46 protein-coding genes, 2 tRNA genes and 3 pseudogenes (1 of these 51 running past the window's edge) are annotated in these 57,671 nt (G+C 36.2%); 28 read left to right on the top strand and 23 right to left on the bottom strand.

Annotation, left to right across the window (positions count from 1 at the left end; all coding sequences use genetic code 11):
* The 3 genes from mgtE to FLS47_RS14435 form a co-directional block, all read left to right on the top strand.
* Positions 1–833: the 3' portion of a magnesium transporter gene (gene mgtE, locus FLS47_RS14445; protein WP_149915063.1), read on the top strand. 547 nt of this gene lie to the left of the window's left edge; the window shows 833 of its 1,380 coding nt (coding positions 548–1,380); its start codon lies off the left edge, out of view; the stop codon is at positions 831–833.
* A 112-nt stretch (positions 834–945) separates the two neighbouring features.
* A tRNA-Asn gene (locus tag FLS47_RS14440) sits at positions 946–1,019 on the top strand.
* Between the two features lie 82 nt (positions 1,020–1,101).
* Positions 1,102–1,175: transfer RNA gene (locus FLS47_RS14435), tRNA-Asn, on the top strand.
* Positions 1,176–1,237: 62 nt separating this feature from the next.
* Here FLS47_RS14435 and FLS47_RS14430 read toward each other — a convergent pair.
* The gene (locus tag FLS47_RS14430; protein WP_149915062.1) at positions 1,238–2,131 is read right to left on the bottom strand and encodes an AraC family transcriptional regulator; all 894 of its coding nucleotides are present in this window, start codon (positions 2,129–2,131) and stop codon (positions 1,238–1,240) included.
* A gap of 130 nt (positions 2,132–2,261) precedes the next feature.
* On the opposite strand from FLS47_RS14430, the gene FLS47_RS14425 reads away from it, so the two are divergent.
* Together FLS47_RS14425 and FLS47_RS14420 are read left to right on the top strand one after the other, a co-directional pair.
* Positions 2,262–3,599 carry a sugar porter family MFS transporter gene (locus FLS47_RS14425; RefSeq protein WP_149915061.1) on the top strand — a complete coding sequence of 446 codons (1,338 nt, stop codon included), beginning with the start codon at positions 2,262–2,264 and terminating at the stop codon, positions 3,597–3,599.
* Positions 3,600–3,615: 16 nt separating this feature from the next.
* A complete protein-coding gene (locus tag FLS47_RS14420) occupies positions 3,616–6,939 on the top strand; it encodes a DUF5107 domain-containing protein (protein ID WP_149915060.1) in 3,324 nt (1,107 codons plus the stop codon).
* A 40-nt stretch (positions 6,940–6,979) separates the two neighbouring features.
* Here the strand turns inward: FLS47_RS14420 and FLS47_RS14415 are convergent, their stop codons facing one another.
* On the bottom strand, positions 6,980–7,321 hold the full coding sequence (locus FLS47_RS14415) for a hypothetical protein (protein WP_149915059.1): 342 nt from the start codon (positions 7,319–7,321) through the stop codon (positions 6,980–6,982).
* 277 nt (positions 7,322–7,598) lie between these two features.
* On the opposite strand from FLS47_RS14415, the gene FLS47_RS14410 reads away from it, so the two are divergent.
* Both FLS47_RS14410 and FLS47_RS14405 read left to right on the top strand, forming a co-directional pair.
* The gene (locus FLS47_RS14410; protein WP_149915058.1) at positions 7,599–8,243 is read left to right on the top strand and encodes a 3'-5' exonuclease; all 645 of its coding nucleotides are present in this window, start codon (positions 7,599–7,601) and stop codon (positions 8,241–8,243) included.
* Positions 8,244–8,256: 13 nt separating this feature from the next.
* A complete protein-coding gene (locus FLS47_RS14405) occupies positions 8,257–10,164 on the top strand; it encodes a DUF294 nucleotidyltransferase-like domain-containing protein (RefSeq protein ID WP_149915057.1) in 1,908 nt (635 codons plus the stop codon).
* A gap of 300 nt (positions 10,165–10,464) precedes the next feature.
* Here the strand turns inward: FLS47_RS14405 and rlmF are convergent, their stop codons facing one another.
* Entirely contained in the window at positions 10,465–11,343 is an 879-nt protein-coding gene (gene rlmF, locus FLS47_RS14400; protein ID WP_149915056.1) for a 23S rRNA (adenine(1618)-N(6))-methyltransferase RlmF, read from the bottom strand.
* A 201-nt stretch (positions 11,344–11,544) separates the two neighbouring features.
* Between rlmF and thrS the strand changes: the two genes are divergently transcribed.
* The 8 genes from thrS (at position 11,545) to FLS47_RS14365 (ending at position 19,222) form a co-directional block, all read left to right on the top strand.
* The gene (gene thrS / locus FLS47_RS14395; RefSeq protein ID WP_149915055.1) at positions 11,545–13,470 is read left to right on the top strand and encodes a threonine--tRNA ligase; all 1,926 of its coding nucleotides are present in this window, start codon (positions 11,545–11,547) and stop codon (positions 13,468–13,470) included.
* Between the two features lie 48 nt (positions 13,471–13,518).
* Entirely contained in the window at positions 13,519–14,043 is a 525-nt protein-coding gene (gene infC, locus FLS47_RS14390) for a translation initiation factor IF-3 (protein ID WP_394349533.1), read from the top strand.
* 39 nt (positions 14,044–14,082) lie between these two features.
* A complete protein-coding gene (gene rpmI, locus FLS47_RS14385; protein ID WP_149915053.1) occupies positions 14,083–14,283 on the top strand; it encodes a 50S ribosomal protein L35 in 201 nt (66 codons plus the stop codon).
* A 102-nt stretch (positions 14,284–14,385) separates the two neighbouring features.
* Positions 14,386–14,730 carry a 50S ribosomal protein L20 gene (gene rplT / locus FLS47_RS14380; protein WP_149915052.1) on the top strand — a complete coding sequence of 115 codons (345 nt, stop codon included), beginning with the start codon at positions 14,386–14,388 and terminating at the stop codon, positions 14,728–14,730.
* A 145-nt stretch (positions 14,731–14,875) separates the two neighbouring features.
* The gene (locus tag FLS47_RS14375; RefSeq protein ID WP_149915051.1) at positions 14,876–15,751 is read left to right on the top strand and encodes a glycerophosphodiester phosphodiesterase family protein; all 876 of its coding nucleotides are present in this window, start codon (positions 14,876–14,878) and stop codon (positions 15,749–15,751) included.
* A 109-nt stretch (positions 15,752–15,860) separates the two neighbouring features.
* Positions 15,861–16,979 carry a LacI family DNA-binding transcriptional regulator gene (locus FLS47_RS14370; RefSeq protein WP_317131690.1) on the top strand — a complete coding sequence of 373 codons (1,119 nt, stop codon included), beginning with the start codon at positions 15,861–15,863 and terminating at the stop codon, positions 16,977–16,979.
* A 57-nt stretch (positions 16,980–17,036) separates the two neighbouring features.
* A complete protein-coding gene (locus FLS47_RS18645) occupies positions 17,037–18,158 on the top strand; it encodes a dihydrodipicolinate synthase family protein (RefSeq protein ID WP_223225305.1) in 1,122 nt (373 codons plus the stop codon).
* A complete protein-coding gene (locus tag FLS47_RS14365; RefSeq protein WP_223225326.1) occupies positions 18,041–19,222 on the top strand; it encodes a M20 metallopeptidase family protein in 1,182 nt (393 codons plus the stop codon). Before FLS47_RS18645 ends, FLS47_RS14365 begins: the two co-directional genes overlap by 118 nt.
* Before the next feature lie 73 nt (positions 19,223–19,295).
* On the opposite strand, the gene FLS47_RS14360 is transcribed toward FLS47_RS14365, so the two are convergent.
* From FLS47_RS14360 to FLS47_RS14340, 5 genes are all read right to left on the bottom strand, one after another.
* The gene (locus tag FLS47_RS14360) at positions 19,296–19,739 is read right to left on the bottom strand and encodes a retropepsin-like aspartic protease (RefSeq protein WP_149915048.1); all 444 of its coding nucleotides are present in this window, start codon (positions 19,737–19,739) and stop codon (positions 19,296–19,298) included.
* 77 nt (positions 19,740–19,816) lie between these two features.
* Positions 19,817–20,755, bottom strand: coding sequence for a malate dehydrogenase (locus tag FLS47_RS14355; RefSeq protein ID WP_149915047.1), 939 nt, complete (start codon positions 20,753–20,755; stop codon positions 19,817–19,819).
* Positions 20,756–20,842: 87 nt separating this feature from the next.
* Positions 20,843–23,170, bottom strand: a complete 2,328-nt coding sequence (gene tamL, locus FLS47_RS14350) for a translocation and assembly module lipoprotein TamL (RefSeq protein ID WP_223225303.1) — start codon at positions 23,168–23,170, stop codon at positions 20,843–20,845.
* A complete protein-coding gene (locus FLS47_RS14345) occupies positions 23,160–28,445 on the bottom strand; it encodes a translocation/assembly module TamB domain-containing protein (protein ID WP_149915045.1) in 5,286 nt (1,761 codons plus the stop codon). The genes tamL and FLS47_RS14345 overlap by 11 nt, the downstream gene beginning before the upstream one ends.
* 181 nt (positions 28,446–28,626) lie before the next feature.
* Positions 28,627–31,560, bottom strand: coding sequence for an alpha/beta hydrolase family protein (locus FLS47_RS14340; protein ID WP_149915044.1), 2,934 nt, complete (start codon positions 31,558–31,560; stop codon positions 28,627–28,629).
* A 435-nt stretch (positions 31,561–31,995) separates the two neighbouring features.
* On the opposite strand from FLS47_RS14340, the gene argH reads away from it, so the two are divergent.
* The 3 genes from argH (at position 31,996) to FLS47_RS18635 (ending at position 36,113) form a co-directional block, all read left to right on the top strand.
* Complete coding sequence (argH, locus tag FLS47_RS14335; protein WP_149915043.1) at positions 31,996–33,327, top strand: argininosuccinate lyase; 1,332 nt, start codon at positions 31,996–31,998, stop codon at positions 33,325–33,327.
* Positions 33,328–33,666: 339 nt separating this feature from the next.
* Entirely contained in the window at positions 33,667–35,718 is a 2,052-nt protein-coding gene (locus tag FLS47_RS14330; protein ID WP_223225302.1) for a phosphocholine-specific phospholipase C, read from the top strand.
* A 155-nt stretch (positions 35,719–35,873) separates the two neighbouring features.
* A complete protein-coding gene (locus FLS47_RS18635; protein WP_262713883.1) occupies positions 35,874–36,113 on the top strand; it encodes a phospholipase domain-containing protein in 240 nt (79 codons plus the stop codon).
* 44 nt (positions 36,114–36,157) lie between these two features.
* Here the strand turns inward: FLS47_RS18635 and FLS47_RS14325 are convergent, their stop codons facing one another.
* The 7 genes and pseudogenes from FLS47_RS14325 to FLS47_RS14290 form a co-directional block, all read right to left on the bottom strand.
* Positions 36,158–36,499, bottom strand: a complete 342-nt coding sequence (locus FLS47_RS14325) for a cupin domain-containing protein (RefSeq protein WP_149915042.1) — start codon at positions 36,497–36,499, stop codon at positions 36,158–36,160.
* Positions 36,489–36,749, bottom strand: coding sequence for a hypothetical protein (locus FLS47_RS14320; protein WP_149915041.1), 261 nt, complete (start codon positions 36,747–36,749; stop codon positions 36,489–36,491). The genes FLS47_RS14325 and FLS47_RS14320 overlap by 11 nt, the downstream gene beginning before the upstream one ends.
* 126 nt (positions 36,750–36,875) lie before the next feature.
* Positions 36,876–37,397 (bottom strand): GNAT family N-acetyltransferase, encoded by a 522-nt coding sequence (locus tag FLS47_RS14315; protein ID WP_149915040.1) that lies wholly within the window; start codon positions 37,395–37,397, stop codon positions 36,876–36,878.
* A pseudogene (locus FLS47_RS18630) lies at positions 37,394–38,032 on the bottom strand (SLATT domain-containing protein). Before FLS47_RS18630 ends, FLS47_RS14315 begins: the two are co-directional and overlap by 4 nt.
* Positions 38,033–38,123: 91 nt before the next feature.
* Positions 38,124–38,618, bottom strand: coding sequence for a dihydrofolate reductase (locus FLS47_RS14300; protein ID WP_149915038.1), 495 nt, complete (start codon positions 38,616–38,618; stop codon positions 38,124–38,126).
* A 44-nt stretch (positions 38,619–38,662) separates the two neighbouring features.
* On the bottom strand, positions 38,663–39,019 hold the full coding sequence (locus FLS47_RS14295; RefSeq protein ID WP_149915037.1) for a four helix bundle protein: 357 nt from the start codon (positions 39,017–39,019) through the stop codon (positions 38,663–38,665).
* Between the two features lie 38 nt (positions 39,020–39,057).
* A complete protein-coding gene (locus tag FLS47_RS14290) occupies positions 39,058–39,879 on the bottom strand; it encodes a thymidylate synthase (RefSeq protein WP_149915036.1) in 822 nt (273 codons plus the stop codon).
* An 833-nt stretch (positions 39,880–40,712) separates the two neighbouring features.
* On the opposite strand from FLS47_RS14290, the gene mtaB reads away from it, so the two are divergent.
* The 5 genes from mtaB to FLS47_RS14265 all read left to right on the top strand — a co-directional run bounded on the left by mtaB (position 40,713) and on the right by FLS47_RS14265 (position 45,115).
* Positions 40,713–42,032: a tRNA (N(6)-L-threonylcarbamoyladenosine(37)-C(2))-methylthiotransferase MtaB gene (mtaB, locus tag FLS47_RS14285; RefSeq protein ID WP_149915035.1), complete on the top strand. Its 1,320-nt coding sequence runs from the start codon at positions 40,713–40,715 to the stop codon at positions 42,030–42,032.
* Positions 42,033–42,137: 105 nt separating this feature from the next.
* Positions 42,138–42,809, top strand: a complete 672-nt coding sequence (locus tag FLS47_RS14280) for a response regulator transcription factor (RefSeq protein ID WP_149915034.1) — start codon at positions 42,138–42,140, stop codon at positions 42,807–42,809.
* Positions 42,810–44,093 (top strand): sensor histidine kinase, encoded by a 1,284-nt coding sequence (locus FLS47_RS14275; RefSeq protein ID WP_149915033.1) that lies wholly within the window; start codon positions 42,810–42,812, stop codon positions 44,091–44,093. It begins immediately after the preceding gene.
* A gap of 81 nt (positions 44,094–44,174) precedes the next feature.
* Entirely contained in the window at positions 44,175–44,618 is a 444-nt protein-coding gene (locus FLS47_RS14270) for a PepSY-like domain-containing protein (protein WP_149915032.1), read from the top strand.
* 41 nt (positions 44,619–44,659) lie between these two features.
* On the top strand, positions 44,660–45,115 hold the full coding sequence (locus FLS47_RS14265; protein ID WP_149915031.1) for a PepSY-like domain-containing protein: 456 nt from the start codon (positions 44,660–44,662) through the stop codon (positions 45,113–45,115).
* A 58-nt stretch (positions 45,116–45,173) separates the two neighbouring features.
* On the opposite strand, the gene FLS47_RS14260 is transcribed toward FLS47_RS14265, so the two are convergent.
* Both FLS47_RS14260 and FLS47_RS14255 read right to left on the bottom strand, forming a co-directional pair.
* A complete protein-coding gene (locus FLS47_RS14260) occupies positions 45,174–46,640 on the bottom strand; it encodes a redoxin domain-containing protein (protein WP_149915030.1) in 1,467 nt (488 codons plus the stop codon).
* Between the two features lie 178 nt (positions 46,641–46,818).
* Entirely contained in the window at positions 46,819–47,880 is a 1,062-nt protein-coding gene (locus tag FLS47_RS14255; protein ID WP_149915029.1) for an aldose epimerase family protein, read from the bottom strand.
* Positions 47,881–47,967: 87 nt separating this feature from the next.
* Between FLS47_RS14255 and FLS47_RS14250 the strand changes: the two genes are divergently transcribed.
* The 4 genes from FLS47_RS14250 (at position 47,968) to FLS47_RS14235 (ending at position 52,599) form a co-directional block, all read left to right on the top strand.
* Positions 47,968–48,438 (top strand): hypothetical protein, encoded by a 471-nt coding sequence (locus tag FLS47_RS14250; RefSeq protein ID WP_149915028.1) that lies wholly within the window; start codon positions 47,968–47,970, stop codon positions 48,436–48,438.
* 59 nt (positions 48,439–48,497) lie between these two features.
* Positions 48,498–49,844 carry a deoxyguanosinetriphosphate triphosphohydrolase gene (locus tag FLS47_RS14245; protein WP_149915027.1) on the top strand — a complete coding sequence of 449 codons (1,347 nt, stop codon included), beginning with the start codon at positions 48,498–48,500 and terminating at the stop codon, positions 49,842–49,844.
* 77 nt (positions 49,845–49,921) lie between these two features.
* Positions 49,922–52,033, top strand: a complete 2,112-nt coding sequence (locus tag FLS47_RS14240; RefSeq protein WP_149915026.1) for a type IA DNA topoisomerase — start codon at positions 49,922–49,924, stop codon at positions 52,031–52,033.
* A 17-nt stretch (positions 52,034–52,050) separates the two neighbouring features.
* Positions 52,051–52,599, top strand: a complete 549-nt coding sequence (locus FLS47_RS14235; protein WP_149915025.1) for an alpha/beta hydrolase family protein — start codon at positions 52,051–52,053, stop codon at positions 52,597–52,599.
* Positions 52,600–52,735: 136 nt separating this feature from the next.
* Here the strand turns inward: FLS47_RS14235 and FLS47_RS18625 are convergent.
* From FLS47_RS18625 to FLS47_RS14200, 6 genes and pseudogenes are all read right to left on the bottom strand, one after another.
* A pseudogene (locus FLS47_RS18625) lies at positions 52,736–53,346 on the bottom strand (lysoplasmalogenase).
* 1 nt (position 53,347) lies between these two features.
* The gene (gene dctA, locus FLS47_RS14220; RefSeq protein ID WP_149915023.1) at positions 53,348–54,616 is read right to left on the bottom strand and encodes a C4-dicarboxylate transporter DctA; all 1,269 of its coding nucleotides are present in this window, start codon (positions 54,614–54,616) and stop codon (positions 53,348–53,350) included.
* A 114-nt stretch (positions 54,617–54,730) separates the two neighbouring features.
* Positions 54,731–55,621, bottom strand: coding sequence for a TIGR01777 family oxidoreductase (locus FLS47_RS14215; RefSeq protein ID WP_149915022.1), 891 nt, complete (start codon positions 55,619–55,621; stop codon positions 54,731–54,733).
* A gap of 28 nt (positions 55,622–55,649) precedes the next feature.
* Complete coding sequence (locus FLS47_RS14210; protein ID WP_149915021.1) at positions 55,650–56,006, bottom strand: hypothetical protein; 357 nt, start codon at positions 56,004–56,006, stop codon at positions 55,650–55,652.
* Between the two features lie 2 nt (positions 56,007–56,008).
* Positions 56,009–56,377, bottom strand: coding sequence for a hypothetical protein (locus FLS47_RS14205; RefSeq protein ID WP_149915020.1), 369 nt, complete (start codon positions 56,375–56,377; stop codon positions 56,009–56,011).
* 4 nt (positions 56,378–56,381) lie between these two features.
* Positions 56,382–56,888 (bottom strand): GbsR/MarR family transcriptional regulator, encoded by a 507-nt coding sequence (locus FLS47_RS14200; RefSeq protein WP_149915019.1) that lies wholly within the window; start codon positions 56,886–56,888, stop codon positions 56,382–56,384.
* A gap of 162 nt (positions 56,889–57,050) precedes the next feature.
* Between FLS47_RS14200 and FLS47_RS14195 the strand changes: the two are divergent.
* A pseudogene (locus FLS47_RS14195) lies at positions 57,051–57,671 on the top strand (hypothetical protein); the annotation flags it as partial.

The raw sequence follows: 57,671 nt of genomic DNA, 5'->3' as shown, positions 1-57,671 counted from the left end.
GAATCAAAGATATTTTGCTGGCTTCACCTGATGCGCAAGTTGGGGATTTGATCGACAACCGAATGATCTCTTTAAACGCGAACGATCCACAAGAAGAAGCGGTCACAATTTTTCGTATGAACAATCGTGTGGCTTTGCCAGTGATCGATGAGCAAGGGATCATGTTGGGGATTGTGACGATCGATGATATCCTTTGGGTAGCAAACGAAGAGTACACGGAAGATATGCAACGCTTCGGGGGTACGGAGGCGTTGGATGAGCCTTACTTGGATGTGTCAATTATGCACTTAGTCAAAAAGCGTGCGGGTTGGCTAATTGTTTTATTTTTGGGACAATTGTTGACAGCTTCTGTTATCAGTCATTTTGAGACGCAATTGGCAAGCGCTATTGTGTTATTTGCTTTAATGCCATTGATTATGTCTAGCGGCGGTAACAGTGGCTCACAAGCGTCGACATTGATTATTCAGGCAATGGCTATGGGAGAGGTTACACTGATAGATTGGTGGCGTGTAATGCGAAGAGAAATATTGACTGGATTGATTCTTGGACTTATTCTTGGAATCTTAGGTTTTATTCGAATTGCAACATGGCAAATGTTTTCGGAGGTTTACGGCGAATATTGGATTTTGATTGGGTTAGTAATTAGCTTCTCTTTAGTATGTGTAGTTTTATGGGGATCGTTGACAGGTTCCATGCTTCCATTCTTGTTACGTAAGCTTGGTGCCGATCCGGCAAGTTCGTCCGCTCCATTTGTATCCACATTAGTCGATGTTACGGGCTTGATTATATACTTTACATTCGCCACATTGCTTTTAAAAGGTGTTTTGTTGTAAAATATTCTTATTGGGAATGAATGAGTTGTAAAAAACCTTAAAAAAATGTTTGGAGAACTCTTAAAATCTTCCGATAATTGCATCACCGAAACGGAAACGAAGTAGGTTGAATTCTTCCTTAGCTCAGCTGGTTAGAGCATCTGACTGTTAATCAGAGGGTCCTTGGTTCGAGCCCAAGAGGGAGAGCAAAAAAAGTCCAGTGTCGTTAGGACTTTCAAGTGTGAAAACTTGACATCATGATTTAACCAGAAACTGTAAAGTTTCAAATTCTTCCTTAGCTCAGCTGGTTAGAGCATCTGACTGTTAATCAGAGGGTCCTTGGTTCGAGCCCAAGAGGGAGAGCAAAATTAAAGCCTTCAATTTTTTGAAGGCTTTTTTGCTTTATACAAATTTATATTCCAATTTTACATTCTGTGCTTTGTACGGTATTGTTTTGGAGATAATGACATTTGTTTTTTAAATAATCGTGAAAAATAGTAGGGATCTTCTATTCCTATGTTTTTGCAAATTTCTTTCATAGAAAGTTTAGAAAAGTAAAGGTATTGACAAGCTATTTGAATTTTCAATCTCAAAAAATACTGAATGGGCGAATAGCCTGTTTGTTCTCTGAAAAGTTGAGAATAATGGGTAACAGAATAATTGGTCAAATTTGCTAATTCTTTGATTGATACTTTTTGATCTACATTTTTCTTCATATAGGTTATCGACTGATAGATTCTATTTTTTTCATTTTCGAGCTCATCTTTTTTTCTATGAATAAATAATGAAATAAGTTGTAACAACTTCACATGTAAGAATTCTATGCTGTAAGTTGTCAAATCATGATCTGTTAGTGCGAGCAATTCTTCAAAAAGTTTAATCCTTGTGGGATCAAATGGTGTTTCGACTACATTTCCCTTATATTCCTCTTTGTAGCGGGAATACAAACAGTCACTGTAATGACCACTAAAGTGAATCCAATATATACTCCATGGATTGTTTAATGAGCTTCCATATTTGTGGCTTATATTCTTTGGTAATATGATGTATGTATTTGCCTTTAGGTTGTAAAATTCTTTTTCTAGCACAATATAACCTTCACCTTCTGTACAGTATAGCAAAATGTACTCATCACAACCACTTTGTCTAAATCTTTCATGCGAAAGCGCTCTCGGGTATAATCCTATGGCTGTGAAATAGAGATTTTGTGAAAAGATGTTATGCATTAGTTTTGAAATTTCAGTAGTTGTCAAAATTTGCATCTTTTGACCAATAAAGCCTTCTTCTATTTTAATTTTCGAATTCTTAGTTTTGTCCATTTTTGGTTTACCAATGGTTGTTTTTAATAGGTTTAATCGTAAGATAGTATATTTATTTCTTTTTATTATCTATTTTTTGATGATAATAACCTCTTAATTTTACTTTACCAATCATAAATCTATATGACCTATGAAAAATGATGATTATAACAACAGCTATATCCTAGCTATATCTTTTATTTCCGCTCTTGGGGGATATCTTTTCGGATTTGATTTTGCTGTAATATCTGGCGCATTACCATTTTTGAGAATCGTATTTGAGTTGGACGCTTGGTGGGAAGGCTTTTTGACAGGATCTCTTGCGCTAGGATGTATTGTAGGTTGTCTTATTGCTGGAAAATTATCAGATCAATATGGTCGTAAATCTGGACTTTTCTGTGCTGCTTTGCTATTTGCTATTTCCTCCTTTGGAATGGGTATAGCTCCTGATTTGGAGATTTTTGTATTAATGCGTTTTTTGTCTGGAATTGGTGTAGGGATGGCTTCCATGCTGAGTCCAATGTATATAGCTGAAATATCACCAGCGCATGTTAGAGGGCGAAATGTTGCCATTAACCAACTAACTATCGTAATAGGTATATTAATCACGAATCTTGTAAATTATAAACTCTCAGGTCTTGGAGAAGATTCATGGCGTTGGATGTTTGGGTTAGGTGTGGTTCCTTCTTTGTTGTTTTTGATTGGTATCGTTTGGTTGCCTGAGAGTCCGCGTTGGCTGATTGCTAAAGGCAGGGTAGAAGAAGCTAGAGCTGTATTGCTTCGATTTGGAAATTCAACCGTCGTTGATAAAACAATGGTTGAAGTGGTGCAGTCAAATAAAGAAGCTTCGCCAATTTCCTTTAAAGAAGTTTTGCACAAAAGTGTTCGACCTGCAGTGGTAGTTGGAGTTACTTTGGCGATCTTTCAGCAATTCTGCGGAATAAATGTTGTGTTCAATTATACCTCAACAATCTTTGAGAGCATAGGTGCTTCCTTGGATCAGCAGTTATTCGAAACTGTATCGATTGGGATAGTTAATTTGTTATTCACTCTTGTCGCTATGTGGCAAGTAGATCGTTTAGGAAGAAGGCCATTGATGCTGATAGGTTCTTTAGGATTGGCAATCACATATGTTGTGTTGGCATTTCTACTCCAAAATCAATTAAGTTCTGTTATGGTTTCCATTTTTGTGCTTTTGTCTATAAGTGTGTACGCCACCTCTCTTGCGCCTGTAACATGGGTATTAATTTCTGAAATATTTCCAAATCGGGTACGAGGTATGGCTACTTCGTTAGCTATGGTCGCACTTTGGTCAGCCTATTTTATATTGGTTTTTACCTTCCCGATATTAGCCGAAAAATTAGGTACGTATGGGCCATTTTATCTGTACGCTGGTATTTGTGTGTTCGGTTTTGTGTTTGTATTGCGTAAAGTCAAAGAGACCAAAGGACAGACACTAGAGGAATTAGGAGGAAATTTTAGACATTAAGCTAGAGACTATTATTATGGAAAATGCTGTAAATATTTGGACAGAAAATATTGTAATTCCAACATATGGGGTTGGAACGCCCGATAAAAATCCAATGTTCTTTGAGAAAAGAGTGTATCAAGGAAGTTCGGGAGTCGTATATCCAAATCCTGTAATTGAAAAAATTGAAGATATAAAAGAAGATAAAGAGTATTTAGGGTTATTTTTAGAAAATAAGTATCTCAAAATTCTTGTACTCCCTGAGTTGGGTGGGCGCGTGCAAATGGCGTACGACAAAATTCGGAATAGGCATTTCATTTATTACAATCAAGTAATCAAACCAGCGTTGGTTGGTCTTGCGGGTCCATGGATTTCGGGAGGTATTGAATTCAATTGGCCACAACACCATAGACCTTCTACATTTCAGCCTATCGATTATGATATTGAAATCAATGAGGATGGAAGCAAGACCGTGTGGGTTAATGAAATTGAGAAGATGTTTGGAACAAAAGGCATAGCTGGTTTTACGCTTTATCCAGACAAGGCCTATTTAGAGATTAAGGCACAATTGTACAATCGCACGCCTATTCCACAAACATTTTTGTGGTGGGCAAATCCAGCAGTAAAAGTGAATGACGATTATCAATCCGTATTTCCGCCCGATGTCAATGCTGTATTTGACCATGGAAAGCGTGATGTTTCAGATTTTCCAATTGCGACTGGGGTGTATTACAAAGTAGATTATTCGCCAGGTACTGATATTTCGCGCTACAAAAATATTCCAGTACCAACGTCCTATATGGCCATCAATTCGAAATATGATTTTATGGGTGGCTATGAGCACGATACTAAAGCCGGTGTATTGCATGTTGCAAATCATCATGTTAGTCCAGGAAAGAAACAGTGGACTTGGGGAAATGGTGATTTTGGAATTGCGTGGGATAGAAATTTGACCGATGAGGATGGTCCATATATCGAACTAATGACAGGTATGTATACGGATAATCAGCCTGATTTTAGTTGGCTAAATCCGTATGAAGAGAAAACTTTTACGCAGTGTTTTTTGCCTTATGCCGAATTGGGATTAGTAAAAAATGCTACAAAAGACCTCTTGTTGAATGTCGAATTAAATAATCAGCAAGCTGAAATAAAAGTTTATGCGACTTCAGCATTTGAAAACCTGACTCTTCAGTTTTTTATTGATGAGAATCTGATTCACGAAGAAAATTTTAATGTCAATCCGGAGCAGGTATTTTCTGCTCAATTTGATTTAACCCAGAATCTAAATTCATCAAAATATTCTGTCAAAATCCGCGATACGCAAAAGGTTTTGTTGGAATATCAATATGATGTTAATGCTATCTCTAATGAATTACCTTCTCCAGCAAAGGCAGCATTGAAACCTTCAGAAGTTGAAAATAATGAACAGCTCTATCTTACAGGATTACATCTGGAACAATATCGTCATGCGACTTACAATCCAATAGAATATTACCAAGAGGCATTGGATCGCGATCCAAAGGATGTACGTTGTAATAATGCTTTGGGTTTGTGGTATCTGCGAAGAGGGAAATTTGAAACCTCTATTCCTTATTTCGAAAAAGCTATTGAAACTTTAATTTCTCGTAATCCAAATCCGTATGACAGTGAACCTTATTACAATCTTGGTTTAGCTTGTAAAGCTGTAGGGAATTTACAAAAAGCGTATGACTCATTCTATAAAGCGATTTGGACTAGTCAGTGGCAGGATGTAGGATACTTCTCTCTAGCGCAGATTGATATTAGTAACGAAAAATATGAAGAAGCATTGGATCACATTTCCAAATCGCTGGATAGAAATGCTAATAACGGCAAGGCGTATGTGCTCAAATCCTTTTTGTTACGAAAATTACATAGACAACAAGATGCCTTATTAGTAGTAGAGGAGGCACTTCGAAGGGATCGTTTCAATTTGGGGGCATTGTTCGAAAAGATGAATGTACTTGCTGCGCAAAATAAAACTCAGGAATCACAAAATTGTCGAAACAAAATTATCTTCTTATCACGCAATAAAGGTAATAATATGCTTGCCTATGCTAGAGATTATGCGGATGCTGGATTATATACGGAAGCTACGAACTTCATTGAATTATTGGATTCGGAATGTCGCACGCCATTGACCGAATATTATCGAGCATACTATGCGCATAAATTGGATGATAATGAACTGAGTGATTTTTATTTGAATAATGCTTTTAAACAAGATTCTTATTTGTGTTTTCCAAATGATGTAAACGATATTGCTGTTCTTGAAAATGCTATACAACATAATAATCAGGATCATTTAGCACCTTATTATTTGGGTAATCTTTGGTACGATAAAAGGCAATATGAGGATGCAATTTTTAATTGGGAAGAGTCTGTAAAGATTTGTTCTACTTTTCCTACAGCTTATCGCAATCTCGGTATCGCTTACTTTAATAAAAGAGGAAATCAAGAGAAGGCGATCGAATTTTATGAGAAAGCTTTTGCTTTAGATAAGTCTGATGCGCGTGTGCTAATGGAATTGCATCAATTGTACAAGCGTGTGAATAGAAGTCCTAGCGAAAGATTACAACTTTTGGAAGAAGAGTTCACAGTCGTAGTGGAACGTGACGATCTGTATATGGAATATCTTTCGTTACATAATTTTTTAGGTGCTCCTAAGAAAGCATATTCGCTCATTATGGCTCGAAAATTTCATCCTTGGGAAGGTGGAGAAGGAAAAGTAACTGCTGAATATGTAAATGCGTTGGTTGAACTTGCGAAATCAGCTATTAAAAATAATGAATACACAGCAGCTTTGGAACTTTTGGCCAAGACGCAAAAATTCCCAGAGAATCTTGGTGAAGGTAAGTTGTATGGTACGCATGATAATGATGTGTTTTATTGGACGGGAAAAGCATATGAAGGCTTGAATGAAGAATCGCTTTCCAAAGAAAATTATACAAGAGCAACTTTAGGGTTGCGTGAACCTTCGGCAGCTATTTTCTATAACGATCAGCAACCTGACAAAATATTTTATCAAGGACTTGCGCTACATGCTTTAGGAGAAAAGAGCGAAGCTCAAGCAGTTTTTTCTAATCTAATCAATTACGGAGAGCAACATATGCAGGACGTCGTTGAAATAGATTATTTTGCTGTATCGTTGCCGAATATGATGACTTTTGATGATGACTTGAATCTAAGAAACAAAATCCATTGTTTATATATTCTTGGATTAGGGCAGTTGGGATTAGGCCAAATTCAAGGAGCAAAAGCATTGTTTGGAGAGGTTCTAATGTTGGATCAGCAACATTTTGGAACAAAGATTCATTTGGCTATGGCTAACGAATATGCATAAACATTAGCCCTTCCAGATTAAAGGGCTAATGTTTATGAACTTAATCAGTGAATTTATTCGTACAACTGTTGTAAATTTCTTTTATAGCCGAAACTTTGGTATTGAATTCCGAAATGGTGATTTTTGAACCATCACAGGTATATCCAAATTGTGGGGGGATGGTATTGCACGCTGGACACATTGTCATTGTAAAAAAGATTTTTTGTCCTTCGTAACTTCCTGAATATAAATTTACTTCTAGCTTATCTTTCTCCTCACATCGGAGTTCACTTTTTAAGCGTTCTTTCATTTCTTGATGACAAAGGATTTCTGTTGTATTTTCTTTGGACTTTTTGCAACCTAAAAACAATACAAGTGTAATTAAGAATAATAGAATACGCATAATGGTGTCTTGGTTAGTTAACTTTAGAGCTACAACGAAAATAAAAACAATGATGCTACAATTTAAAATTTTGCTAATCAAATTGTAAATCTTACCAAAATCTTATTAGTAAGCGAATTATATTGATGATGCCATCAACTTTATTTAAGTTTGTTTTTTAGAAGCTATTATTGTTTTGATCAGGTAAATCTTATTCTTCCGAAATATAAGATTGCTTGTTACGAATGGCGTTATATTTTGATAATCATTGCTTTTTAGATTAATCTAGGCTTAATAAATGAGAAAATCGCATTATATGTTTTTGGATACGGAGGCTTCTGGAGAACCAGTGAGTTGGGATGTATCTTCAGTGGATTGTCGTCACTGGCCGTATATGGTGCAGATTTCCTGGGTAATTTATACGATTGATGGAAAAGAAATTAAGCGGGAAAAGTTTTATATTCATGAACGAGATTTTAAAAGTACTTCTTCGGCATTAAAAATACATAAGATTACGGATATATATAGGCAGCAACATGGTAACTCTCGCAAAGATGTATTGAGTCGGCTTCTGCTGGATTTACAGAAGTATGATCCTGTGTTAGTCTGTCATTTTTTAAAATTTGATATCAATTTACTTAAGGTTGAGTTGGATCGAGCAAGGATTCAATTTGATTTGGATCAAGTTCCGGCTTTTTGCACGATGTTGGCGACACGATTTCTGGCAGGTACAGCCAAGGCGAGACCTCTCCATCTGTCTCAATTGTATGCCATCCTTTTCTATAGAACGCTCCAAAATTACCATGATGCCCTTTGCGATACTTTGGCTACAGCAGAATGTTTTTTTGAACTTTCAAAAAGTGGCTATATTACCGAGCAATCCATTTTGGAACAAATCAACGAAAGAAAAATAAGTAACGATTATCTTAAAGTAGTTTTATAATAGCCCTTTTACAATGAACAGAGTTGAATTCCTAAGAAATAATCCCCCGTTCAATTTGTTGTCTCCGGAAGTACTCGATGACTTTGCGGATCTTTTTACGGAAACAAAATACAGCAAAGACACCTTGATTTATCAACAGGAAATCACCAAAATGAAAGGTGTTGATGTCATTGTAAAGGGGAGTTACGAATCTTTTTTTTACGATAAGGAGCAGAATAAAAGATTGCCCGAATCACATGGGCCAGGATATTGCTATGGCGGCATCTCCATACTTTTGAATAGAAAGAAATCCCTGCGTACTGTCATTGCTACCAAGGGTACTGTTGTCCTTTCGTTAAAACGTAAATATTTTGCTGGACTTTGTCAGTCTAACGATGCTTTTTTTCAGTATTTCACTGCCGAATATGGGCGTCTAATGTTGAATGACGATTTCGCACATTTTACCAAAGCTCCACCTTCCTTCGAACAAAGCTATATCGCTTCCGAACAACTATATTCGAGAAGAATAGAAAGTGTTGATGCTCAAGATATATTGTATTGTGAAGAAAATACACCTGCTTGGGAAGCTGCAACGCTAATGGCAAATCACAAAAGAAGTTGTATCATCGTACGTAATGGAGTCGGACAGGCCGTAGGATATATTACCGATATTACTTTGCGGGACAAAATAGTAGCCCAGCGTAGATTTGATAACAGGATCGCGGCGAAGGAAATAATGGACACACCTGTTGTGACCATCGATAATCAAGCATATGTATACGAAGCGATACTGATGATGTTTCGTTCGAAGACCCGTTATCTTCTCGTGGAGAACAAAGGACTTCTAGATGGTATTATTAGCCGAAACCGTCTACTAAGTGAGCAAGCACAGTCGCCTCTAGTCTTTATTCAATCGGTAAAGCTGGCGTTATCTGTAGATGAGCTTAAGGGAAAGTGGGAGAATGTGCCTCACATGATTAAGCAGCTGATAGGGAGAGGGGTCAATGCAGAGATCGTAAATCAAATTATCACGTCTATAGCAGATACAATCTTGATTAAGATAATAGACAGTGTTATAGATGAAATAGGTAAGCCACCAGCAAAATTTGTCTTTATGGTTTTAGGTAGTGAAGGACGAAAAGAGCAGACCTTAAAAACGGATCAAGACAATGCTATTATCTACGAAGACAAAGCTAATGAGCATAGGGAAGAAGTCAGAGCCTATTTCCTTCAGTTTGCTGATATGGTTTCCGGGCATCTTGATTTTGTTGGGTTTAGCTTTTGTACAGGTGGTTTCATGGCTAAAAATCCCAAATGGACGCATTCTTTGTCGCATTGGAAAAATAATTATGAGCTTTGGCTGCAAGAATCTGTTCCTGAGACTAGTATAAAATTTTCGACTTTTTTTGATTGCCGATATATCTATGGGGATCCGACTATCATGGATGAACTTCATGAGTTCTTAGATGAAAAGTTGAAACAACCCTTAGAAAAACTGTTTTTTCAGATGGCGAAAAATGCGTTGCAGTACCAACCACCGCTGACATCGTTCCTTAAGAATATTCGTACGATAAATGTAGGAGACAGGGAGGTATTTGATATTAAGAAAGCCATGACGCCGATCGTGGATCTTGTACGTGTGTATGCGCTAAAGCATCGCATTTTCAGTGTAAATACTGGTGAAAGAATTAAGGCACTTCAAAAAATTGGAGTTTTTTCGGAATCCGCTGCGCACGAATTGCTTCATTCCTATTATTACCTAATGGCATTACGCCTGCAAAAACAGGCTAATCATATTATTCAGGATAATTCAGAGCCTAATAACTTTATTGACCCGACTAGTTTAACAAAAATAGAACAGGTGACACTCAAAGAAATCTTCAAAACTATAGAAGGCTTTCAATCTCGTATACGCGTAGAATTTACAAAGGAGCTTTTTTGATATATGGATGAAATAAATGTTCTTTAATATGTCATTATAGCACAATATGATATGAATCAGATTATTGCAACGACTTTTTATTTAGCGAATAAAGTCGCCTTAGTGAGTTGCTAAATGTAGGAATGTCGAGACATTGTTGCAACTCGGTACAGCGACGAGTTTTTGGTGACTTTTGCGGAAAAAAGTCACCGCCTGCCCGGCATGAGGGCTTCAACATATATTTTTAACTCTAATTGATATTTGAATACTAATTTATAAAAGAAAAAGCTTTCAGATCCTAACTAAAAGCTTTTCTAAGTTTTATTCCCAACGCCAAGCTAGAATTCTCATGTTCTTTTGACCTTGCGTCATTTCGATTACTTCGACTTGTGCAGCCTTGTGGTATTCTAAGACCGAAATCAAAGGTTTTAAGTGATCTTTACTCGAAACTAATGATGTCGTCCATTTGATTTGTTTCTTGTATTTCTGGCTATCGTAAATCAATTTGGTGATAAACGCTTTCTCGCCTCCAGGACACCACAATTCATTGGGATGACCTGCGAAGTTTTGAACTGTCGGTGCTTCAGTACCTTTTTTAAGGTTTTGGAATTTTTTCGTACTCTTCGTCCAGTTGTCTTCTCTTGATTTGAAGAATGGTGGATTGGATATTACAGCATCAAATTTATCTTCTGGAAACATAATGCCGTCCAAGATATTTTCGCGCTCGCCTTGAAAACGTAATTTGATTTTCTTTTTAAGCCAAATGTTCTTGTTGACATTTACCTCACCTTGTTGAATAGATCCGCGATCAATTTCAGTTCCGATAAAGTCCCAATTGTATTCTTGCGCACCAATAATAGGGTAGATGACACTAGATCCTGTTCCGATGTCTAATATTTTGACATCTTTTCCTGTCGGAATTTCGCTTTTGTTTGTTGTTGCTAATAGATCCGCAAGATGGTGTATATAATCCGCTCTTCCTGGTACAGCAGGGCAAAGACTATTCGGCATTATATTCCAATATTTTAATTTGTAATCCGCAATTAAAAGAGCTTTATTTAATTCCAAAACAGATTTTGGATTCGAAAAGTCGATGGTATCTTTTTCATTCAATTGGATGATGTGACTGCTCAATCCTTTGTAGGCTGCTTTGAGCTTTTTCAAATCATATCCATGTAAGTGCTTATTTCTTTTATGCATGTATTATGTATTTTCATTCCAAAGGTACTCTTATTTACACAATTGCTCGTCAGAACCTTTTCATTTTTCACATCCTTCTGTATTTGGTTAAATAATTAGTAAATTTGCACCTCGCTGATTTTAGTAGGTATGCAGTGTGTTTGTAAGCATTGTAGCTAAATACAGCATTATTAAATTCAAAATTTTAAATCATAATTGTTGATGATTAACATTACACTACCTGACGGTTCAGTACGTCAGTACGAAAAAGGGACAACAGCGATGCAAGTAGCGTTGTCTATTTCTGAAGGATTAGCTAGAAATGTATTAGCTGCCGAAGTAAATGGTGAAGTATGGGATGCTTCTCGTGCAATTGAGCAAGACTCAGTGGTGAAGTTGTTGACTTGGAATGACGATAAAGGTAAATCAACCTTTTGGCATTCATCCGCACACTTATTAGCTGAAGCGTTAGAAGCTCTTTATCCAGGTATAAAATTTGGTATTGGTCCAAATATCGAAACAGGATTCTACTATGATGTAGATTTTGGTGATAGAGAATTCTCATCCGATGACTTCAAACAGATTGAAGACAAGATGTTGGAGTTGGCGAAACAAAAAGAAATTTTTGATCGCAAAGCAGTTTCCAAAGCTGACGCTGTAGCGTATTTCACAGAAAAAGGTGATGAGTACAAACTGGATTTGATCAAGGATCTAGAGGACGGCTCTATCACATTCTATACTCAAGGAAATTTCACGGATTTGTGCCGTGGTCCACATATTCCAAATACAGGATTCATCAAAGCTATCAAATTAACAAACGTAGCAGGTGCGTATTGGAGAGGTGACGAAAGTCGTAAGCAATTGACACGTATTTATGGTGTTACTTTCCCGAAAGCTTCTGAATTGACAGAATATTTGAAATTCATCGAAGAAGCGAAAAAACGTGATCACCGTAAATTGGGTAAAGAGTTGGAACTGTTTGCTTTCTCGGAGAAAGTAGGTGCAGGTCTGCCATTGTGGTTGCCAAAAGGTGCTGCATTACGTCAGAAATTACAAGACTTTTTACAAAAAGCACAGTTGAAAGCAGGTTACGAGCCTGTAATCACACCGCATATTGGTAACAAGAACTTGTATATCACTTCGGGTCACTACGAAAAATATGGTGCGGATGCGTTCCAACCGATCCACACACCAGTGGAAGGGGAAGAATTCTTTTTGAAACCGATGAACTGTCCTCATCACTGCGAGATTTACAAAACAAAACCTCGTTCGTACAAAGATTTGCCCGTTCGTTTTGCGGAGTTTGGTACAGTATATCGTTACGAGCAATCGGGCGAGTTGCATGGATTGACACGAGTTCGTGGGTTTACGCAAGATGATGCGCACTTGTTCTGTCGTCCTGATCAAGTAAAAGACGAGTTCAAAAAAGTAATTGATTTAGTATTATACGTTTTCGGTGCGTTAGGTTTCGAAGATTTCACGGCACAGGTGTCGCTAAGAGATCCTGAAAACCGTTCTAAGTATATTGGTTCGGATGAAAATTGGGCATTAGCCGAAAATTCAATCATTGAAGCAGCAGCTGAAAAAGAACTAAAAACTGTTGTAGAATACGGTGAAGCAGCATTTTACGGTCCAAAATTGGATTTCATGGTGAAGGATGCGTTGGGACGCAAATGGCAGTTGGGTACAATCCAAGTGGATTACAATTTGCCAGAACGTTTTGAATTAGAATATACCGGTTCGGACAATCAAAAGCACCGTCCAGTGATGATTCACCGTGCGCCATTTGGTTCATTAGAAAGATTCGTTGCGGTATTGATCGAACACTGTGGTGGACAGTTCCCGTTATGGCTTGCGCCTGAGCAATTTATCGTCTTGCCCGTGTCAGAAAAATACGAAGAATATGCTCAAAATCTTTTAGATTCGCTAAATAATTCCGATATTCGCGGTCTGATCGATCTTAGAGACGAGAAGGTAGGACGCAAAATCCGTGACGCCGAAGTTAAAAAATTGCCTTATATGTTGATTGTAGGGGAAAAAGAGATGGAAAGTGGCACAATTTCTGTTCGTAAACACGGGTCAGTGGATTTGGGTTCTATGACAGCACAAGAATTTAGAGATTTATTAATAAAAGAAATAACCGTTTAAAAATTTAAACATTTGGCATTAAAACGACCTAGTGGTCCAAGACCACCAATGAGAAAGAAAGAACCAGAGCATCGTATAAATGAATTTATACGCGTGCCTGAAGTACGTTTAGTGGGTGATAATGTTGAGCCAGGAGTGTATCCTACGCGTAAGGCATTGGAAATGGCTGATGAGTTGGAGTTAGATTTAGTAGAGATTTCGCCAAATGCTGTGCCGCCTGTTTGTAAAATCGTGGATTATAGTAAATTCATTTACGAACAAAAGAAAAAACAAAAGGAAATCAAAGCGAATGCGAAGCAAACGATTATTAAGGAGATCCGTTTCGGACCTAATACAAGTGAGCATGACTTTGAATTCAAATTAAAACATGCTATACGTTTCCTAGAGGCAGGTGAAAAAGTACGTGCGTACGTTCACTTCAAAGGTCGTGCTATCGTATTCAAAGAGCAAGGTGAAATCTTGTTGTTGCGTTTCGCGCAAGCGTTAGAAGAGTACGGTAAGGTAGAATTGTTGCCAAAATTGGAAGGTAAACGTATGTTTTTGACATTGGCTCCTAAAGGAACTAAAAAATAAAAAGATATTCTAACAGATTGATATAAAATAATAAGTATTATGCCAAAAGTAAAAACCAATTCCAGCGCTAAGAAACGTTTCAAATTGACTGGAACAGGTAAAATCAAGAGAAAAAGTGCTTTCAAAAGCCACATCTTGACTAAGAAAACTACAAAACAAAAACGTAACTTGACTCACGCAGCATTAGTTTCTGACGCTGATACAGGTAACGTAAAACGCATGTTAGCGATTGGTAAATAATCAATCGTTTTCAGCAAAATTCACAATATTTTATAACCGGGTATTAGGTTGTAAGCTAGTTGAAAAACACAGCGCCTCATACCAAATTTAATTTTTACAAATATGCCACGTTCGGTTAACGCAGTAGCTTCGAGAAGAAGAAGAAAAAGAATTTTGAAATTAGCTAAAGGCTATTTCGGTTCACGTAGCAAAGTATATACTATTGCTAAAAATACAGTAGAAAAAGGTTTACAGTACGCTTACCGCGACCGTAAAACCAAAAAACGCGAGTTTAGAGCTTTATGGATTCAACGTATTAACGCTGGTGCTCGTCAACACGGAATTTCTTATTCGCAGTTGATTGGTAAATTAAATGCTAAAAACATCGGCTTAAACCGTAAGGTATTAGCTGACTTAGCAATGAATAACCCAGATGCTTTCAAAGCAGTTATTGACGCAGTAAAATAATTTAGTTTTTAAACCGCTATCAATTTGTTAGATATAAAGGGAACTCGTAAGAGTTCCTTTTTTGTTTTATGACACAATTGATTTAACCAAAATATAATCTATAAAATGCTCGAAAAGTGCAGCAATATTCTAAATTTGATGTACTATGAAAAAACCAATATTCCTCCTTGTACTTCTGACTTTTCTAAGTGTTCAAAACAATGTGTTTGCTCAAAAATTGCATAAACTAAATTTTAAGACCATCGCTGAAATGCAGACTTATTTTACATATGCAAAGGATAAGAAGATCATTAGCGGTCATCGTGGAACAATAGAGCATGGTATGCCAGAGAATTCAATTGCGGCCATGAAAGAAGTGCTAAAGCATACGCCAGCTATTTTTGAGGTAGATCCGCGCTTGACAAAGGATAGCATTGCGGTGATGGTGCACGATGCAACATTGGATCGTACTACAACAGGTACAGGAAAGGTAAGTGACTACACCTGGGAAGAATTAAAAAAGCTAAATCTCAAAGACGCCAAGGGCAATGTCACCACGTATAAAATCAATACTTTGGATGAAATGATAAAATGGGCAAAAGGTAAAACGATTTTGAATCTTGACAAAAAAGATCTGCCTTTAGAAACTACTGCCGAAATCATCCGAAAACATAATGCATACAATTGGGTATGGGTGACAGTGCATACTATAGAGCAAGCAAAGTTTTATTTGGATAAGAATCCCAATCAATATTTATCGATGCACATCAAAGATAAAGCTGCATTGGACAAATTCATTCATTCGGGATTGCCATTCAATCGCATGATTGTATACATTGGCCCAGAGATTAAAGACGCCAATCAAGACATGTACAAATACTTTCAGGACAAAGGAGTGATGTGTATGATTTCTACAGCACCGACTTACGACAAATTTAAAACTCAGGAAGAGAGAGCTGAAAAATACAAAGCTGTATTTGCGGATGGTGCATCTATCCTTGAGTCAGATTTTCCAATTGAAGTGAGTAAATCTATTCGATGATTAACTATAGTGTTGATTTTGTAATCTTTGTAATTGAAAAGTTGATTAATAGAGGCTGATTTTATTGGTATTTTTTCTTAAATCATATAATTCTATTAAAGGTCTATGAATATTTATTAATACTTTAGTAATTAATATATTTTTAGGTAAACGAATAATTATAAGTGAAAAAGAAGAGAGAAAAAAGTTTGGTATAAAAGACATTGCGCGGATCGCTAATGTGTCCATCGCAACAGTGGATCGCGTGCTTAATAATCGAAAGGATGTATCGGAGGCGACAAGACAAAAAATCAAGGATATTATTAAAGAGTATAATTATCAACCAAACTTATATGCTAGATCTTTATCTGTAAAAAATAATCTAAGCTTTGCTGTTGTTATTCCACGTACCTCATTAGAAACGGGTTATTGGCAATTGTGTTTGGACGGAATTAATAAGGGAATTTCCGAGTTTAGTTCTTTTGGGATTTTCATTGAAGTCTTCTTTTTTGATCAAGAGGCTGAACAAACATTTCATGATGCAACAGAAAGATTATTAAGTAAAAAATTTAATGCAGTCATCATCGCGCCAATTTTTATTGAAGAAACGAAGGAATTTGTCAAGGAGTGTAAGGCAAGGAATATTCATACGATTTTTATCAACTCAGATATCCCTGGTCATTCGTCCATGGGCTATATAGGTCCTGATTTGTATAGTACGGGTAAGTTAGCTGGTAATTTGACATCTTATCTTGGTAAAGAACACTCTAAAGTTTTGATTTTGAATGTTGCCAAAGGACTCGAAAATTACAAATACCTAAATACTAAGATAGAAGGGTATAGAGATTATTTAAATGAGCTGAACAGAGCATATCAACTTGAAGTAAAAGATATTCCATTCAACAATTACGATGAAATCGAGCCCGAATTACTGCGATTGAATTACGAACTGAGACCTGATGTAGTTTTTGTGACGAATTCACGTGTTTCCATCGTTGCAAAGTTTTTTCACGAACATCAAGAAGTTTCCAAGCCCCACATTATAGGATTTGATTTTTTGAAATCGAATGTTGACTACCTCTCCAAAGGCTGTGTCGATTTCTTAATCTGTCAGCGTCCAGATAAGCAAGGATACCTAGCATTAAATCACTTGTACCGTTATTTTTTACTGAAAGAGAGTACTAATGAATTCAAGTCTATGCCGATAGATATACTGACCAAAGAAAATTATGCATTTTATGAAAATTAAAAAAAAATTTAATTTGTATTTTTTTATATAGCTTGCAGTGTATTACATGAAAAGCCTATGAAATGTATTACGAAACAATTTTTTAATCCTAAAAAAAACCTATATTATGAGAAAAAATCTATTGTTAGATCTCATTCATTACCAAAACAGGGGTGTAAATTATTATTGGCAATTTATACAATCTTGATTACGGTAACGTTAACAGAAGCAAGTGTAATCGGTATTGAAAACTATCAATCTCTGGTTCGAGGGGTGGTGATAGATTCACTAGGAACAGAACAGGCATTGCGAGAAGCAAAATTGGCAGTTGAGTATGGTTATGACATGGGGTTATTGTCGATGGGTGGATTGCAAGATTTGACAGAAGCAGAAATATTGGATTGTACGCGAGCTGTTGCCCAAGTGATTCCTGTGTTTGGATTTTATCTACAACCATCTGTTGGAGGACGAATTTTTACGTACGAATTTTGGACAGAATTTGTGAACATTGAAAATGTGGAAGCAATTAAATGTGCCTCTTTCAATAGATACCAAACACTCGATGTTGTACGAGCTATTGCAAATTCGCCAAGAAAAGATCAAATTGCATTATATACGGGTAATGATGACAATATTGTTAGTGATTTGATTTCCATTTATAAATTCAATGTCAATGGCAAAGAAGAGGATGTACAATTTAGAGGAGGTTTGTTAGGACATTGGGCAGTATGGACAAGTAAAGCCGTAGAACTAATGGACAAGGTGAAATCTTTTAAAGCAATTCCTACGCACGAAAAGTGGGTAGAGCTTCAAGTATTGGCGAATCAAACTACTGATGTAAATGCCGTTTTATTTGATGTAGCAAATGATTTTCACGGTTGTATACCTGGTATTCACGAAGTGTTGTACAGACAAGGCTTAATGAAAGGTATCTGGTGTCTGAATCCAAATGAAGTGCTTTCAAAGGGACAATCAGAAGAGCTGACACGCGTTTATCAAGATTATCCGACTTTGCATGATGATGATTTTGTAAAGGATTTTTTGAATAAGTATAAGGGTAACAGTATAAGAATTAAATGGATATTAATCGAATCAAAGATCTTGTCGCGAATATCAAAGAAGATGCTATTCACAAGAGACGCTATTTGCATCAGCATCCTGAATTATCATTTCAGGAATACAAAACTTCAGCTTATATAAAATCTGTCTTGACGCAAGAAGGATTGACTTTTGAAGAGATAGCAGATACAGGCATCCTTGTCAAAATAGAAGGTTTGAAAGCGCACAATGTAGATTGTGTGGTCTTACGTGCAGATATTGACGCACTTCCTATTCAAGAAATAAACGGCACAGACTTCGATTCGATTTATGAGAATGTTATGCACGCTTGTGGGCATGACTTTCATACGGCAAATTTATTGAGCATACTCACAATTTTGAATCAGCATCGGCATGAATTTGCTGGTACTGTGTTGGGAATATTTCAACCTGCAGAAGAGAAAATTCCTGGTGGTGCTAAGACTATTTTAGAATCGGGAAAACTAAAGCCGTACGCTGTCAAAGCCGTATTAGGTTTACATGTTTCGCCCAAACATAGGGTTGGTCATGTAGCAATTCGTCCCGGAAAATTTATGGCTTCGGCAGATGAAATATATATAACTATAAAAGGTAGAGGTGGACATGGAGCTCAGCCGCATTTGAATATTGATCCGGTAGTAATCGCTTCTCAATTGGTATTATCATTGCAACAAGTGGTTTCCCGTGTTGCTAATCCTGCTATTCCTTCTGTATTGTCTATTGGAAAATTTATTGCGAATGGCGCGACGAATGTTATTCCAAATGAAGTGTATTTGGAAGGAACTTTTAGAACTATGGATGAAGCGTGGAGAGAAAGGGCATTACAGCTAATCGAAAAACAAATTAAGGAACTGCCAACTTTGTATGGTGCAACTGCAGAATTTGAAATCAGAAAAGGCTACCCAGCTTTGATAAATGATAGCAAATTAACACAATTTGTAACGGAATCGCTTACCGAATATCATGGTGAAGATGCCGTTTTACAATCCGATATTTGGATGGCAGCAGAAGATTTTGCCTATTACACGGAGGTTTATCCCGCTACATTTTATATGGTTGGTATTTCTAATAATGCAAAGGGAATAAACTCAGAATTACATACGCCAACTTTTCAAATCGATGAAGATGCATTTGATCAATCAATCGGCGGTATGCTCTATACTGCTTTGAAACTGTTAAATACGTAGTATTTTAAATATATTTGCAATAAAAAATGCTCCAATTTCTACAAGTTGGAGCATTTTCTATTATAGAATGAAATTATTTCTTCTTACTTGTCCTTTCATTCAGTTGAAGAATATTTTTCTTATAATTAATTACAGCACCATACTTGTACAGAATGTCTCCACCTAATACACCTACTACGGGGTCAGCATTTATTTGGCTATACGCATAATTAATAGTAGAAAGATCCAAAACAGCTACTTCAAATTTTTTACATTCCCAATCGCCAATTTTTAAATAGGGAAGGGTGAACATAGCAGACTGCATTTCATTCGTTCCTAATCCCGAGGAAAGTATACTGGTTTCAATCAGTTTTTGTTCGTCAATACCTGCATCTAGCAATGTATTTCGATCCAAAACAGTCTTTGATGCTCCTGTATCCAATACCATTTTAAATTTCTTTTCTAATAATTCGATATGCAGGATGATGTGAAATCCTTCTTGCTGTAGCGTTAAAATCTCAAACGGAATGATCTTCATGTAATGTCTTTTGCAAATAAATAAAAAGAGGACTGATGTAAGTCCTCTCAAATATAATAGAAAGTTTGTTAATCAATTTAGATAATATTGCTTTCTGATAAAACAGCATTCATTGCACGAACAGCGGTTGCGCTAGCTTTGAATTTTGCTTTTTCATCCTCATCTAATTGAATAGGAACAACTTTATCCCAACCATTTTTATTTATGATCACAGGTAGACCGATACAGATATCGTTTTCATCCAATTCACCTTCTAAATAAACTGAAGCAGTAAAGAGTTTATTTTGATTGAGCGCAATACTTTCGACCATAGCTGCTGTGGCAGCACCAGGTGCATACCAAGCTGATGTGCCAATTAATGCCGTCAATGTCGCACCACCGACCATTGTTTTTTGTACTATTTCATTTTTCTCATCTTCATCAAGAAATTCTTTTACTGGAATACTGTTCCAAGTAGCTTTATTAATCAATGGAATCATTGTCGTATCGCCATGTCCACCAATTACAATTGCATTTAAGTCCGCTGGAGAAGCATTGAGTTTATTTGCCAATTGATACTTGAAGCGTGAAGAGTCTAATGCTCCGCCCATACCTATAATTCTATTTTTTGGAAGACCAGAAGATTTTAAGGCTAAATATGTCATCGTATCCATAGGATTCGATACAACGATTATAATAATCTCTGGAGAATATTTCACAAGATTTTCCACTACACCCTTTACGATATTGGCATTGGTGCCGATCAATTCTTCACGAGTCATACCTGGTTTTCGTGGAATACCGGAAGTAATAACTGCAATACTCGAACCCGCTGTCTGCAAGTAATCATTTGTTACACCTTTTATTTTGGTATCGTAACCTAATAAGGCGGCAGTTTGCATCATATCCTGTGCTTTACCTTCCGCAAAACCTTCTTTGATATCCAATAAAATGACTTCTTCAGCAAAATTTTTTCTAGCAATGTTGTCTGCAGTGGTAGCACCTACAGCACCCGCTCCAATGACCGTTATTTTCATGTTTAAAGAGGATTATTTGTGTTGATTAAATATAGTTAATATCAATCACTTAATGAAGAATGCCTTAAAATAAAATATCCTTTCTGGCTAGAAAGGATATCCTATTGCTAAGTTGAAGACCAAATTATCACGCCTCCACTGTGAATTTTTGAAGTCAATATCCTTGATGACCCAACGGTCATTTTTTGGGTAGTAAGGTACGCGAACTGGAATTGCTAAATCTGTCCGAAGAACTAAAAATGTAAAATCAAAACGTAAACCAGCACCAGCGCCAACTGCCAATTCAGACAAAAATTCTTTCGATAATTTTCCGCCCAACTTGCCGTCATCTCTATTTTGCAACCAGACATTACCAGCATCAACAAAGGCAGCCCAATTCAGAATTCCAACACCGAAGTCAACTATACGGTTGCGGTATTCGGTATTTAGTTCCAATTTGTAATCACCAGTTTGATCCGCAAAGAAATTATCTTCACCCAAATTTTCTGGAAGGGCAGAACCAGGTCCTACAGCTCTAGCACGAAATGCTCGTAATCCATTCGGTCCACCCGAATAGAATTGCTTCAAGTAGGGCAGTGAACGCGAATTACCATAGGAATAACTCATTCCTAACATTATGCGAGATGCCAATTGTGCATGCTGACCCAATTTCCAATAATGGCGACCATCGGCTTCAATCTTCACAAATTGACTGTATATGGTTCCGAATAATTCTTTCTGATTGTCATTTTTATAGCTTGCACCCTGAATCAACCCCAATACATTTCCAGACAAATTCATCCCACCTTTGAAATAAAATGTATTTGTTCTAGACTCCTCCATAGTGTTTGTAAAGGTATACGTATAATTTGGACCGAAAGAAAATTGAGGTTCTACAATACGGCGCAACGTAGGAACGGTATCCATTTGCGCTTGATAGGCTTCGGAAATATTGCGAGGTTGTACGTAGATAATTTCTGCTAAAGTTAAGTCATGTTGTTTTTGCTCATTTTCTTTCCACATATAACCATAGTTCAAACTCGATGAATTTAAGGTATAAGCCGTACGACGATTCAAAAACTCATAGCCAAATTTTAAATAAGTTTTGGGAATAAAACGTCTACCGGGCGTCCATTTATAAGGTGACAAAAGCCTCGGCCAAGTAATAGCCATTTCAGCACCATAGCGGTAATACGAAGAATTTAAGTTAACATTACCACCTGTTTGTGTCTCATACCCGCCAAATACATTTACAGAAACGGTTTCAGCACCTTTGAAGGCATTACGCAGTGTCCAGGTTACATTCGCCTCCGAACCATTATAGACCGTAGCGGTTTTTGCCAACAACTCAAAACGTAATGATTTCTTTGGTAATGGCGTCAAATGATAATATACATCCAATGTGTTTGCTGAATCTGGATTTGGCTCAAAGCTATTCTTGACGAATTTAAATGCATTAAGATTTACCAAATGATTAATCGTAAGATTGTGATCGTGTCTATTGTAAACTTGACCTTTTTGAAAGAAAATATGATTAGCTAATACTTTTTTTCTGAATGTATTCTGTCTATCAATGATATAATAATTATCATTGAATAGCTCCATATACTCCGTATTTGGTCTTCTGCTATACCCTTGTGAGGTCAATGTATAATTGGGGTAGATAAAAATATCGCCAATTTTTTGTGGTTTTTTTGCTTGAGCGGAAGTTTCAGGTTTAATAGTTAGAAACATATCTACCTTATGATCGCCTTCGGTACTATCTACTTCTACCAAAATATTATCTGGATTAAAATAGTAATATCCTTTATTTTTCAAATCATTGTCAATACGATCGCGCTCATTCAGAATTACATCCAAATTGTAGTTTGAACCCTTTTTAAGAAGGGATTCGGACTTTGTAGACGCTATATCTTTTCCAATATTGCTTGCAGAATCAATTTCAAACACTACTGTGTCTATACGATAGATTTTACGCGGAATTCCTGTGTAGATAACTTTGGCTGTTTTTCCATCAATACTCGTATCTGAACTAACAGTTGCATTGAAGAAACCCAAATTTTCCATACGGTTTCGGAGTAAATTCTCATTGTATTCGCGATTAACATCACTTAGGAGCACCGGCTCTTCACCCCGTTTTTTCAACCAACGCTGGAAGAAATTATTCGTCGTGTCATAACCACCACCAGCATTCCACATCATCAGTTTCCATTTTGCGCCAAAAGCTTTTTTATTTGGCTTTGGCATCAGCATTCCTTCCAAATGTTCTTCAAAGAGTTGCTTGCGTTCAGCATTTACATTGCTGTCCATTTCCAGCTTGACATCACCTTCTACATACAATTTCTCACCTTCTGGAAGATGTTTCGTTGTACTACAAGAAATCATATACAAGCACAATGTGCTTAATAGTGCAATGCCAATTCTTTTACTTTTCATTCGATCTCCTTTCCTCATCTTCGTTGCGAATAGCTGTGTCTTTGATGGACTTAACGTCTGTCGTATCTTTCTCATTTTCGGTAGAATCACGTTGGATTCTATTCAATTCTTCTTTCTTTTGTTGTTCTTCTACACGTTTGCGATATGCTGGATTATGTGTCATCATGCTATCGCGAATGACCAAACGTACACTATCACGATAAGCTGAATCGATTTCCATTCGTTCTACATTAAATCTTCTGCGGAAACTGCTATTATTAGGGTCTGCATAGGCTGCCAAAGCTTTTTCATTCATAAATAGTTCCTTGAATTGATTGTAGCTCATGTTGATAATGAAACCAATACCTGTTTCCACGAATTGTCCTTGCAAAGTGGCTTGATACTGGTTTTTACGGTAGACTCGGGCGAAGTATCGACCATCTTTTGATAATTGATAATCCAAAGAAATATCACCTGCAATATTATTCGGTTTCTCGCCTGGACGGGTTTTTCCTTCGACTTCGAAGTTCGAGCCAATCGTAATTTTTAAGCGGTCATCAAATAGCATTTTGGAAACGCCGATGTTCAAATCCGTTCTATTTTGTGCAGATCCAGAAAGGTAATCTTGTTCGGATTGCAAATTGAAGTCTAGCTCAACTCCCTGTATCAAGTTGGAAGCCAAATTATTCAATTGACCAGTCAAGAACGAACTTACTGAGCTACGCGCGATGCCTTCCACACCGCCACCACCAGACAAACTTTCGAATGGATTTGCTGACATAAATCTTCCCATGATGATTAACGAGAATACCTGTTTATTCAATTCTGCTGGATCATCACGCAATGCAACCAAAGCATTATTAACTTTTGATACGACATCTTGCGAAACTATCGCGTTATTCTCGTCAAGATCAATGTCAAATGCGATCTGTGGCTTGAATAATTCGCCAGTCAAAATCAATTTTACATCAAAAGGAATACGTTGTTTGTACAAGTTACCACTTTCTGTTCCAATTTGGTTGGCTACCAAATCTAGCGTAGGGAAGCGACCTTTGTACAAGGCTGTAATATCTAGTCTAGCATCTAGCGGATCTCCATTCCATGTAATTGTACTTCCTTTTTGGAAATCAAATTCTTTTTTAATCGGACCAAAACTGAAAGAGTAATTTCCGTCTTCAACAGTGAAAGTCCCGGACATGGTGATTTTTTCGCTGGCGTCAATTGTAGTAGTCAATTCCGCAAGACCTTGAATATTCAAGGCGTCTTGCGAGCCTTCATCGATAATTATTTTGAATTTGGCATCTCGATCTGTACTTAGGTTGAGGGATAAATCCATACCTGTAAGACGTGTTGCGGTAGTCATCGAATCTAACTTCGCGAATACATTATTGCGCACTGTATCACTTTTATCTACGAATTTCACAACGCCATCTCGCTCGGCGATACCAGGGTTTTCATTTGGCACAATGAAAACAAAATCTGTGTTTTCGTTGGCAGACACATTTCCGTCGATTACTGGCTTGTCAATATTTCCACGAATACGGATGTTTGATGTCGCATACAGTTTGCCGTAAAACAAATCGTTGTCTTCACGCGTAGAATTTACGACAGCGAAATTATTCGTTGTCAAATTCAAATTGAAATCGAAGTCTGTATAGTTTTTAGTGAGTATCGTACCATTCAATTTGGCTTCGTTTCCTTTTCCATCTTTCAACAAGAATTGTCTAAATTGAAGACCTTGATTCGTGAAACTGATCTTATGATTGTCCATCAAAAAGTCAGCGTTTAGCATCGCAACATTTAGTCTGGCTTTATTGAATGTTAGATCACCATTGATTTTTGGTGCATCCAAATTACCGGAAATGTCCAGCATACCAGTTAAATCGCCTTCACTATTTTTTAGATAACCCATGCTAAATGCTTGGATAGTTTTCATTTTTAGTGGAGCTAAATTCAATTTTGCATTGAATGTCGGAGTGCCATTAGGAGGAGCAATGTATTCACCCAATAATTGCACATCATTGCCATTATCTGTGATACGAACATCCGCCGAGAAAGTGTTTTCTTGTTGGTTGTGTACATTCACTAAAATATTTCCAACAGTATCTTGTCCAAAATAGAATTTGTTGATTTCCAAATCCGATACGAAAACAGGTTTTGCATCCAGACGAGAAATTGTCGCCGCACCGTTGATTCCACCGCCAACATTCCACGTATCTGACTCTAAAATTTCTGTCAAGGTCTCAATACGGAAATTGTTAAAAGTCACATCAATTGGTGCATTCAATGTAGAATCTTGGGATTGTATACGCAGCTCTTGACCATTATTATTCAACACAAATTCATGTGCTCGAATTCCATCTTTTCCAAAGCTCAACTGATTGCTTGGAGAAGTTTGCCATGTATCGTAATTCAACATTAAGCCGTCTTCCAACAGACTCAATAGGTAATTTCCTTGATCTACGGCCATTCGTGCACCCAAATGGTAACGATCTTTATCTTGCTTATCTTTTATCCAAAGCCCAAAATCTAAATTATTTTCAACGGCTTGTCCACTTAAAGTGGTGTTTTTCAGCTCAATTTGATTGACTTTTATCTTGTCAATTAGCGCAGAATAATACAATGTACTATCGACCGTGATAAAATCCATACCCAAACGATCAACCTCAATACCGCCGTAAATAATACTAGGCGCCAAGAGTTTTGCCATTATGCTTTTTTGCTGACTGTTGAATGTACCATCCAAGGTGATATCACTCATTTTCTGAATGTCAGGGAAGAAATCTTTTAAGAATCGAGAATAATTTAAAGTAGCAGAAAACTCAAAATTCTGTGCATCGTATTTCAATTCTTTTGGTGGCTCATTATTCGGGTTATAATAAACTCTTACAACGTCTTGCATGGATGCTCCCAGTTCAGTCAGTTTATATTTTCCGACTAAATGGGCACGTAAAAATTCTGAGCGTAACATCAACATATTGCGCGAAGTATCTGCTCGTGCAATCAAGGAGATGGTATCTAAGGCATAACGTTCTTCATTGTATGCAATAGAAGACTGAGAAACATGAAGTCTTCCATTCAAATAATTTAAATCTGCAGTTTCAAAGTCGGCGTCGATTTTACCGTGATAACGGAAATTTTGATCCATCAATTTTAGATTTTGCAAATTGACGGAGTCGATCATCATATTCATCTTTACCTTAGGATATGTATCCCGCATATCGGCTGCAAGATTGGCTTGAAAACGAATATTCGGATCGGTACTGTTTATAGAGCCAGCAATATCGCCACTTTGCGCCATCAAGTCCAAATTGATGTCATGATAAGCATAACCCATCGCATCAAAACGATTGATGGTACCTTTGACGTCAGCAGCCATGGTTTTGGGATTTAATCCTTTACCTTTTACTTGTGCATCAGCGGAGATAATACCCAATACAGAATCTTGTTTTAAAAGATGACCTAAATTGAAATTATCAATAGAAACTTGTGCATCGTATGTGGTGTCTCGTCCAGCCATATTGAGATAACCATTCACAGCGGCATTCCCTTTATCAGTGACAAGTTTCATATTGGCGTCAAATCCACTCATTCCACCTTTAAATGTACCTGTCAATGATATTGAATTTGGATATTCAATCGTCATATCTTTTGGCAACAAGGATTTTGCCACTAATCGATCCAAATCTGCTTTGCCTGTAGTTAATTTTTTAAGATTTAAATCGATGTTAAGCTTATCTGTATTTGGCAAACCTTTGATCTTAGCTGACGCAATGATGTGTGTTTTATCTAAAGTTTTGAATTCCAAATTTGGGATAGTTAAATCATCTAAACGTCCTACCACACGACCATCAATGTAGAATTTACGTGTCATCAATGGTTTCATCACATCCATTTGCTCTAGATCTGGCGCAAAGAATTTGATATCCGTCATATCGATTTGCGTTTTTTTGATGCGCGCATCAATTGTGACAAGGTGTGGATATTTAGATACAGCGTCCAACGAAGGATAGGAAACTTTGATATAATCCTGAATGATTGTTTTAGGGGTTTGAACTAGCAGATTCTCAATAACTGCGCCAGTGTTTCCGTACACAAAATCACCTTTCATTTGTTTTAAATACAAGCCGGAATGATCTTTTGCTGTTAAATTTTGAACAGAACCTGAAATGGAATCATTGGAGTAGTAAATACCTTTAATTGCTCCTGCGAGATCTTTAATCCCTATATTGCTATAATCAAAGCCCTTCATTCGCGCTTGATTGTCGTCACGGAATAAGAAATTCGTTTTGTCTACAGCAATTTTATCTACTGATACTATCCAATTAACAGGAGCAGAAGCTGTGTCTGCCGTTTCTTTGACTTTAGTAAATTTATCAAAGACAACATACGAATCAGATTGATTTAAAATAACTTCTTTGAGATTGACTATTTCTTTGTTTAAATCAATTTGGTCAACATTCGCAGAAAGGTTTTTAATGTCAAATTGTGTTTTCATCGCAGAAGATGCATCGTCATATTTGACAAAAATGTTTTTCAATGTGATGGTTTCTGTTCCTAGATTTGGTAGGAGAGACGTTTCGTTAACAGACGCATCTGTAATACCAAAATCTTCCGCTTTTACTTCTTTGCTTTCGGTTGCTGGCGCCCATTGCTTAACAATAGCCGACAAACCATCAATATTAATATTTGGCAAATCAAAAGTCATGTTGTTTGCCAAATCAAAAGTTTTCACCCGCGTATCCAATTTATTCAATCGTATATCGGCTGAAGTACCAATCATATCATCATTGTACACAAAATGAATGCGCTCTAAACCAACTTTGTCTAATTTAAAGATCAATGCGGAAGTCGTATCTGTAGCTGTAGGCGTACTTTCTTCTTCCGAAGCAAAAGCTCTTACGATATAATCAAAATTAAAATTCCCATCAGGGGCAGTACGCTTTATTTTAGAAGTAATACCAGCTAGTTGTATTTCTTGAACTTCGATTGTGTTTTTGAAAATCTTAAACATATCGATGTCCACTTTGATCTTTTCGCCAGCGATCAAGGTATCGCGCGATTGATCTTCGAAATACACATTCTCCAATACCAACATTTTCGGGAAAGTTATATTCACGTAGCCAATATTTACTGGAGTTCCAATTTTGTTTTCTAGGTAGGTTGATACTTTTCCTGCTATATAATTTTGTACAGCAGGCAGGCGTATTAAAAATACGACCAAGAGCAATAGGGCTATTATTGAACCTATTATCCAAAGGAAAATACGAACAGCGACACGGGTAAATCTATTCAAACCTGAGTTTATCTACTTAATAATGTTAACACTGAAATAATAACATAAAAATAGTTGAAATGTTTACTATTTAATGCGGAAAAGCCAAAATTAAATCCATGTTATGGTAAATGTTCTTTTTGTTTTTCAATATCTAATATACTAAAAAATTAAAAGCTAGTCAGTTGACTAGCTTTTAATTTTAAAATGCGCGATCTTCTAAGTGTTTAGGTAAATCAATAAAATCAATTCCTTTTGCCCACCAATCCGGTGCTGGTTTGCCTTTAAGGTAATAATCAAAATATTCCATCATGCGTACTGCATAATCTTTTCGGTTAACCTCTTTCACTAGACCATGATTTTCGCCATTGTAAGTTAGCATAACCACTGGTTTGTTGAGACGACGCAAACTGTTGTAATATTCCACGCCTTGTGTGTAATCTACAGCTCCATCTTTGTCATTGTGCATGATGATTAATGGCGTATTCACTTTTTCGATATGGTATATAGGCGAATTACGTACATAAGCATCCCAATTGTCCCAATAGCCTGTTGTCAGACGACCTTGGCTAGATTCAAAGATACTCTGATTTGATGAGCCTGTATTCCAATAAATTAAAGAATACATTGAAATCATATTGGTCAATGGTGCGCCCGCAACTGCAGCTTTGAATATATCAGTTTGTGTGATAAGGAATGATGTTTGGTATCCACCCCATGAGTGACCGTGGATTGCTACATTTTTCTCATCTACAATCCCAGATGCAATTGCAGCCTTTACAGCCGGAACGACACATGCTACTGCCGACATACCCGGATCATTCAATTTGTATTTAATATCTGGCATCAATACCGCATAACCATTATTGGTATACATCGCACGATTAAAACCACCACCTGGATAAGCTGGTTGCGAATAGTTATTTTTCTCTTCTGTCAGACGCTCGTAGATATAGGTAATCGTCGGATAAGATTGACCTTCTACATAGTTAGCAGGCAAATACAATGTTGCCTCTAACGTATCGCCATGTGCCGAAACATAGGAAATGAGCTTCGATCCAGCAGATAGTACATCTTTTTGCTTATCAATCGTGTTATTAGTCAAAACTTTTTCTTGCGCTAAATTTTTATCTGTTGACACAAAAATATCAGGAGCAACATTCGATTTTTCGATTGTGTAGAATAAGTTTGAGCTGTTTTTTGGTTTACGAATGCCTCCAAAGTTGATGTCATCCAATTTCAAAATTTCCAATCTCTTACCATTCGCAGGTAATAAAGCCACACCTTTTTGTTTAGTGGCGTGATTGTACAAATTGAAATACTGGTCTTTTTTTAGATCAATGAAATCATCGTCAGTATAGATATAATTGAGATTTGTAGTCAATAGCTTTTGGTTCTTCCAATTATCTGTCAATTGAATAGCAGATTTGCCATCGATCGACACTTTCCAAACATCAAAATTGTCTCTCAACAATACAAATTTGTTGTCTGCGCTAAATCCAAATGGACCAATTCCACGCTTATCCACGTTGTGATCAGCCAATATATCTACAAAAGAACTATTGATATTTTCTGTAATGTTAGTTACAGCTAACGTTTTCGTATTCAATGTATGGTAATTGCCATCATTATAGAATAACAAGTAATCAGACAGTGGAGAGAATTGTACAGCACGCATCGCATTCAAATACATTTTTTTGAAGGCTAACTGTTTTTTCCCTGTTTTGATATCTACAATGTACAAGTCGCCAAAAGTTTGTCCATTCAAATTTGCTTCGAATTCGTATGGTTTGTAATCAAATCCATAGCCTACCAATTGATTTGGAGAAAGTGCGATTGATTTGATGGCGCTATCAGCTAGAGAGACGAATTTGTTTTCGTCTACGTCCCAAGCGCTCATTGTTGTATAATTTTTATCTGATTGCAGACGCATTTTTTGTGCAGATTGCAAGCGTACATCTTGCCAATTCCAGATGATCATATCTGGTTTTTCTAAGTCTTTTTTATTGACTTCGGGCTTTTTAGGCGCAGAATTTTGTTTTGTATTTGCAGCAATCTGCGTTGTATCTTTTTTGGCAGCTATAGAATCTTTTTCTGCTGCTTTTTTAGCATCCGCTTTTGCGATATTGTCGATCTTCTTTTCAGTAGATTTTGGGTCTTCCGCTTTTTCTAATTTGGCTACGCCAAAGAATATCGTTTTTAAATCTTTACTCCAATACGCCGATGAGTTCTCGCTAATGCCATACCCCGCTGTAATTTGATTTTCATCCAATCCGCTATAAGTAAATACATCTGCATTATGTGCTTTTAAGTTTTTAACACCTAATAAAGTGTAAACGGGAGACTTGTACTTTTTGTCAGATTTGGATTTTAATAATGCAAAAGCTGTACCTTCTTTGTTCCACGCTAATTTTGAAAAGTTAGCATCGTCATTATGCAGCGCATTGACTATTCCTGTATTTAAATCCATCAGGAAGATTCCGTTTCCATTTTTGCCGTTGGCATCGATTATATATGCTAAATACTGTCCCGATTTGTTGAAACTGTATTCGCTCACATTACCTAAATTATATTTCTTTTTGTTGACTAAATTGTATAACAATAAGTCCGAACCTTTTACTGCACCTTCAGGACGTGGAGCCATTGGTGAAGCTGGTGCGCCACCTTGTCCTTCAAAACGAATGGCTACCCATTTGCTGTCTTCATTCGAAAAACTGAGACTCTGTACTTTATCAAAAGTCACTGATGCGGTATCTTTTAATGCCACAATTTTCAATTTCTTACTTGAAGGTCTACGCGATTTTTCATTTGCCTTAATCTCTGTATATTTTGGATTCTCAAAGAAGCTGAAATATTGCGCATTATTATTGAAAAAAATTGGAGAGGTAGCGCCACCAATTTTGTAATCAAACTTCGTCGTATCCGCTGTGCTTTTCAATGTCAAAGTCAGGTCTCCTTGTGTCGGTCCTGATACATAAGCCAGCCACTTGCCATCAGGTGAAGGAGAAGCACCATTTAATCGTACGTATTCCCAGGTCGGGATATCTTGCCAAGTGAGTGGTTTTGGACTTTCTTGAGCAAATGGTGTTAACCAAGCAAGTTGACACGCAAAAAATAATATTGATTTTTTTGTCATTTATTTTCTATAGGTTAAATAATACGACATAAAGGTATTTATTATCTTTCAATCTTTTATACTGTATTAAATATGTTATAAGTGTTGAAAATAAAATGTCAGTCCAAGGCTTTGTTCCTAATTGTTTTAATGATTAGCATCATGGAGGAAGTTATAAATAGGCAAAAGGAGAATATTAATATAGTGCCTAATATATAAGGATTGAATACAATAATTTGCATCAACGTTTCCAATAATTCGAAAGAATAGGCTGTTGCTAGTCCAAGAAGTACAAAACTCATTATTGGTACTCCAAAAAATAATATGACAGAGAGAAAAATACCTTTTACAGGATTAAATCGAAAGTTTAGTAATTTCCTCATCCTGTGAAAAGATTAAGTTTATAAATGTTATATCTAAATTTATGGTATTTTTGTGATTCAAAACGACTTTTGAATGAAAATTTGGCAAAAAAACATTGATGTAGATTCTTTTGTTGAATCGTTTACAGTAGGCAAAGACCGTGAGATGGACATGCATTTGGCGAGTGCAGATGTGTTGGGTTCACTAGCACATACGCGTATGTTGAATAGCATTGGCTTGATGACGGACGAAGATTTGTCTGCGGTTCAGCAAGAACTAAAAAATATATACAAAGAAATATTAGCTGGTCAATTCCAAATCGAAGCTAGTGTAGAAGACGTGCATTCCCAAGTGGAAATGATGTTGACACAACGCATTGGCGAAGCTGGCAAAAAAATCCATTCGGGTCGTTCGCGCAATGACCAAGTTTTGGTGGATTTGAAATTGTATTTCCGTTCGGAAATTCACAATGTTTTCAATACTACAGAATTGCTTTTCAACCAATTGATTAAGCTCAGTGAGCAGTACAAAAATGTGTTGATGCCAGGTTATACGCATTTGCAGATTGCCATGCCATCATCTTTTGGATTGTGGTTTGGAGCGTATGCTGAGAGTTTAGTAGATGATTTGCATATGTTGAAATCTGCTTGGTCTGTTTGTAATAAGAATCCGTTGGGTTCAGCCGCAGGCTATGGATCTTCATTCCCATTGAACCGTACGATGACTACAGAATTATTGGGCTTCGAAGATTTGAATTACAATGTAGTGTACGCGCAGATGGGACGAGGTAAGACGGAGCGAATTCTTGCGCAAGCGATGAGTTCTATTGCCGCAACGTTGGCCAAATTCGCAATGGACGTAACCTTGTTTATCAACCAAAACTTTGGGTTTATTTCTTTTCCAGCGCATTTGACAACAGGTTCGAGTATCATGCCGCACAAAAAGAATCCTGACGTTTTTGAATTAATTCGTTCACGTTGTAATAAAATCCAAGCTTTACCGACAGAGATTGCCATGATGACGACAAACCTTCCAGTTGGTTATCACCGCGATTTACAATTGTTGAAAGAAAACTTATTTCCTGCATTCCAATCTTTAAATGAATGTTTGGAGATTGCTACATTTATGTTGGAGAATATTGAGATAAAGGATAGTATTTTGGATGATCCAAAATACGACTATCTGTTTTCTGTGGAAGTGGTAAACAATGAAGTATTACAAGGTATACCATTCCGCGAAGCTTATAAAAATATCGGTCTGGCTATTGAAGAAGGAACATTCCAACCTTCTAAAGAAGTTAACCACACACACGAAGGAAGCATTGGTAATCTTTGCAATGATCAAATCCAACGCATGTTTGGCGAGGTGAAAGCAGACTTTGGCTTTGAAAAAGTGGAAAAAGCGTTAGAAGAATTAGTAAAGTAGATATTTTAAAACTATATTCGGAAAGGTGTTCTTATAAGGAACACCTTTTTGTTTCCCAACTATTTAACCAAATACGGAATTTTGATTTATAATTTCTTTAGCAGATATACACAATCAAAAATTATATGTAGTACTGCTGAAAATTAGAGGCTCACAGATGAATAAATCTTCATTGCTTTTGTCTGTATTACCCGTTAACAATTCTGAGATAAATGCATCACACTTAAAAGAATGTCGCTATGATTCATTTTTGTTACATCTATTTTAATGGGCACAACAGTAATTTATTTTAGATGTTTTTATATATTGTACACATTATAAACCGTACGTTCCTTTTGCATGGAAAATAGAAGATCATTTATTAAGAAAGCTGGTTTATTGGCCGGTTCTTTCGGGATATTCGCCCATTTACCAAAATCAATTGAAGCAGCATTAGCCATCAATCCTTTAGAAGGATCTACTTTTATGGATGCGGAACATGTCGTGATGTTGATGCAGGAAAACCGTTCTTTCGATCATTCATTTGGCACGTTAAGGGGCGTCAGAGGATTCAATGATCGTCGTGCCATCACGCTAGCAAATGGTAATCCTGTCTGGCTTCAATCCAATAAGCAAGGGCACACTTTCGCACCATTCCGCATGGATATCAAAAATTCTAAGGCTAGTTGGAGTGGTGATTTACCCCATTCATGGGAAAATCAAATCGGTGCATGGAACGAAGGAAAATTTGATAAATGGTTGGATTGGAAACAATCTGGTCGCAAAGAATACAGAGATTTACCGCTGACATTGGGATATTACACACGCGAGGATATTCCATTTTACTATGCTTTTGCGGATGCATTCACGATATGTGACCAACATTTCTGTTCGTCGATAACAGGTACAACGACTAATCGCCATTATTTTTGGACTGGGAAATGCGCTCCAAATTCTGAAAGTAAGCCATTAACTCGCAATTCGGATACCTATTACAACAAGATGGCTAGCTGGAAAACTTTTCCAGAGCACTTGCAAGAAAATGCTGTGAGCTGGAAAGTTTATCAAAATGAAATCAGCCTTCAAAATGAAATATCGGGTAATGGAGAGGGGTTGTTGGGTAATTTCACAGATAATAATTTAGAATGGTTTTCGCAATATAATGTGCGTTTTAAGAAAAGTCATATCGATTTTTATCAGCGAAGAATAGCGGAGTTGCCACAAGAGATAGCCGAATTGGAGAAGCAGCTAGCCTCTGATTCCAATGCACAAAAAATTAAAAATACACTTACCCAAAAACAAAACCAGTTAGAGAGTTTCAAGCGTGAAGTAGAGCAATTTTCGGAAGAAAAATATGCTAAGCTCTCAGCCTTTGAGAAGGAATTGCACGAACGTGCTTTTCAAACTAATGAAGGTGATCCCAATTACCACCAAACAGAAGAGGTAGAATTTGAAGGATCAAAAATTCAAATTCCAAAAGGAGATATTCTTTATCAATTTCGTAAAGATGTCGAATCTGGAAAACTGCCAACCGTAAGTTGGTTGTGTGCGCCACAGTATTTTTCGGATCATCCTAGCGCACCAATGTATGGCGCGTGGTATGTTTCTGAGATATTGAATATTCTGACCAAAAATCCTGAAGTTTGGAAGAAAACGATATTTATTCTCAATTACGATGAGAACGATGGATATTTTGATCATGTACCTCCTTTTGTAGCACCGAAACCTGGAGATGAATCCTCAGGTATAGTTTCTGCAGAATTGCGCGAAGGTTTGCAGACTGAATTTGTGACGAAAGAACAAGAATTGGCTTCGGGTATAAGTGAAGCCAATGCCACGGAAGGACCTGTTGGTTTAGGTTATCGCGTGCCATTAATCATAGCTTCTCCGTGGACGCGCGGCGGTTGGGTCAATTCTGAAGTATGTGATATTACCTCTACAATTCAGTTTTTGGAAGTTTTTTTGAATAAAAAATATAATAAGAATATAATCGAATCGAATATTTCGAAATGGCGTAGAGCAATTACGGGGGATTTGACATCAGTGTTTCGAACATACAATTCACGAGAGAAAGTGAATTTGCCTGAATTTCTGGAGATGAAAAAGCAGATAGCAGAAATTGATAGCGCGAAAAACAAACCTTTGCCCGATGGATTTAAGGATTTCAGTCCATCTGAAATTGATAAAATAAAGTCGGGTGCAAAACACGCTGCATTGCCTTACCAAGAATCAGGGACGAAACCTTCAAATGCGATTTGCTACGAATTGTATGTGCTGGAAAAGCACAATAATGGAAAATTGGAATTAAGGTTTGAAGCATCGAATAAGCTCTTTGGTGAAAAATCACTGGCTGGAGCTTTCAATGTATATGATTTGCTGCAAAAAATCGTTTCAACAAATCTTTTGCTGTAGCTGCTGGAGAGCAATTAGAGTACAGTTGGGATAAAGCAAGGGATGGTGCTTATGATATTGCCATAAAAGGCCCAAATGGCTATTATCAAAAATTAGTATCTCAAGGAGGAGTTGAACCATTAAAAATTAAAATCAGCTATTCGGCAAAAAGTAATTTGCTAATTCATATTGAAAATATTTCTACTAAGAGCAAAGAAATCATCGTCCAAAATGCCTATACTAAGCGCAATCAAACAGTGACTATTAAGCCAAATAAATCAACTAGCATTCAAATTGATACGCAAGATTTTGGTCGTTGGTATGATGTTACTTTAAAAGTAGAAGGTTGGCAAAGACACTATGCTGGACGCATGGAGAATGGTAAACCAAGTATTTCAGATCCATTGATGGCGTAATTTAAACATAAATAGGCTTCCATTTTGGAAGCCTATTTATGTTGTTATAAAAAATCTTCGCGACAAGGATTGAAACTGTCGATTAGTTCACCGTCTTCCAGACATTCACAACCATGAATAATGTTGCTCGGAATAATGCAGCTGTCACCAGCTGCAATTATTTTGGTTTCTTCTCCAATCGTATAGCTGAATTTCCCGGATTGAACATGTGAGATTTGCGTGTGAGGGTGTTGATGCAATGCACCAATGCCGCCTTTGGTAAATCGTACTTTGACCAGCATAAGATCTGCTGTGTACAGGCAAATTTTGCGTTTTACATGTTCATCTAAAACCTCCCAATCGGTATCGGTTTCCGAATAGTATAATGAAGACATTTTATTTTGCATTGCGCAACTCCAGTTCTTTTTCTATTTCTTTAGCTAACGTATTACTTTTATTGGCGTTTTTGATAAAAAAATAAGCCACTACCAATGTCATTATAGAACCGAAGCCCAAGCCACCTTTAATTGCGCTATAAGCAAATACTCCAATCGTAAACCCAACTAACACGGCATTAATTATTTTTTCCGTCTTAAGACGGTTCAATTTTTTATTCAGCTCATCCGAATCTTGTTCGAATATACTCGATAATTCCATGCTGTTGTTTAGGTAATTTTAGTGCGCTAAAATTAAGAAAATTCTAATTTCAAAAATATGCTAAAAATCATTTTTTGTATTTTTTTTAAAATATGAATAGTTAAATCTTATAGATTTAGCAAAAATTTATACGCTATCAAATTCTTTAGGATATTGCACCGTTCCGCTAATATTTTCTAGTGCATTTGGAATGAGTTCTATTGCCATAAATACTTCATCGGGCACATCAAAAGACGCTTTAATTCTCCATTTGGAAGCAGACTCAAAGCCAAATTTCGGGTAATAATGTTCGTGACCTAAGACGATGACAGAAACAAAACCCAATGCCGCAGTACGTTTTAGTCCTTCACGAATGAGTTTTCCACCAATGCCTTGTTTTTGGTAAGCCTCTTTTACCGCCATGGGTGCTAAAGCTAAAGATTCATGCGCTAAATCACCATTTACAATCTTAATCTTCGTAAAAAATATATGCCCACCCAGTTGATTGTCCAGTTCTGCAACTAGTGAAAGTTCAGGTACAAAAGCATCACTGTTACGCAATGCATCAACTAATTTTGCTTCTGCTTCTTGTCCAAATGCTTGTTTATTGATTTCATAAACAGCTTGGAAATCTGCTGGTTGTTCTTCTCGGATGGTTATTTCGATCATTTAAATAAAAAATAAATTAAAATAGGTGGCAAAATAATTAGCAAATGATATAAACAATGTGTATTTAAATAATACTTTATTTTAATGATAAAAATTTCTGTCCAATGCAATTTAAAATAATCATTTTTTGTTGTTTGGAATTTAAGAAAATCTATATACTTGTGGTTTTCATATTTCTTAAGAACTATACCATATTTTTTTGAAAGGTCTTCAGATAATTTGTTTATTTGTTTTGGAGTCATTTCACTCGTTTTCAAATATCTTAATTCATTATATAAATCGCTAATTTCTAAAGTGCAATCATGAAATTTTTCTGCTCTTAATCTATAATCATTATAACCCTCTAATTGACTAAAAACCAGAATTAAAATTTAAAGTGCGGTTGATACAAAAGCATATTCTTTGGAAGAAATGTCCAATGTGGAATCTATTTCGAAAACACTTAATAATCCTAAAATTATAAGATATGCAGACAAAAATCCAATAGAGTATGATGAAAGTCTATTAATTATTTTCATACGATGACTTGCAACAAATCTTGCACCTTTTGTACTCCATAATTTAAAATTTAATTCAACACTAAAATCTTTATCAAGATAAAGTTGTCCGGATGTAGTCTTAATATTTTGAGACATAATACAGAGTTATAGTTTAATAATTGGTCTTTAAAAATCTTCCCTTCCAAAAGTATGTGGGAGATGCTTTTGGAAGGAAAGTTATATATAGTTACGCCCTTTCGTATACTTCGAACGTATAATCAAAAGCGTGTTTTTCGTCTTTTTCGTGCTTTTCAGCGCTTATTAATTTCCATTCGTGGTCTAATAATTCTGGAAAATACGCATCGCCATCAATAGTTGTGTGTACTCGTGTCAACAAGATTTTATCTGCTAAAGGCAAAGTTTGCTTGTAGATTTCTGCACCACCGATAATAAAGATTTCGCGCTCGTCACGGCAATAGTTTAATACTTCTTGTACGCTATTCGCTACATCTACTTCTTCGTGGCTGTAGTTCATATCACGTGTCAAAATAATATTGCGACGCTCTGGAAGTGGTTTCCCAATGGAAACAAAAGTCTTGCGCCCCATCACCACCGAATGCTCTAATGTATTTTTCTTAAAATACTTAAAATCATTCGGCAAATGCCACAACATTTGGTTGTCTTTGCCGATGGCATTGTTTTCCGCAGCAGCTACGATTAATGTTATTTTAGTATCACTCATTGATTATTAATTATTAATGGTTAAATGTAAGGTTTAAACTCACATTAACTCATATTTGCTTTCGTTGTTTTTATAATTGATGTAATCAGCTTAATGATTTTTATCGCATCATTCATTATACTTTCAAATTGTTCATCTGTGAGATAATCCGTCTCTTTCAATAATTCCAACCAGTATATAGTTTCGTTGATTTCTTTTTCTGCAATACTCATTTTATGTTTGAAATCAGACTTTGATTCCGCATGTTCTGCTTCTCGAGCCATAGCACCAACACTCGTTCCTGAGCGAATTAATTGTTTACTCAGTACAAATTCTTTTTTCTGTTCACGCAAATACTGAGAAAGCTTCACGATTCTGACCGCAAATTCAAAACTGATGGTTTTAATGATATTCTCTCTCATTTATACATCATTAATCATTTACCATCAACCATTAAGAGTTAAATCGCTACAGGAGCTTTGATATGTGGATGGAATACATAATCCACCAACTCAAAATCCTCAAATTTGAAATCAAAAATATCTTTTACTTCTGGATTGATTTTCATGGTAGGAAGTGGTTTTGGCTCACGAGACAATTGTAATTCTGTTTGCTCGAAGTGATTTCTGTAGATATGCGCATCCCCAAACGTATGTATAAATTCACCAGCTTCCATATCACAAACTTGTGCGACCATCATCGTCAATAGGGCATAAGAAGCAATATTAAAAGGAACGCCCAAGAAAATATCCGCAGAGCGTTGATATAGCTGACACGAAAGTTGTGGTTTCAAAATTCCTTTTTCTGGTTGTACTGGTGCTACGTTGAACTGGAAGAAAGCGTGACAAGGCGGCAAAGCCATGTTTTCGATTTCCGCGACATTCCAAGCGGATACGATGATACGACGCGAATCAGGTGAATTCTTTAATTGATTAATTACCTGAGTAATCTGGTCGATATGTCTGCCATCTGGCGTAGGCCAAGAACGCCATTGTGAACCGTAAACAGGTCCTAGATTTCCGTTTTCATCTGCCCATTCATCCCAAATGCTTACTCCATTATCTTTTAGGTATTTGATGTTTGTTTCACCTTTCAAAAACCAGATCAATTCATGGATAATCGAACGCAAATGCAGTTTTTTAGTCGTAATAATCGGAAAACCTTCTTGTAGATTGAAACGCATTTGATAACCAAAAACACTGCGTGTACCTGTACCCGTTCTATCTGTTTTGTCCACACCTGTGGTATATACGTGCTTTAGTAAATCTAAATATTGTTTCATGTTTCAATATGTTAAATGGAATATAATGTTACGAAGTTAAGATATTTTTTACAACTAACTAAATGCTGTATTGCTATCGAATTTGCTGCTGTCTAAGTCAAGATTTTCTATGAAAATCTGCATAATTAGCTTTTCTATTTCCTTTGGATTGTAGGATTTCGAACTCCGACAGAGAAGATAATTTTCTTGTAGCATGAAGGTGATTAAGTCAGATACATAATGAAATTTTAATGTATTCCCGAATTTGAAAGCAAAATAAAAGCCAAAGATTGACATTAATATCCCTGACACTCCATAAAATTTTTTATCAAATAAAAGGATACATGAAAGAACAAAGATACCCAATAGTGACAACGAAACCCATGCCGGAGGTTGTAGCATGTTTAATTTAAAACCTAACTCTTGTTCTATACTTTTAATCTGTTCTCTTCGGTTTTGTTTTGGAAAAAGTTCTTTTAAAAGAGAACTTGGTTTAATTTCTTGACTCCTATTTTGTGTTAGTAAATAGGCTCGTCTGAATTTATAAAATGCTTGTTGGGAAGTGCACGAATCAATTTGTGGAATATTTAAATAGGATATAGTGAGTTTGGATAAATCGTTGAAAGAATTGACTTTAGGTAAATCCTCGTCTTTAAATTTTATATCGAAGGTGTTTTCAATTCTGCGAAAACATCATCAAAATCTAAAGGATCTATTTTCTTAAAGTGCTTAGCAAGGTAACTCATTATTGCTCAATTAATATATCTTAAATAAAGATATAAAATGTCATTAGCATCTCAAATCTTATATCTATAAAGCTAAGTCTAAAAAAAAGCGTATTTTTGCAACTTATTATGAATAAAAAAGTAGCTTTCTATACACTGGGTTGTAAGTTGAATTTTTCGGAGACTTCATCTATTGGACGTCAGTTCAAGGATGCGGGTTATGATACCACGCCATTCAACTCGCCTGCAGATGTTTATGTAATCAACACTTGTTCGGTAACGGACAATGCGGATAAGAAATGTCGAAAGGTAGTGAAGGAAGCGTTAAAGTATTCGCCAAATGCGTATATCACAATTGTAGGCTGTTATGCGCAATTGAAACCGCAAGAAATCGCAGAAATTCCAGGTGTGGATATGGTATTGGGTGCTGCGGAGAAATTCAATATTATTGAGCATATCAATGATTTGACCAAACAAGAGAAAGCTGTTGTTCATAATGGACCGATTGACGAAACGAATCAATTCGTCACGGCTTATTCGATTGGTGACCGTACACGTACTTTCTTAAAAGTGCAAGACGGTTGTGATTATTCATGTACATTCTGTACAATTCCTTTGGCACGTGGCGCAAGTCGTTCAGGAAAAATCGAAGATATCGTGCGCCAAGCAGAAGAAATTGCTGCTTCGGGTGTGAAAGAAATCGTATTAACAGGTGTAAATATTGGCGACTACGGTATTCGTGATGGCAAACGCCAAGACAAGTTTTTGGATTTGGTAAAAGCCTTGGACGAAGTCGAAGGTATTGACCGTATTCGTATTTCATCGATAGAACCAAATTTATTGGCAAATGAGATTATCGAATTTGTGGCGAAATCCAAACTTTTTGTTCCACATTTTCATATGCCATTGCAATCAGGAAATAATAAAGTATTGGCACAAATGCGTCGTCGCTACAAACGTGAATTGTACGGGGAGCGTGTTGCGAAAATCAAATCGTTGATGCCAAACGCCTGTATCGGTGTCGATGTGATTGTTGGTTTCCCGGGTGAGACGCGCGAAGATTTTATCGAAACGTATAATTTCTTAAACGATCTAGATATTTCATATTTGCACGTATTTACGTATTCAGAACGTGAGAATACCATTGCTGCGCAAATGGAAGGTGCTGTACCAGGCGCGCAACGGTCGGATCGTAGTAAAATGTTACATATCCTTTCGGAGAAAAAACGTCGTGCTTTCTATGAAGAAAATTTGGGTGCAATAGGAGAGGTATTATTCGAATCGGATGAGAAAGATGGCTTTATGCACGGATTCTCCAAGAATTATGTGAAAGTACGTACACCTTATGATCCATTGTTGGTCAATGAGATTGTTCCAGTGAGATTTACTTCCATTTCCGAATCGGGCGATGTGGATATAGAAGAGTTGCCGGAGTTATTGGAACATTAAAATATAAATTTGAGGGATGATATTACATCCCTTTTTTATTGCCGAGTTATTTTCACTAACTTATTCCTAAAATATTCCCAATTCTTAGGGTATTATTGTTCAACTATGAAAGTACTTATTGTCGAAGATGAGCTGGCATTACAAGCAGGAATACGCGATTTTTTAATTGCAGAAAAGTTTTTGGTGGAGACAGCATCGACCTACATGGAGGCTGTGGACAAAGTCATGAACTATCCTTACGATTGTGTGCTCTTGGATATTATGCTTCCTGGAGGGTCGGGTATGGATGTACTAAAGGAAATGCGCAATAATCAAATCAAAAGTCCCGTATTGATACTTTCAGCAAAAGATTCCGTAGAAGATAAAGTTGCTGGGTTGGAAATTGGTGCAGATGATTATTTGGCTAAGCCTTTTCATTTTGCGGAATTATTAGCGCGTCTGAAATCTATTATTCGTCGTAATGCACAAGATGGCGAACAGCTTTTGCACTACAAAAATGTAAGTCTTAATCCTGAATTACGTGAAGTCAAAATTGATGGAAATCCTTTGGTTTTGAATCGCAAGGAGTATGATTTGTTTTACTATTTCATGCTTCGCCCAAATAAATTACAGGAAAAATCTACGCTCGCGGAAACGGTTTGGGGAGATCATGCGGATCAGGCAAACAATTTGGATTTTATCTATTCGCAGATTAAGAATCTTCGTAAGAAATTGAAAACCGCAGGGGCGGATTGTGATTTGCAAGCGGTGTATGGTGTAGGTTATAAATTGATATAAATGGCTATTTCAGTAAAAAATTACACCAATCGTTTTGTAAGCTTTGCTATTCTGGTGGTTATGGCGATTTGGGCGGCGCTATTTTACGCCGTTATAATGGACGAGGTTTATGATAATATTGATGACGGTCTGAAGAATCAGAAAATTCTCATTATACGTGAAGCTTATAATAATCCCAAATTAATTGCTGAGTCCAAAGAATTTGGGATTAACCAATTCGTGATAAGGGAAGTAAAGAATTTAGAAGAGAAAGTTGATCAAAATGCTTTTTCTAAGGAATTTATCTATATGCCTTACGATGAGGAAGAGGAGCCTTACCGAATTTTACGAACAGGATTTTATGATCCTAGCGGAAAGCCTTATCAATTGGAAATTCGTACTTCTACCGTTGAAGAAGATGATTTTTTGCTCAATCTCGCTATTTCTTTGTTGGTATTGTATGTGGTAATTGTGCTCAGTATTTTGGTGATTAATCATTATATATTGGGACGTGCTTGGCAACCTTTCAAGCAAATTTTAAAAAATCTTTCTAAATATCGATTTGGCAAAGCCAATAGTTTTGTCTCAGTGGAATCGCCTGTTTTGGAGTTTAATGATTTGAATAATCATATTTCGCAAATGATTGATCAGAATGAGAAAGTCTTTGACAGTCAAAAACGCTTTTTGGAAAATGCTGCTCACGAATTGCAAACACCTTTGGCAGTAAGTATTAACAAGCTGGAATTGCTGTTAGAAAATTCGAGTTTGAATGAAGAGGATACGGTTCGTATCGTGGAGGCTAAGCGTTCGCTGCAGCGCATGGTAAGTCTTAATAAAAGCTTATTAACGATTTCACGCATCAATAATCAGCAGTATGCGGGAAATGAAAGCGTCACTATAAATGCAGTTATCGCTGATCTGTTGAATGATTACAAGGATTTGATAGCTTATAAGGATATCAGATTAGATTTTCAACAGGATGGTAATTTTGAAGTCTTAGCTAACCCAGATTTAATGCAAATTTTGTTTTCAAATTTAATTAGCAATGCCATAAAATACAATTTACCTGCAGGTGAATTAAGAGTTCGACTTCAATCAGATGCTGCAATCATTTCTAACACAAGTCAAGACAAGGCACTGAATCCTGCATATATTTTCGAACGTTTTTATAAAGGAAATCAAGACCACAATTCCAATGGCTTAGGTTTGTCTATTGTACAGACCATTTTGGAAAAATATCCTTTCTTACATATTCAGTACAGCTATCAGGATAATATGCAAGTATTTGAAATTAAAAAAGTTTAATTTTTTTTGATCTCAAACACTTATTCCCAATTCTTTCCCAACTCACTTTTGATTTTTGTAGTATAGAATAAAGATTAAAAGATGAAAACAATATTTAAAACGTTAGCAGTAGTAGCTTTATTGACAACAAGCATGGGAGCAAATGCACAGGATAAATTAATTGATCTAGGTCAGTTGCCAAAGCAAGCCCAAAATTTTATCAAGACATATAGTTCAAAACTTTCGGTCGCGTATGTTAAATTGGAAGACGAACTCTTTTCTAAAAAATCTTACGAAGTGAAGATGAATGATGGCTCGGAATTTGAATTTGATAAAAATGGCGAATGGAAAGAAATCGATATGAAGCGCAAAAGTATTCCGCTTTCGTTGATCCCTCAAGCTATAAAAGAATATGTAGAAAAGAGTTTTCCAAAGAATAATATTGTGAAACTTTCTAGAAGTTCATCCAAATATGAAATTGAATTGTCAAATGGATTGGACTTAGTTTTCAATAGCAAAGGCAAATTTTTACGTATCGACGATTAATATATTAATTAAAACACACATAATATAAATATATATAAACTATGAAAAATTTATTTTCAAAAGCGATTTTAGCCGTAGCTGTAGCGTTTACGATGACATCTTGTGATAAGGATGAAGTATTAATTCCAAATGAGGAATTACCAACAACTTCGAAATCTTTCGTATCGGAATATTTTGGTTCGGCAAAAATTATTTCTACAATAAAAGATAAAGAAGGGATTTCAAATTTTGAATACGAGGTAAAATTGGATAATGGTGTAGATATCAAATTTGACAATACAGGGTTGTGGCAAGATGTAGAAATGAGAAGTGATCGTGACGCGTTGCCTAACACTTCGTTTATATTACCTGCAATTGTCGATTATGTGACGGCGAATTATGCTTCAGTAGGCATTAATGGAATTGAAAGAGAAGTGAATGGATTTGATATTGAACTGACTAATGATGTCGATTTGGTATTTGACAAAGACGGAAAATTTATCAGAATTGATCTATAATTTTTGATTCATAGCTAAAAACAAAAATGGGACAACTTGCATTGTCCCATTTTATGTATTAGCCTTTACGCGCTAATTCTATTTTTGTTTCCATTTCGCTGACGATTTTATCGATATCCGATCCACTACCTGAGGACTCAAAACGGATAAATCCTTCTTTGTCAATTACAACTTTGTGTGGAATACCTTTAACGCCGTATGCTGTAGTCGTTGCTTTTTCTCTATCTTTCATTTCATCAAATAAAACGTGGAACGTGTAATTATTCTTCGTGATGAATTGTTCAACAAGCTCTTTGTAGTTTTCTTCGCGTTGCCACGTGTCAATAAATAAAAACTCAACTTCTTTGTCGTCTTTGTATTTGTTAACAGCTGCTTGCATACCAGGAAAAGAATTGATACAAGGACCACACCATGTTGCCCAAAAATCCAATACCACAACTTTTCCTTTAAGATCTGCCAAAGACACTGTTTTACCTTCTCTATTGACCAAAGAAAATGCTGGAGCCTCTTTTTTGATCATTTCAGCTTTGTATTTTGCTAAGTTAGCTTCTTTGATTTCAGAATCTAATTTCGCAGAATATACGTTGAAATCACTTTTGCCGTTGTTCAATTTAGCATACAAAGATTTTAATAACTCTTCTGAATCTTTGCTCTTGCCATTTTTCTGAACAAACTTTTCAAGTAATAAAAATGCGTCTAATTCTTTACCAACTTTTGCGTAAGAATTTGCTAAACTCAAGTTTAAAGTCGTATTAGATGCAGCGTTTCTGTTTGATTTCAGTTGCTCTTCAATACTTGCAATAGCTTTTTCATAATTTCCAGTTTCATATAACGCTTTTGCGTACGAAGAATTTAGTACTGGCAAGTAATTTGCACCTACAGTTTTATCTTCTTTCGCTTTATCGATAGCTTCTTCTAGAATCGGTAATGCATTGGCATAGTCTTTATTTTTTGCAAGTTCGTTTGTTAATCCATATGCACTTTGAATGAAATTTGCGCTGTTTTTGATTTTACTTACGTATTCATTTGCTTTTGCTAGGTTATTTTCTTTGAAATATAATCCTGCTAATTTTGATTCAGCATTTCCATATAATCCTCTATCTTTTTCTTCAAAATTGCTCGAAGGGTATTTTTTCAGAAACGCATTGTAGTTTTTCTCTGCTTCTGAAGCGGTAATGTTTTCAGCATTAAATACACTTTCAAAGGCTTGCGATCTTGCCTTCAAACCTTTGGGAAATCTTTTAAGAAGTGATTTATCAATTTTTTCGACTTCATCATTTTTCTCTAAAAATGCATAAATACGCGATCCAAAGTTGACAAAGTTTTCATTTTTGCTTTCCACCAGATATTTGGCTTCCACGAGCATTTGATTTTTAGAATCATCATCGCCTTTTTGAGCTAGTGAATTTAGTTCTTTAGAAATTTCATCTAAAGTTATACCCTTTTTTTTGGCTAATTGTGCATTCGCAGTCTGTACGGACACGCATGCACCTAATATTGCTAAAGATAGTATGGACTTTTTCATAATAGATTTGTATGTTAAACAAAATTATTATTTAAAAACCAATGAAACACACAGAAGATAATATTCAATATTAATTCTATGTATTCAAAAATAAATTTACGTTATACGTAGGTAATTTATTGTAAAAGTAATTTTTAAATGTAAATTTTTCTGTTTATGGTAGATATATCAATAATTTTTATTTTCGAATGCAAAATTTGTATTTCATATTAAAGTTGTATTCTTCTCCGGGTTCGAGGATAAATTGAGGAAAGTTTGATTGATTTGGACAATCTAAATGATGTTGTGCTTCAAAACAAAATCCTCCATTTTGTAAATATTTTTTTCCTGTTTTGCCAATATCATCCGAAAGGTAATTTCCTGAGTACAGATGTACTGTGGGATAATCTGTGTATAGTTCTAAGCTGATTCCCGATTCCGCACTATAAGCTGATGCCGCGACTTGACTAAAGGCATTTTCGTTTGCGTAACTATGATCGAAACCTTTCGCAAAATGTAATTGCTGGTCTTCTGCACCTATTTTATCGGCAATTCGAGTTTGCTCTCTTAGATCAAAAGGAGTGTCAACCACACTTTTTAAATTTCCTGTAGGCAATTGACTTTGATTGATTTCGATGAACTTGTTGGAATTTATTTGAACAAAATGATTTAAAATATCACCGTTGCCTTCACCATTGAGGTTGAAATAAGCGTGATTTGTCAAATTGACTATTGTACGTTTGTCAGAGGTAGCTCTAAAATTAATGAGGATCTCATTGTCATCAGTCAATTCGTAGGAAACTGTAATTTTAGCTTCGCCTGGAAATCCAGCTTCTCCATCTGGTGAAACATAATAAAAGGTTACCTTTTTTCGAAAATTCACTTGTCTATCCCACACCTTTGTGTGAAAACCTTCAGGACCCCCATGCAGACAATTTGAGCCATTGTTTTGTGGTAATGTGTATTCTTGCTCATCCAGCACAAATTTTCCATTCCCAATACGATTGGCAAATCTTCCGATTGTAGCGCCATGGTATATTTCTTTAGCATCCAAATAGCCTGCGATACTATCGAATCCCAAGACAACATCTATTAGACTCCCATTTCTATCAGGAACTAAAGCACTCACCAATCTCGCACCATAATCTGTTAATGCAATTTGCATTCCAGCTCTATTTTTTAACGTAAATAGATGGGTGTTTTTTCCATTGAGGCTGCCCTCAAATTTTTCTGTATCGGGTATCGTATAGCGTGTGCTCATTAGATTTGAAGTTTATAGATTTTGCTAAAAATAATAAAAAACGTTGACAAGGTGAAGAAAAGGAATATTTGTATTATATTTAAGCTTATGGAGAATAGATTCGTTTACCTAGCGTTTGCAGTTCTAGCAATATTGTTGTTTGTATATACATTCATTTTTGTTGATGAAACACATCAATTTGTGTTAAATGCAGGTTGGGAAACTAATTTAATAGAGGCCAAATGGCTTTTTTATCTTGTCGCAGGGATTGGTATTTGTTTATGGATTTTCTATCATTTTTTTGGTACAATATTATACAGCGAAGGACTGATTTATCTTCATGTAATCTCTTATTTTATATTAACTATTGTGTTAATCCTTTGGGACAATAACGCATTTTCTCTTCAGGAAGCTGTAGAATCACAGTCCTATAATTCTGTTCATGATTTACGTAGTGATTACCATGATATTAGTGATCGTGAAACCATTTATCGATCCTTATTTTGGTTATTACTTTTGATTCAACCAATAGGATTGGTAAACTTATTAATGGGATTTATGAAGTCTAATCCTAAGTAACGCGCTCGCGTTGTAAGTCAGAAAACGTATATTTGTACTTTGTATAATCCGATATTTTAATGAACTGGAAACAACTTATATCTGCCAAACGGTGGGGTTATGAAGAACGTGTACCATACGAACAATTTGACGCAAGGTCAGAATTTCAACGCGATTATGATCGCTTGATTTTCTCCTCACCATTTCGTCGTTTACAAAATAAAACACAAGTTTTTCCATTGCCAGGAGCTGTTTTCGTTCACAATAGATTAACGCATAGTTTGGAAGTAGCTTCTGTTGGTCGCTCGTTGGGTAGATTGTTTTATAATTTGATGAAACAGGAGAATCCTAATATCGACGAGGAGGTGCCTTATTTGCAAGAAGTTGGGAATATCATTTCGGCTGCATGTTTATCACACGATCTAGGAAATCCAGCATTTGGTCATTCTGGTGAGGCTGCAATCTCTTCTTATTTTACGGAGGGAGCAGGTAATAAATACCAAGAACAAGTTTCACCAAAGCAATGGTCAGATTTGACACACTTCGAAGGTAACGCCAATGCGCTTCGTATTTTGACGCATGCTTTCAATGGCAAAGATCCTAAAGGTTTTGCTTTGACCTATGCAACATTAGCTTCTATTGTTAAATATCCGTGTGCTGCAATTGATGGTCATGTAAAAGGTAATCACCACCGCAAGAAATATGGTTTTTTTGAATGTGAAAGATCTTCATTCGAAAAAATAGCTGTTGAATTGGGGTTAGAGAAGGATCCTACGAATGCAAACGGCTATTTACGCCACCCATTGGTGTATTTGGTAGAAGCAGCAGATGATATATGTTATAATATCATTGACTTGGAAGATGCCCATCACCTTAAAATACTATCTTATCAGGAGGTGGAAGATTTGTTGTTACCATTATGTGGTGGCGAAAGTCTAAAATCTCGTTTGGACAGTCTAGGCGATCCAGGTTCTCGTGTAGAATTATTGCGCGCAAAAGCGATAAATACGTTAATACACGGCTGTGCTTCAGTGTTCGTCAAAAACCAAGAGAAATTTTTGTCTGGTACTTTTCAAAGTTCTCTAGTTGATGCTTTAGATACGAATATTGTGCAACAAATGAAAAAGATTGAGAAGGTTTCAGTAGCACGTATTTACAATGCACCTACAGTTGTACAAATCGAAATAGCAGGTTATAAAGTCATGAATGCGTTATTGGAGGAGTTTATACCGGCATATTTAAAGACCAATAAAACTATGTTTGATAAAAAATTGGTGGCTATGATTCCAGAACAATTTCATACTGATAAAGAAGATGCATATTCTAAAATACGGGCTGTATTGGATTTTGTATCTGGTATGACAGATGTCTACGCTGTTGATTTGTACCGTAAAATAAAAGGGATTTCAATTCCTTCATTAGATTAATTTTTAGATTAGAGATTGGTGTGTATTTGGTCGATTAGGAGTCTCATTACTAAATACTCACTACTCAATACTAATATATGAAAGTAGTAATAGCAGAAAAACCTTCGGTTGCACGTGATTTGGCACGTGTAATGGGTGCGAAGGATGTGAAAGATGGATATATTGAGGGCAATGGATATGCATTTACCTATGCCTTTGGCCATTTGGTGCAATTGTGTACACCTCAAGCGTACGGCTATAACACTTGGTCTGTAGCGAATTTGCCAATTATTCCAGCGAAATTTGGTTTGGAAGTAAAGAAAGTTCGTAAAGACGGTAAGCAAATTGATGATTATGGTGCACTAAAGCAAGTGAACATTATCAAAAATTTGTTGGAGAAGGCGGAAGAAATTATTGTGGCAACGGATGCTGGGCGCGAGGGAGAATTGATTTTCCGTAATATTTATTATTATTTAGGTTCAAAAGTACCTTTTAAGCGTTTGTGGATTTCTTCGCAAACAGATAAAGCCATCAAAGAAGGTTTTGCCAAATTAAAAGATGGTTCAGAATACGATAGTTTGTACCAGTCAGCACGATCGCGTTCGGAATCAGATTGGTTGATCGGTATTAATGCTACACAGGCGATTACATTGGCGGCAGGCAATAAAGGTTTGTTGTCTTTGGGACGTGTGCAGACACCGACATTGGCGATGATTTGTTCGCGCTATTTAGAAAATAAAGATTTCAAACCACAGGCTTTTTATAAAATTCAAGCTGGTTTTGAGAAGGATAATATTTCGTTCAAAGCGACTTCAGATAAGATTGATAAAAAGTATGTCGCAGAAGAAACCGTAGCTAAAATTACAGTTGGTTCAGAAGCGAAAGTTGTGAAAGTCGAAGCAAAAGAGACGAAAGAGCAACCTCCATTGCTTTTTGACTTGACGTCATTGCAACAGGATGCCAATAAGAAATACGGCTATTCGGCAGATCAAACGTTGAGTATTGCACAGACGCTATACGAGAAAAAGGTCATTACCTATCCTCGTACAGGTTCTCGTTATATTGGTGAAGATGTTTTCGAACAGATCGAGCCCTTATTCCAACATTTGGCGGATACAGCGGAGGAAGGAATTGCTGCTATCTCGCGTAATCTAATTGGAGCAAAGCTCAATAAACGTTCTGTAGATGATAAAAAAGTAACAGATCACCACGCGTTATTGGTGACGGATGAGAAGCCAGGAGCGATGCTTAAAGAGCAGCAAAATATCTACAATATGATTGCGAAGCGTATGGTTGAAAGTTTTTCGGAAGTTTGTTTGAAAGATATTACGACCGTAACGATTGATGCAGCAGGAGTAGAGTTGATTGCAAAAGGTACGGTAATTCGTCAATACGGCTGGCGTTTGTCAGCGGATCAGGTTGAAATGCCTGATGAAGATAAAAATACGGACGATCAAGACAATGAAAATGCACAGTTGCCTAAGCTGTTGGCGGAAGAAATGTTGGAGATTCTATCCTTAGAATTGTCGGAACGCTTTACCAAAGCTCGACCTATTCATACAGAAGCTTCCTTGTTGAAAGCTATGGAAACTTCGGGCAAGGAAATCGAAGACGAGGAGATGCGTCAAGCCATGAAAGATTGTGGGTTAGGCACGCCTGCAACACGTGCAGCGACTATTGAAACATTATTCCAGCGCGATTACATCAAACGTGACAAAAAGAAATTGATTCCGACGGAAAAAGGGTTAGCTGTGTATAATTTGGTTAAGGATCGTTCTATCGCGAAAGTGACATTGACCGGTAAATGGGAACAGAAACTGGAAGAAATGCGTGCTAATAAAGTGTCTTATGATGTCTTTATGAAGCATATCAAGGATTATACAGTTAAAATAACCAAAGAACTTTTGCAGCTTCGTATGTCGATTCCGCAAGAGGAAATAAAACCCCAACAAAAAGGAAAGATTAAATGTCCGAAATGCCAGCCGGGAAATATTCATTTGTTCGATAAAGTTGCGCAGTGCGATCATTATGCACGGGGTTGTGATTTTAAGATTTGGCGCACCTTGAATGGTGTTTTCCTCGAAGAGAAAGAAATGAAAAATCTCCTCGAAAAAGGTAAAACTTCCGAACTCAAAGGTGTTAAAACCAAGGAAGGACAAACTGTTATTGCACCTTTAGTATTTCAAGATTTTAAGGTGAATGTGGGGTAAGTAAAGTAATTTCAGTTATGAAAAAAATATTTATTTTCTCTGGTTTAGGGGCTGATAAAAGAGTTTTTTCAAAGCTTAATTTAGAAGAGTTTGAAGTTGTACATATTGATTGGTTACCATCTATAAAAAATGAAAGTTTAAGCAATTATGTAAACAGATTAGCTGAATATTATCGAATTCCAGTATCGGGTGCTAATGTTTTAGGAATTTCATTTGGGGGAATGTGCATTGTTGAACTCGCAAAAACATATGATTTTAATAAGATTGTTTTAATTTCTACAGCAATAAGCAGTTCCAATTTACCATCATATCATAAAATATTTAGATACTTTCCAATCTATAAACTATTTCCATCTCAATTGATAGTGACACCAACTAGAATTCATCATTTTCTGTTTGGTGTAACTGATGCAGTGGATAGGAAATTGCTCAATGCAATTATACGAGATTCGAACTCTGGATTTTTCAGATGGGCATTGTACTCAATTCTAAATTGGGATAGCTTAGAAATACCAAAAAAATTTCTTCATCTTCATGGAGACAAAGATGTATTATTCCCATTATAAATTGTAATTCAGTAAGAAGGATAGCTGGCGGAGGTCATTTGATGATATTAACTCATCATAATGAGATTTCTATTTTAATTAAAGAATATTTGAATGAATAATAACGTCATATATCGTTTTATTGCAATCAAAAGAATTACAAATTTAACTCGCTTTTTATCATCCCTTTCACCAAGAAATATTGTGCGATGACATAAGTCATCATCACAGTTAAGCTACCTAATAAGGATTTTTGAAAGAATATATTTATTGCCAAAATGGAGTCCGATAGAACAAAAAATCCAGCACCAATAATTAGCCATTTTATATTTGTGCCAAGAGCTAAATACAACATTGTACCAATGGTGATTGCATACAAAATCACAGGTATTTTCAATGTTCCTAAATGCGGATATAAGAAAGCAATCCAATTATAAATATTAGAATAAGAGGAATTAAAAGTAAATTCTTATTACGAAATAATTCTTTGAATGTAAGGATATAGAGAATATGTGCGATTAAAAAACTACTTAATCCAGCTATAAATCCTCCCGAAAACATTAAAAATAAATCTCCTAAAAAACTTAGTACTAAACCAGAAATGAATAACCAATTCTTCTTATTTACGCTCCAAATATAATAGCTAATGAGAATAGGAATCAATAAAGGTTTTGTAAATAATCGAAAGTTTGAACTTAATTCAAAACCAATGATTACTTGATCAAGAATAAAAACGATTATTAATAAGAGCAGGAGTACTCGTTTCATTTTATTCTGGAATCAATTCTTTTCTGTCCAATACTTTATTTAATTGTTTCATATCCAATTCGTTTTCCCACTTAGAAAGTACCAGACCAGCTGTAGCATTTCCGATTATATTGGTCAATGCGCGTGCCTCACTCATAAAACGGTCTATACCAAAAACAATAGCAATCGATTCTACAGGAATATGTCCGACTACAGGTAACGTTGCTGCTAGAATAATAAAACCGGACCCTGTAACACCTGCTGCACCATTGGAAGTAATTGTCAAGACAAATAATAAGAACAATTGCTCGCTCAATCCCATGGGTTGATTGATAGCCTGTGCTAAGAATACTGATGCCATGGTCAAATAAATAGCTGTTCCGTCCAGATTAAATGAATAGCCAGTAGGTATCACAAGATTTACAACGGATTTATTACAGCCTGCTTTCTGAAGCTTTTCCATGATTGCGGGAAGTACAGATTCAGAAGAAGATGTCCCCAACACAATCAAGAGTTCTTCCCTTATGTAGCGAAGAAATTTCCAAAGACTAATTTTATTGCGGTATAATATCAATCCAATAAATACGAAGATATAAATCAAGCAGGCCACATAAAACCACAACATCATCATACCTAAGGATTTCAATATGTCTAAGCCATATCGTCCAACAGTAAATCCGATCGCGCCCATTGCACCCAAAGGCGCAACTTTCATTATCATTTTAATGACCAGGAAAATACCATCCAAAAAAGATTGCAATACCACTTTGACAGGTTCTGCTTTTTCGCCCATTTTAGCAAACGCAAATCCTAATAGAATAGCAAAAAAAAGTACTTGAAGAATATTGCCCTCAGCGAGAGAGCCAATAATATTATTTGGAATTATATTCAGAAGAAACTGAACAACACCTTTTTGCTCCTTACCACCTTCTATAAAATTGCCAACTTGACTCGTATCTAGATGTTCTACATTGATATTCATACCTTCACCTGGCTTCGCCAGATTTATCACAGCTAGCGCAATGAACATGGCTACAAACGTGGTTATCTGGAAGTAAATCATGGAGCGAATGCCAATTTTACCCACTTTTTTGACATCCTGCATGCCAGAAATTCCCAGCACGATACTGCAGAAAATCAAAGGCGCTATTATCATTTTGATAAGCTTAATAAATCCATCACCAAATGGCTTTAAAGCAACGCCCATATCGGGATAAAAGTGTCCTAATGCGACACCAATTAATATGGCTACAATAACTTGGAAATAGAGCGTTTTGAATAGCTTTTTCATCAAAATGTTTTGGTTATAGGTTTATGCATCAATTTATGCGCCTAAAATAACTTTATTTTTCAGAATAAAAAAGCAGGTTAGATTTTAAGGTTTTTTATCTAACCTGCAACTTCTTTACCTCGAAACCAAAATATTTTGTAGTGCACTTTCAATTGTCGGAAATTCAAATTTAAAGCCTTTATCGATTAATTTTTCAGGGAGTACCCATCGACTTTTTAGCAACAATTCAGTTTCAGTACCAATGATTAGAGCCCCTATTTTCAACATCCACGTAAGGGAAGGCAATCCAATCGGAATTTTCTTAACTTCTCGAAATGTCCGCATAAAGTCTTCATTCGTAACAGGTTCTGGTGCAGAGCAATTAATAATACCTTTGATGTCACTTTCAGTTTCTACATATTGAATTATTTGAAATAGGTCTTCAATATGTATCCAACTAAACATTTGTTTGCCATTACCTTGTTTGCCGCCCAAACCAAATTTCACCAGATTCTCGAAAGGAGTCATTACGCCGCCATCTTTACCTAAAACAATTGCCATTCTAAGTGCAACCTGTCGTGTATTCTGAAGTTGAAAATCAAAAAATGACTTCTCCCATTGCTGTGCTACCTCAACTGAAAAACCTGTGCCTATTTCTCCATTCTTTTCCGTCATTGGTCTATCTATTGCATGGCGATATATAGTAGCAGTACTTGCATTTATCCATAGTCTGGGCGGATTATGACATTGCAAAATAGCCTTTCCAAGAGTCTCCGTGGTCTCTGTTCTCGATGAGAAAATTTCTGCTTTATTTGTCTCATTATATCGGCAGTTTACGGACTTACCAGCCAGATTAATCAAAAGGTCGGCATCTTCTAAAGCATTTTTAATGGCGTTAAAATCTTCCCAAATTATATCTGCATAATTACGAGAAATGGTAACTACATTATATCCATAGCTTTTGAATCTCTCGATTAAATACTTGCCCACAAAACCTGTTGATCCAGCGATGATGACCTTTTTCATATTGTCTTAATTAATGTGCTACTTCCTCTTATCTACGTTGTTTTGCAATTCTTTTACCTCTGAAGAATAAGAACATATTTAAAAACAACATGATACCTAAGTAAATGCTAAAACCTCCAATTTTATAGCTCAATTGCTCAATCATGGTTTGGATTTTAGCATGGTCTAGATACATTTCTAAAATGTATAATGCGAATCCAATGTTCAGTAAGTAAAATCCAATTCTGAATAAATTGTTTGTTGCTAGAGCTACATCTGCCCTACCTTGAAAAATATCATTCATATAGACCAAGCTATTTTTGAATAACACATAAGCAACATAATATGTAAGTCCTATGGCTATTGGCAGATAAATACTGTACGCGATTACTGTTAAATTTTCCATAATTATAATTTTTTAGTTGTGAATTGTTTCTTTTGCTGTTTAGATATAAAATAAATGATCAACATATTATTGTAATGCAGTAGGGACAATATCAAAATCAATAAACCTGATTTTTGAAGTGTGCTGCTTAGCATTTCGGTAAGATTATTTACAGGTTGCCAATAACTGAATTGAATAATTGCATAGCCTATATTAAAAAGGTAATACGCTGTCAACAACAGATTATTTGTGGTGTCTGTAATATCTTCCCGTTGATTGAAAAATGATAAAATAAATATTCTTCCATTGCGGTGAAATAATCTACCTACCCAAAAGATGATGTAAATCGTGAGTACAGAAAATAGGGCGTATGAAAGGATATTGTAGTTCATCTTTTTAAATAATGAATTTGAATAATTTGATGAGTAAATCTGCTCTGTTGGAGGCAAAGACTTTATTGGCGATTTTTTCCAATTGATCAGTAAGCTCCTGAATTTCTTTTACCGTATTGTGAAATTCTTTACCATCATCCGAAGTTTCCTTTTCCGTCGCAACAGTTATTTCTTTAAGAATATCCATTACAGGATCTAATTCTTTCTTCTTACGCATGATTGCAATTTTCATCGCCCATTTTAATACCTCTTTCTCGGCGACAAAATATTCTTTTCGATCTCCAGCGATATGCTTTTTGTAGACAATACCATAGTCTATCAATTGTCTGATACTCATATTGGCATTGCCGCGCGATATAGTTAATGTTTCCATGATTTCGTCTGTCGAAATAGGATTACTGCTGGATAGGAGTAAGGCGTGAACTTGTGCTACTGACTTATTAATTCCCCATTCGGTGCCCAATGCGCCCCAAGTGTCTATAAATTGTTGTTTTGCTTCTTCGAGTTTCATGATATGTTTTATTTGTATCAATTTCGTTATTCAAATATAATTATATTTTCTAAACTTTCAATAATTATTGAAAATAAAATAAATTAAATTTTCGTCAGTTCATCGTAATAAGGAAAAGTAAGGATTTATTAACGTGTGAATTGTATTACCTTTGCTGGCGATATGACAACAAAACTTTACAATCCATTCTTAGATTTCAAATTTGATAATACGACGTGTTTTTTGACGGGCGAGAAGCTCGCTTCTGTAGATGAGAAGATTCAGGTATTTCCTGTGTGGATGATGCGTGCTTTTGAGTTGGAGGAGAAACCATTTAAATTATTGGATGAAAGTTTTGTGACGTACAAACAATTGCAATTGCCTTGTGCGGCGGATACTGCTTTTGCCTTTGAGCAGGTGGAATCGCAGGTGGAAAATACGATGAATTTGGGTTATGCTGCGGTAAAGGAACTGTCACAAGAAACCTTATTTCATTGGGTAGCTAAGATTTTGTACGGGGTTGTTTTCAATGAGATTCAAGTAGGCATGCGTCAAGCTGTATTGTCAGGAGAACCAATGAACTTCTCCCAGGCGTTAGTACATAAATTCCGCAATCTTCATGCGATGTTACAGTCTATTTTAGTGCCTATGGAATTTGAGAATAAGAATCCATTTACGGTGCAAATTTTTGAAGTAGACAATGCGGAAGATACATTTTTGTACCGAGACGAGATCAATACATTAATTTTTTCATTAAGAATGAAAGATTTTGCCATCATTGCTACAATGCAAGACAATGGTACA

This window comes from Sphingobacterium cavernae (assembly GCF_008520265.1).
Classification (GTDB): domain Bacteria; phylum Bacteroidota; class Bacteroidia; order Sphingobacteriales; family Sphingobacteriaceae; genus Sphingobacterium; species Sphingobacterium cavernae.
This window is presented reverse-complemented; position numbering and strand designations above follow the sequence as displayed.

Excerpts from the sequence above, each read along its gene's own strand:
- thrS (WP_149915055.1), top strand. The coding sequence starts at position 11,545 with ATGATTAACATTACACTACCTGACGGTTCAGTACGTCAGTACGAAAAA.
- FLS47_RS14340 (WP_149915044.1), bottom strand. The coding sequence starts at position 31,560 with ATGACAAAAAAATCAATATTATTTTTTGCGTGTCAACTTGCTTGGTTA.
- dctA (WP_149915023.1), bottom strand. The coding sequence starts at position 54,616 with ATGAAAAAGCTATTCAAAACGCTCTATTTCCAAGTTATTGTAGCCATA.
- FLS47_RS14410 (WP_149915058.1), top strand. The coding sequence starts at position 7,599 with ATGAGAAAATCGCATTATATGTTTTTGGATACGGAGGCTTCTGGAGAA.
- FLS47_RS14300 (WP_149915038.1), bottom strand. The coding sequence starts at position 38,618 with ATGAGTGATACTAAAATAACATTAATCGTAGCTGCTGCGGAAAACAAT.
- FLS47_RS14260 (WP_149915030.1), bottom strand. The coding sequence starts at position 46,640 with ATGAAAAAGTCCATACTATCTTTAGCAATATTAGGTGCATGCGTGTCC.
- FLS47_RS14295 (WP_149915037.1), bottom strand. The coding sequence starts at position 39,019 with ATGAGAGAGAATATCATTAAAACCATCAGTTTTGAATTTGCGGTCAGA.
- FLS47_RS14200 (WP_149915019.1), bottom strand. The coding sequence starts at position 56,888 with ATGAAACTCGAAGAAGCAAAACAACAATTTATAGACACTTGGGGCGCA.
- FLS47_RS14315 (WP_149915040.1), bottom strand. The coding sequence starts at position 37,397 with ATGATCGAAATAACCATCCGAGAAGAACAACCAGCAGATTTCCAAGCT.
- FLS47_RS14245 (WP_149915027.1), top strand. The coding sequence starts at position 48,498 with ATGAACTGGAAACAACTTATATCTGCCAAACGGTGGGGTTATGAAGAA.
- FLS47_RS14425 (WP_149915061.1), top strand. The coding sequence starts at position 2,262 with ATGAAAAATGATGATTATAACAACAGCTATATCCTAGCTATATCTTTT.
- rplT (WP_149915052.1), top strand. The coding sequence starts at position 14,386 with ATGCCACGTTCGGTTAACGCAGTAGCTTCGAGAAGAAGAAGAAAAAGA.
- FLS47_RS14270 (WP_149915032.1), top strand. The coding sequence starts at position 44,175 with ATGAAAACAATATTTAAAACGTTAGCAGTAGTAGCTTTATTGACAACA.
- mtaB (WP_149915035.1), top strand. The coding sequence starts at position 40,713 with ATGAATAAAAAAGTAGCTTTCTATACACTGGGTTGTAAGTTGAATTTT.
- FLS47_RS14215 (WP_149915022.1), bottom strand. The coding sequence starts at position 55,621 with ATGAAAAAGGTCATCATCGCTGGATCAACAGGTTTTGTGGGCAAGTAT.
- rlmF (WP_149915056.1), bottom strand. The coding sequence starts at position 11,343 with ATGCATAAAAGAAATAAGCACTTACATGGATATGATTTGAAAAAGCTC.
- FLS47_RS14430 (WP_149915062.1), bottom strand. The coding sequence starts at position 2,131 with ATGGACAAAACTAAGAATTCGAAAATTAAAATAGAAGAAGGCTTTATT.
- FLS47_RS14290 (WP_149915036.1), bottom strand. The coding sequence starts at position 39,879 with ATGAAACAATATTTAGATTTACTAAAGCACGTATATACCACAGGTGTG.
- FLS47_RS14360 (WP_149915048.1), bottom strand. The coding sequence starts at position 19,739 with ATGAAGATCATTCCGTTTGAGATTTTAACGCTACAGCAAGAAGGATTT.
- FLS47_RS14415 (WP_149915059.1), bottom strand. The coding sequence starts at position 7,321 with ATGCGTATTCTATTATTCTTAATTACACTTGTATTGTTTTTAGGTTGC.
- infC (WP_394349533.1), top strand. The coding sequence starts at position 13,519 with ATGAGAAAGAAAGAACCAGAGCATCGTATAAATGAATTTATACGCGTG.
- FLS47_RS14320 (WP_149915041.1), bottom strand. The coding sequence starts at position 36,749 with ATGGAATTATCGAGTATATTCGAACAAGATTCGGATGAGCTGAATAAA.
- FLS47_RS14265 (WP_149915031.1), top strand. The coding sequence starts at position 44,660 with ATGAAAAATTTATTTTCAAAAGCGATTTTAGCCGTAGCTGTAGCGTTT.
- FLS47_RS14275 (WP_149915033.1), top strand. The coding sequence starts at position 42,810 with ATGGCTATTTCAGTAAAAAATTACACCAATCGTTTTGTAAGCTTTGCT.
- FLS47_RS14330 (WP_223225302.1), top strand. The coding sequence starts at position 33,667 with ATGGAAAATAGAAGATCATTTATTAAGAAAGCTGGTTTATTGGCCGGT.
- FLS47_RS14405 (WP_149915057.1), top strand. The coding sequence starts at position 8,257 with ATGAACAGAGTTGAATTCCTAAGAAATAATCCCCCGTTCAATTTGTTG.
- FLS47_RS14280 (WP_149915034.1), top strand. The coding sequence starts at position 42,138 with ATGAAAGTACTTATTGTCGAAGATGAGCTGGCATTACAAGCAGGAATA.
- FLS47_RS14375 (WP_149915051.1), top strand. The coding sequence starts at position 14,876 with ATGAAAAAACCAATATTCCTCCTTGTACTTCTGACTTTTCTAAGTGTT.
- rpmI (WP_149915053.1), top strand. The coding sequence starts at position 14,083 with ATGCCAAAAGTAAAAACCAATTCCAGCGCTAAGAAACGTTTCAAATTG.
- FLS47_RS14235 (WP_149915025.1), top strand. The coding sequence starts at position 52,051 with ATGAAAAAAATATTTATTTTCTCTGGTTTAGGGGCTGATAAAAGAGTT.
- FLS47_RS14325 (WP_149915042.1), bottom strand. The coding sequence starts at position 36,499 with ATGCAAAATAAAATGTCTTCATTATACTATTCGGAAACCGATACCGAT.
- tamL (WP_223225303.1), bottom strand. The coding sequence starts at position 23,170 with ATGAAAAGTAAAAGAATTGGCATTGCACTATTAAGCACATTGTGCTTG.
- FLS47_RS14250 (WP_149915028.1), top strand. The coding sequence starts at position 47,968 with ATGGAGAATAGATTCGTTTACCTAGCGTTTGCAGTTCTAGCAATATTG.
- FLS47_RS18645 (WP_223225305.1), top strand. The coding sequence starts at position 17,037 with ATGAAATGTATTACGAAACAATTTTTTAATCCTAAAAAAAACCTATAT.
- FLS47_RS14210 (WP_149915021.1), bottom strand. The coding sequence starts at position 56,006 with ATGGAAAATTTAACAGTAATCGCGTACAGTATTTATCTGCCAATAGCC.
- argH (WP_149915043.1), top strand. The coding sequence starts at position 31,996 with ATGAAAATTTGGCAAAAAAACATTGATGTAGATTCTTTTGTTGAATCG.
- FLS47_RS14255 (WP_149915029.1), bottom strand. The coding sequence starts at position 47,880 with ATGAGCACACGCTATACGATACCCGATACAGAAAAATTTGAGGGCAGC.
- FLS47_RS14240 (WP_149915026.1), top strand. The coding sequence starts at position 49,922 with ATGAAAGTAGTAATAGCAGAAAAACCTTCGGTTGCACGTGATTTGGCA.
- FLS47_RS14355 (WP_149915047.1), bottom strand. The coding sequence starts at position 20,755 with ATGAAAATAACGGTCATTGGAGCGGGTGCTGTAGGTGCTACCACTGCA.
- FLS47_RS14420 (WP_149915060.1), top strand. The coding sequence starts at position 3,616 with ATGGAAAATGCTGTAAATATTTGGACAGAAAATATTGTAATTCCAACA.
- FLS47_RS14205 (WP_149915020.1), bottom strand. The coding sequence starts at position 56,377 with ATGAACTACAATATCCTTTCATACGCCCTATTTTCTGTACTCACGATT.